Source organism: Terrabacter sp. NPDC000476 (genome assembly GCF_040300125.1).
GTDB lineage: Bacteria > Actinomycetota > Actinomycetes > Actinomycetales > Dermatophilaceae > Terrabacter.
On record NZ_JBEPDF010000001.1, the window covers coordinates 2475712 to 2531154 of the forward strand.

General features: G+C 73.8%; 56 protein-coding genes (2 of these 56 cut by a window edge). 24 read left to right on the top strand and 32 right to left on the bottom strand.

Annotation, left to right across the window (positions count from 1 at the left end; all coding sequences use genetic code 11):
* A protein-coding gene (locus ABT295_RS11605) for an LLM class F420-dependent oxidoreductase (protein WP_352394506.1) crosses the window boundary here: on the top strand, positions 1–440 show its end. The gene continues 547 nt to the left of window position 1, outside the view; 440 of the gene's 987 nt are visible here — the last part of the coding sequence; its start codon lies beyond the left edge, outside the window; it ends in the stop codon at positions 438–440.
* 25 nt (positions 441–465) lie between these two features.
* On the opposite strand, the gene ABT295_RS11610 is transcribed toward ABT295_RS11605, so the two are convergent.
* A complete protein-coding gene (locus tag ABT295_RS11610) occupies positions 466–1011 on the bottom strand; it encodes a DUF4395 domain-containing protein (RefSeq protein WP_352394507.1) in 546 nt (181 codons plus the stop codon).
* Positions 1012–1041: 30 nt separating this feature from the next.
* Positions 1042–2616 carry an MFS transporter gene (locus ABT295_RS11615; RefSeq protein WP_352394508.1) on the bottom strand — a complete coding sequence of 525 codons (1575 nt, stop codon included), beginning with the start codon at positions 2614–2616 and terminating at the stop codon, positions 1042–1044.
* Between the two features lie 60 nt (positions 2617–2676).
* On the opposite strand from ABT295_RS11615, the gene ABT295_RS11620 reads away from it, so the two are divergent.
* Complete coding sequence (locus tag ABT295_RS11620) at positions 2677–3474, top strand: deoxyribonuclease IV (protein ID WP_352394509.1); 798 nt, start codon at positions 2677–2679, stop codon at positions 3472–3474.
* 185 nt (positions 3475–3659) lie between these two features.
* On the opposite strand, the gene ABT295_RS11625 is transcribed toward ABT295_RS11620, so the two are convergent.
* The 5 genes from ABT295_RS11625 to ABT295_RS11645 form a co-directional block, all read right to left on the bottom strand.
* Positions 3660–4730 (bottom strand): ABC transporter ATP-binding protein, encoded by a 1071-nt coding sequence (locus tag ABT295_RS11625; protein WP_352394722.1) that lies wholly within the window; start codon positions 4728–4730, stop codon positions 3660–3662.
* An 89-nt stretch (positions 4731–4819) separates the two neighbouring features.
* Entirely contained in the window at positions 4820–6385 is a 1566-nt protein-coding gene (locus ABT295_RS11630; protein WP_502991105.1) for an ABC transporter permease, read from the bottom strand.
* Positions 6386–6392: 7 nt separating this feature from the next.
* Entirely contained in the window at positions 6393–7436 is a 1044-nt protein-coding gene (locus tag ABT295_RS11635) for an iron ABC transporter substrate-binding protein (protein ID WP_352394510.1), read from the bottom strand.
* Positions 7437–7670: 234 nt separating this feature from the next.
* The gene (locus tag ABT295_RS11640) at positions 7671–8531 is read right to left on the bottom strand and encodes an ABC transporter permease (protein ID WP_352394511.1); all 861 of its coding nucleotides are present in this window, start codon (positions 8529–8531) and stop codon (positions 7671–7673) included.
* Positions 8528–9580, bottom strand: coding sequence for an ATP-binding cassette domain-containing protein (locus ABT295_RS11645; RefSeq protein WP_352394512.1), 1053 nt, complete (start codon positions 9578–9580; stop codon positions 8528–8530). The genes ABT295_RS11640 and ABT295_RS11645 overlap by 4 nt, the downstream gene beginning before the upstream one ends.
* A gap of 195 nt (positions 9581–9775) precedes the next feature.
* On the opposite strand from ABT295_RS11645, the gene ABT295_RS11650 reads away from it, so the two are divergent.
* Positions 9776–10180, top strand: coding sequence for a helix-turn-helix domain-containing protein (locus tag ABT295_RS11650; protein ID WP_352394513.1), 405 nt, complete (start codon positions 9776–9778; stop codon positions 10178–10180).
* Positions 10181–10206: 26 nt separating this feature from the next.
* Here ABT295_RS11650 and ABT295_RS11655 read toward each other — a convergent pair whose 3' ends face one another.
* The 4 genes from ABT295_RS11655 to ABT295_RS11670 all read right to left on the bottom strand — a co-directional run bounded on the left by ABT295_RS11655 (position 10207) and on the right by ABT295_RS11670 (position 13572).
* A complete protein-coding gene (locus ABT295_RS11655) occupies positions 10207–11160 on the bottom strand; it encodes a phage tail tip lysozyme (RefSeq protein ID WP_352394514.1) in 954 nt (317 codons plus the stop codon).
* Between the two features lie 12 nt (positions 11161–11172).
* Complete coding sequence (locus tag ABT295_RS11660; RefSeq protein WP_352394515.1) at positions 11173–12294, bottom strand: peptidoglycan recognition protein family protein; 1122 nt, start codon at positions 12292–12294, stop codon at positions 11173–11175.
* Positions 12264–13013 (bottom strand): D-Ala-D-Ala carboxypeptidase family metallohydrolase, encoded by a 750-nt coding sequence (locus ABT295_RS11665; RefSeq protein ID WP_352394516.1) that lies wholly within the window; start codon positions 13011–13013, stop codon positions 12264–12266. Before ABT295_RS11665 ends, ABT295_RS11660 begins: the two co-directional genes overlap by 31 nt.
* Before the next feature lie 127 nt (positions 13014–13140).
* Positions 13141–13572 carry a hypothetical protein gene (locus ABT295_RS11670; RefSeq protein WP_352394517.1) on the bottom strand — a complete coding sequence of 144 codons (432 nt, stop codon included), beginning with the start codon at positions 13570–13572 and terminating at the stop codon, positions 13141–13143.
* 238 nt (positions 13573–13810) lie between these two features.
* On the opposite strand from ABT295_RS11670, the gene ABT295_RS11675 reads away from it, so the two are divergent.
* Positions 13811–16213, top strand: coding sequence for an ATP-binding protein (locus ABT295_RS11675; RefSeq protein WP_352394518.1), 2403 nt, complete (start codon positions 13811–13813; stop codon positions 16211–16213).
* A gap of 18 nt (positions 16214–16231) precedes the next feature.
* Here the strand turns inward: ABT295_RS11675 and ABT295_RS11680 are convergent, their stop codons facing one another.
* The 4 genes from ABT295_RS11680 to aztD form a co-directional block, all read right to left on the bottom strand.
* Entirely contained in the window at positions 16232–16843 is a 612-nt protein-coding gene (locus tag ABT295_RS11680; RefSeq protein WP_352394519.1) for a ClpP family protease, read from the bottom strand.
* Positions 16840–17448: an ATP-dependent Clp protease proteolytic subunit gene (locus tag ABT295_RS11685; RefSeq protein ID WP_352394520.1), complete on the bottom strand. Its 609-nt coding sequence runs from the start codon at positions 17446–17448 to the stop codon at positions 16840–16842. The genes ABT295_RS11680 and ABT295_RS11685 overlap by 4 nt, the downstream gene beginning before the upstream one ends.
* A gap of 110 nt (positions 17449–17558) precedes the next feature.
* Entirely contained in the window at positions 17559–18395 is an 837-nt protein-coding gene (locus ABT295_RS11690; RefSeq protein ID WP_352394521.1) for an alpha/beta fold hydrolase, read from the bottom strand.
* A 98-nt stretch (positions 18396–18493) separates the two neighbouring features.
* Positions 18494–19750, bottom strand: coding sequence for a zinc metallochaperone AztD (gene aztD / locus ABT295_RS11695; protein ID WP_352394522.1), 1257 nt, complete (start codon positions 19748–19750; stop codon positions 18494–18496).
* Positions 19751–19865: 115 nt separating this feature from the next.
* Here aztD and ABT295_RS11700 point away from each other — a divergent pair, with 115 nt between their 5' ends.
* The 5 genes from ABT295_RS11700 to ABT295_RS11720 all read left to right on the top strand — a co-directional run bounded on the left by ABT295_RS11700 (position 19866) and on the right by ABT295_RS11720 (position 26220).
* Complete coding sequence (locus ABT295_RS11700; protein ID WP_352394523.1) at positions 19866–21512, top strand: FAD-binding dehydrogenase; 1647 nt, start codon at positions 19866–19868, stop codon at positions 21510–21512.
* Positions 21513–21559: 47 nt separating this feature from the next.
* Positions 21560–22756 carry an ROK family transcriptional regulator gene (locus tag ABT295_RS11705; protein WP_352394524.1) on the top strand — a complete coding sequence of 399 codons (1197 nt, stop codon included), beginning with the start codon at positions 21560–21562 and terminating at the stop codon, positions 22754–22756.
* A gap of 97 nt (positions 22757–22853) precedes the next feature.
* Complete coding sequence (locus tag ABT295_RS11710; protein ID WP_352394525.1) at positions 22854–23951, top strand: ABC transporter substrate-binding protein; 1098 nt, start codon at positions 22854–22856, stop codon at positions 23949–23951.
* Between the two features lie 158 nt (positions 23952–24109).
* Positions 24110–24925 (top strand): ATP-binding cassette domain-containing protein, encoded by an 816-nt coding sequence (locus ABT295_RS11715; protein ID WP_352394526.1) that lies wholly within the window; start codon positions 24110–24112, stop codon positions 24923–24925.
* Positions 24922–26220: a sugar ABC transporter permease gene (locus ABT295_RS11720; protein WP_352394527.1), complete on the top strand. Its 1299-nt coding sequence runs from the start codon at positions 24922–24924 to the stop codon at positions 26218–26220. Before ABT295_RS11715 ends, ABT295_RS11720 begins: the two co-directional genes overlap by 4 nt.
* A 75-nt stretch (positions 26221–26295) precedes the next feature.
* Here ABT295_RS11720 and ABT295_RS11725 read toward each other — a convergent pair whose 3' ends face one another.
* Complete coding sequence (locus ABT295_RS11725) at positions 26296–27495, bottom strand: MFS transporter (RefSeq protein ID WP_352394528.1); 1200 nt, start codon at positions 27493–27495, stop codon at positions 26296–26298.
* A gap of 146 nt (positions 27496–27641) precedes the next feature.
* Here ABT295_RS11725 and ABT295_RS11730 point away from each other — a divergent pair, with 146 nt between their 5' ends.
* A complete protein-coding gene (locus ABT295_RS11730) occupies positions 27642–28097 on the top strand; it encodes a MarR family winged helix-turn-helix transcriptional regulator (RefSeq protein WP_352394529.1) in 456 nt (151 codons plus the stop codon).
* On the opposite strand, the gene ABT295_RS11735 is transcribed toward ABT295_RS11730, so the two are convergent.
* The 5 genes from ABT295_RS11735 to ABT295_RS11755 all read right to left on the bottom strand — a co-directional run bounded on the left by ABT295_RS11735 (position 28078) and on the right by ABT295_RS11755 (position 33530).
* A complete protein-coding gene (locus ABT295_RS11735) occupies positions 28078–29160 on the bottom strand; it encodes a DNA polymerase IV (RefSeq protein ID WP_352394530.1) in 1083 nt (360 codons plus the stop codon). The genes ABT295_RS11730 and ABT295_RS11735 overlap by 20 nt on opposite strands.
* 43 nt (positions 29161–29203) lie before the next feature.
* Positions 29204–29548 (bottom strand): hypothetical protein, encoded by a 345-nt coding sequence (locus tag ABT295_RS11740; protein ID WP_352394531.1) that lies wholly within the window; start codon positions 29546–29548, stop codon positions 29204–29206.
* Positions 29549–29603: 55 nt separating this feature from the next.
* Complete coding sequence (locus ABT295_RS11745; protein WP_352394532.1) at positions 29604–30851, bottom strand: hypothetical protein; 1248 nt, start codon at positions 30849–30851, stop codon at positions 29604–29606.
* A gap of 134 nt (positions 30852–30985) precedes the next feature.
* Positions 30986–33103, bottom strand: a complete 2118-nt coding sequence (locus ABT295_RS11750) for a penicillin acylase family protein (RefSeq protein WP_352394533.1) — start codon at positions 33101–33103, stop codon at positions 30986–30988.
* Positions 33096–33530, bottom strand: a complete 435-nt coding sequence (locus tag ABT295_RS11755; RefSeq protein ID WP_352394534.1) for a hypothetical protein — start codon at positions 33528–33530, stop codon at positions 33096–33098. Before ABT295_RS11755 ends, ABT295_RS11750 begins: the two co-directional genes overlap by 8 nt.
* 63 nt (positions 33531–33593) lie before the next feature.
* Here ABT295_RS11755 and ABT295_RS11760 point away from each other — a divergent pair, with 63 nt between their 5' ends.
* Both ABT295_RS11760 and ABT295_RS11765 read left to right on the top strand, forming a co-directional pair.
* Positions 33594–33989, top strand: a complete 396-nt coding sequence (locus tag ABT295_RS11760) for a DUF2237 family protein (RefSeq protein ID WP_352394535.1) — start codon at positions 33594–33596, stop codon at positions 33987–33989.
* Between the two features lie 127 nt (positions 33990–34116).
* Entirely contained in the window at positions 34117–34815 is a 699-nt protein-coding gene (locus ABT295_RS11765; RefSeq protein WP_352394536.1) for a hypothetical protein, read from the top strand.
* Here the strand turns inward: ABT295_RS11765 and ABT295_RS11770 are convergent.
* Positions 34748–35758, bottom strand: coding sequence for a hypothetical protein (locus tag ABT295_RS11770; protein ID WP_352394537.1), 1011 nt, complete (start codon positions 35756–35758; stop codon positions 34748–34750). The two genes, ABT295_RS11765 and ABT295_RS11770, sit on opposite strands and share 68 nt — an antisense overlap.
* Positions 35758–36738: a DUF389 domain-containing protein gene (locus tag ABT295_RS11775; protein WP_352394538.1), complete on the bottom strand. Its 981-nt coding sequence runs from the start codon at positions 36736–36738 to the stop codon at positions 35758–35760. The genes ABT295_RS11770 and ABT295_RS11775 overlap by 1 nt, the downstream gene beginning before the upstream one ends.
* A gap of 87 nt (positions 36739–36825) precedes the next feature.
* Here ABT295_RS11775 and ABT295_RS11780 point away from each other — a divergent pair, with 87 nt between their 5' ends.
* From ABT295_RS11780 to ABT295_RS11790, 3 genes are read left to right on the top strand one after another with little or no spacing between them, the layout of a single operon-like run.
* On the top strand, positions 36826–37206 hold the full coding sequence (locus ABT295_RS11780; protein ID WP_352394724.1) for an ArsR/SmtB family transcription factor: 381 nt from the start codon (positions 36826–36828) through the stop codon (positions 37204–37206).
* Positions 37203–38099 (top strand): cation diffusion facilitator family transporter, encoded by an 897-nt coding sequence (locus ABT295_RS11785; RefSeq protein WP_352394539.1) that lies wholly within the window; start codon positions 37203–37205, stop codon positions 38097–38099. The genes ABT295_RS11780 and ABT295_RS11785 overlap by 4 nt, the downstream gene beginning before the upstream one ends.
* Positions 38100–38144: 45 nt before the next feature.
* The gene (locus ABT295_RS11790; protein ID WP_352394540.1) at positions 38145–39347 is read left to right on the top strand and encodes an MFS transporter; all 1203 of its coding nucleotides are present in this window, start codon (positions 38145–38147) and stop codon (positions 39345–39347) included.
* On the opposite strand, the gene pdxR is transcribed toward ABT295_RS11790, so the two are convergent.
* Positions 39298–40794 carry a MocR-like pyridoxine biosynthesis transcription factor PdxR gene (gene pdxR, locus ABT295_RS11795; protein WP_352394541.1) on the bottom strand — a complete coding sequence of 499 codons (1497 nt, stop codon included), beginning with the start codon at positions 40792–40794 and terminating at the stop codon, positions 39298–39300. The genes ABT295_RS11790 and pdxR overlap by 50 nt on opposite strands.
* Positions 40795–40874: 80 nt before the next feature.
* Here pdxR and ABT295_RS11800 point away from each other — a divergent pair, with 80 nt between their 5' ends.
* The gene (locus ABT295_RS11800; protein ID WP_352394542.1) at positions 40875–42248 is read left to right on the top strand and encodes an APC family permease; all 1374 of its coding nucleotides are present in this window, start codon (positions 40875–40877) and stop codon (positions 42246–42248) included.
* Here ABT295_RS11800 and ABT295_RS11805 read toward each other — a convergent pair.
* On the bottom strand, positions 42209–42742 hold the full coding sequence (locus tag ABT295_RS11805; RefSeq protein ID WP_352394543.1) for a GNAT family N-acetyltransferase: 534 nt from the start codon (positions 42740–42742) through the stop codon (positions 42209–42211). The genes ABT295_RS11800 and ABT295_RS11805 overlap by 40 nt on opposite strands.
* Positions 42743–43554: 812 nt before the next feature.
* Here ABT295_RS11805 and ABT295_RS11810 point away from each other — a divergent pair.
* The 3 genes from ABT295_RS11810 to ABT295_RS11820 are packed head-to-tail and all read left to right on the top strand — an operon-like array spanning position 43555 to position 46855.
* Positions 43555–45096: a RelA/SpoT-related domain-containing protein gene (locus ABT295_RS11810; protein ID WP_352394544.1), complete on the top strand. Its 1542-nt coding sequence runs from the start codon at positions 43555–43557 to the stop codon at positions 45094–45096.
* Between the two features lie 55 nt (positions 45097–45151).
* Positions 45152–45580 carry a YciI family protein gene (locus ABT295_RS11815; RefSeq protein ID WP_352394545.1) on the top strand — a complete coding sequence of 143 codons (429 nt, stop codon included), beginning with the start codon at positions 45152–45154 and terminating at the stop codon, positions 45578–45580.
* Positions 45581–46855, top strand: coding sequence for a DUF6596 domain-containing protein (locus tag ABT295_RS11820; protein WP_352394546.1), 1275 nt, complete (start codon positions 45581–45583; stop codon positions 46853–46855).
* Here ABT295_RS11820 and ABT295_RS11825 read toward each other — a convergent pair.
* Positions 46842–47399, bottom strand: a complete 558-nt coding sequence (locus tag ABT295_RS11825; RefSeq protein WP_352394547.1) for a DinB family protein — start codon at positions 47397–47399, stop codon at positions 46842–46844. The genes ABT295_RS11820 and ABT295_RS11825 overlap by 14 nt on opposite strands.
* Positions 47400–47470: 71 nt before the next feature.
* Between ABT295_RS11825 and ABT295_RS11830 the strand changes: the two genes are divergently transcribed.
* From ABT295_RS11830 to ABT295_RS11840, 3 genes are read left to right on the top strand one after another with little or no spacing between them, the layout of a single operon-like run.
* Positions 47471–48097 carry a LysE family translocator gene (locus tag ABT295_RS11830; protein WP_352394548.1) on the top strand — a complete coding sequence of 209 codons (627 nt, stop codon included), beginning with the start codon at positions 47471–47473 and terminating at the stop codon, positions 48095–48097.
* A gap of 35 nt (positions 48098–48132) precedes the next feature.
* Positions 48133–49551 (top strand): FAD-binding oxidoreductase, encoded by a 1419-nt coding sequence (locus tag ABT295_RS11835; protein ID WP_352394549.1) that lies wholly within the window; start codon positions 48133–48135, stop codon positions 49549–49551.
* Positions 49548–50840, top strand: coding sequence for a class I SAM-dependent methyltransferase (locus tag ABT295_RS11840; protein ID WP_352394550.1), 1293 nt, complete (start codon positions 49548–49550; stop codon positions 50838–50840). Before ABT295_RS11835 ends, ABT295_RS11840 begins: the two co-directional genes overlap by 4 nt.
* On the opposite strand, the gene ABT295_RS11845 is transcribed toward ABT295_RS11840, so the two are convergent.
* The 5 genes from ABT295_RS11845 to ABT295_RS11865 are packed head-to-tail and all read right to left on the bottom strand — an operon-like array spanning position 50837 to position 53102.
* Entirely contained in the window at positions 50837–51304 is a 468-nt protein-coding gene (locus ABT295_RS11845) for a hemerythrin domain-containing protein (RefSeq protein ID WP_352394551.1), read from the bottom strand. The two genes, ABT295_RS11840 and ABT295_RS11845, sit on opposite strands and share 4 nt — an antisense overlap.
* Positions 51305–51334: 30 nt before the next feature.
* A complete protein-coding gene (locus tag ABT295_RS11850; RefSeq protein ID WP_345505894.1) occupies positions 51335–51595 on the bottom strand; it encodes a metal-sensitive transcriptional regulator in 261 nt (86 codons plus the stop codon).
* Positions 51596–51649: 54 nt separating this feature from the next.
* Positions 51650–51985 carry a YnfA family protein gene (locus tag ABT295_RS11855; protein WP_352394552.1) on the bottom strand — a complete coding sequence of 112 codons (336 nt, stop codon included), beginning with the start codon at positions 51983–51985 and terminating at the stop codon, positions 51650–51652.
* Between the two features lie 43 nt (positions 51986–52028).
* Positions 52029–52427: a VOC family protein gene (locus ABT295_RS11860; RefSeq protein WP_352394553.1), complete on the bottom strand. Its 399-nt coding sequence runs from the start codon at positions 52425–52427 to the stop codon at positions 52029–52031.
* Positions 52428–52481: 54 nt separating this feature from the next.
* The gene (locus ABT295_RS11865) at positions 52482–53102 is read right to left on the bottom strand and encodes a class I SAM-dependent methyltransferase (RefSeq protein WP_352394554.1); all 621 of its coding nucleotides are present in this window, start codon (positions 53100–53102) and stop codon (positions 52482–52484) included.
* Between the two features lie 91 nt (positions 53103–53193).
* Between ABT295_RS11865 and ABT295_RS11870 the strand changes: the two genes are divergently transcribed.
* Positions 53194–53712 carry a flavodoxin family protein gene (locus tag ABT295_RS11870; protein WP_352394555.1) on the top strand — a complete coding sequence of 173 codons (519 nt, stop codon included), beginning with the start codon at positions 53194–53196 and terminating at the stop codon, positions 53710–53712.
* Here ABT295_RS11870 and ABT295_RS11875 read toward each other — a convergent pair.
* Positions 53705–54679 carry an alpha/beta fold hydrolase gene (locus ABT295_RS11875; protein ID WP_352394556.1) on the bottom strand — a complete coding sequence of 325 codons (975 nt, stop codon included), beginning with the start codon at positions 54677–54679 and terminating at the stop codon, positions 53705–53707. The genes ABT295_RS11870 and ABT295_RS11875 overlap by 8 nt on opposite strands.
* A gap of 106 nt (positions 54680–54785) precedes the next feature.
* On the opposite strand from ABT295_RS11875, the gene ABT295_RS11880 reads away from it, so the two are divergent.
* A protein-coding gene (locus tag ABT295_RS11880) for an HAD-IIA family hydrolase (RefSeq protein ID WP_352394557.1) crosses the window boundary here: on the top strand, positions 54786–55443 show its 5' portion. Its footprint extends 161 nt past the window's final position; only the first 658 of its 819 coding nucleotides appear in the window; the start codon lies at positions 54786–54788; the stop codon falls past the right edge of the window.

Here is a 55443-nt window from a genome sequence, read left to right on the forward strand (position 1 = left end):
CCCTCGCCGACCACCTCATCGCCGTCGAGCCGAAGCCCGAGCTCGTCGACACGTGGAACCGTACGGCGGGCGCCGAGCGCATCGGGTCGGGCGCCCGGGCCATCGGACAGATCCCCATCTGCTGGGACCCGGACGAGGATGCCGCGGTGAAGCGCGCGCACGAGCAGTTCCGGTGGTTCGGCGGCGGCTGGTCGGTCAACGCCGACCTGCCGACCCCCGCCGGCTTCGCGGGCGCCACGCAGTTCGTGCGGCCCGAGGACGTCGCCGACTCGATCCCCTGTGGTCCCGACCTCGACCGCATCGTCGAGGCCGTGCGCCCCTACTGGGAGGCGGGCTTCACCGACGTCGCCGTCGTCCAGGTCGGCGGCGACGCGCAGGAGCGCTTCCTCGCCGAGGCCGCCGGACCGCTGCTCGAGAAGCTGCGCGCCGCCGCAGGCTGAGTCAGCCGGTCAGCCGGTCAGCCGGTCAGCGCGTCAGCGCGTCAGCGGGTCCCGCGGCGTCGGTGGCGGGCCGCCTGCGCCGACGCGTGATGTCGGCGCAGTCGAGGCAGACCTCCTCGGGCACGAGGCCGAGGCGCATGAGCCACGAGAAGAGCACGCAGCCCACGCAGATGCCGAGCAACGACTCGAGCGCCGGGAAGAGCACCATGACGACACCGATGACGACGACGCCCGCGGCGGCAATGGACGATCCGGTGATGACCGTCGTCAACCACAGCGCGGTCGCCGCGACGGTCATGACCGCGCCGATGGCGGCGGCGAAACGCTTGGGCGGCCCGGCCGTGGGTCGCGCGGCTGCGGGGACGGCGGGTCGGATCCACCGCTGCACGAGCCGCGCGACCGGGCTCGCCGACGGTCCGAGCGAGGCCCGGAGCGTGAAGTCGACGGCCAGGACGGCATAGAGCCACCACTGCGACGTCGCGAGGGCGACCACGCCGACGGCGAGCACGACGGCCGCGACGAGGCGGACGGTGACGTCGTCGACGACGGCGGGGAAGCGCGAGGTCTTCATTCTCCACATTATTGCTTGCATAAGGGAGGCTTATGCAAGCGGGTCACCATTCGGTCCTCGGCGCAGCGCCCGCGTGATCGCCACGGCACACCCGGCGAAGAGCAGCACGCCGACCCAGGCGACGACGGCGAGGCCCGAGCTGAAGGCGTCCTGCGCCGCCGCGGCGAGCTCCCTCCCGGCCGGCCCGGGCAGCCCGTCGGCCACCCGGAGGGCCCCGGCGAGCGAGTCGAGCGCGGCACCGGCGTCGCGCGTGCCGGCATACGGCCCCAGCGCTCCGCGGTAGACGAGCGTGGCGAGCGAGCCGAGGCCCGCGACCCCGACGGCGATGCCGAACTCGGCCGACGTCTCCGAAAGGGAGGCGACCGCGCCGGCCCGCTCCGGAGGCGCCGACCGCATCATGAGGCCCATCGTCAGCGTCGAGGGCACCATGATGCCGAAGGAGGTCAGGCACATCCCGAGCACGAGCAGGCCGAGACCGCCGCCCGCACCCAGCTGCGTGTGGAGCACGAGACCGGCCGCGCAGAGCAGCAGTCCACCGGCCATGCTCGGACCGGTGCCGAGCCGCCCGGCCACGCGTGCCGACAGGGCCGAGCCGGCGAGGAGCGCGACGTTGGCCGGGAGCATCCACAGCCCGGCCCCGAGCGGGTCGAGGCCCGCCACGAGCTGGAGCCACTGGGACCCGAGGTACGAGACCCCCGCCATGACGACGCCGCCGACGAGCATGACGGCGAGCGCGGCCGCGAACACCCGGCTGCGGAAGAGCGTGAGGTCGACGAGCGGGTTGGCGATGCGGCGCTGGCGCCGCAGGAAGAGCAGGCCGAGGGCCGCACCGAGCCCGACCGACGTGGCAGCCACGGTGGCGCTGCCACCGCGGGCGACCTCCTTGAAGCCGTAGATGACGGGCAGGATCGCGCCGAGCGAGAGGGCCGCGCTCAGCACGTCGACGGGCGCGTCGGAGCGCCGCTCCGACTCCGGCAGCACGCGCGGGCCGACGACCACGAGCAGCACCATGAAGGGGACGCCGAGGAGGAACGCCGAGCCCCACCAGAAGTGCCGGAGCAGCAGGCCGCCCACGAGCGGGCCGAGCGCCATGCCGCCCATGAAACACGCGTACCAGGCACCGATCGCGGCCGTCATCTGCTTCTCGTCGGGGAAGATCGTGCGGATGAGCCCCATCGTCGAGGGTGTCAGCGTCGCCCCGGCCACGCCGAGCACGGCCCGGCAGACGATGAGCTCGCCGGGGCTCGTGGCGTAGGCGGCCGCGGCGCTGGCCACGCCGAACGCGACGGCACCGACGAGCAGGAGGCGCCGACGACCGATGCGGTCGCCGACCGCGCCCATCGTCACGAGCAGGCCGGCGAGCACGAAGCTGTAGATGTCGAGCATCCACAGCTGCTGGGTGGTGCTGACCCCGAGGTCGGCCGAGAGCTCGGGCTGTGCGAGGTAGAGCACGCTGACGTCGAGGCTGAGCAGCAGCGCCGTCAGGGCGAGCACGGCGAGGGCGAGGCGCTGGCGACGGCTCGGCCGTGCGGGGCGTGCGGGGCGTGCGGATGGCGCCGGTCCGGCGCCCGGGGCGCCGAGGGTGGTCTCCGTCGAGGTCGTCATGCCCTGACGTCGAACGGGGCACCGCGTTCTCGACACCCGCTCCCGGCATACGCTGGCGGCATGGCCCTACACATCGGTGCGCACGTCGACCAGGAGGATCCCATCGCGGAGGCGCGGGCGCGGGGTGCCTCGCTCTCGCAGCTGTTCCTCGGCGACCCGCAGAGCTACAAGGGCCCGGTGATCCGGTATGCCGGTGGAGCGGCCGCGCTGCGCGCGGACGCCGAGGCGGCGGGCATCGACCTCTACGTCCACGCGCCCTACCCCATCAACGTGGCGAGCCTCAACAACCGCATCCGCATCCCGGGCCGCAAGCTGCTCCAGCAGCACGTGACCGCGGCCGCGGAGATCGGTGCCAAGGGCGTCGTCGTGCACGGCGGGCACCTCGGCGTCGACGAGGACGCCGCGAAGGGGTTCGACAACTGGCGCAAGTGCATCGAGGGGCTCGACCTCGCGGTGCCGCTCCTCATCGAGAACACGGCGGGCGGCGACAACGCGATGGCGCGGCGGCTCGAGGCGATCGCGCGGCTCTGGGACGCCATCGGCGGTGCGTCCGGCAGCGACCAGGTGGGCTTCTGCCTCGACACGTGCCACGCGCACGCCGGCGGCAACGACCTCGGCACCGTCGTCGACGAGGTGCGCGCCATCACCGGGCGCATCGACCTCGTCCACGCCAACGACTCGCGCGACGAGTTCGACTCGGGCGCCGACCGGCACACGAACTTCGGCTCCGGCCACATCTCCGGCGACGCGCTCGCCGACGTCGTCCGCGCGGCGGGGGCGCCCGTGGTGTGCGAGACGCCGGGCGGGCTCGAGGGCCAGACGGCCGACATCGCCTGGCTGCGCGCGAACGCGGGCTGAGCCGCCCCGACGATCCAGACGAAACCCTCGCCCAATCCTGACCGGGGCTTTACCCCACGGCGGTCCGCGCGGGCCTACGGTGCATGAGGTTGCTTCGGCATTCGCGTCCCGCCATCACCTCCTCGGTGGCGGGGCGCGCCCATGTCCGGGCCCTGCGGGGAGCGCCGCGAGCCGTGCGAGCCGCGTCAGCCGGCCGGTGGGAAGGCGATGGCCTCGCCCTCGATGCGCAGCCGCAGCTCGGTGCCGGGCGCCGCGATGAACGCGTTGGAGTGCCGGATGCTGATGATCTCGCCCTCGCGCGCGAGGGCCGAGGTCTCGCACCCGGGCTCACGGCCCGAGGTCAGCTCGAGGCGGACGGTGCTCTCCGGGCCGAAGTAGTCGGTGTCGACGACGACGCCGCGGATCGGGCCCTCGGGGTCGACGCGGATCTGCTCGGGGCGCAGCATGAGCTGCACCCGGCCCCGGTGCGTGGTCGGCGCGAGGGGCACCGCGCCGAGCGAGCAGGTGGCCCGGTCGCCGTCGACCCAGGCCTCGAGCATGACGGCGTCGCCGAGGAACTCGGCGGTCGCGCGGTCGACGGGGCGGGTGTAGACCTCGAGCGGGCTGTCGACCTGCGCCAGCGTCCCGCCGCGCATGACGGCCACCTGGTCGGCGAAGCTCAGCGCCTCGGCCTGGTCGTGCGTCACGAGGACGGTCGTGATGCCGGCCGCCCCGAGCACCGCGGCCACGGTGCGCCGGGTCGCGACGCGCAGGCCGGCGTCGAGCGCCGAGAAGGACTCGTCGAGGAGCATCAGCTGCGGCTCGCGGGCGAGCGCCCGGGCGAGCGCCACGCGCTGCTGCTGGCCGCCGGAGACCTCGTGCGGACGGCGCGAGGCGAGCGCCCGGTCCAGGGAGACCATCTCGAGCAGCTCGTCGACGCGGGCCCTCGCGCGGCGTCCGCCCCCGACGGCGCCGCCGACGAGGCCGAAGGCGATGTTCTGCCCCACCGTGAGGTGCGGGAACAGGGCGCCGTCCTGGGCGACGTAGCCGACGTTGCGGTGGTGCGCCGGCACCCACGCGCCGTCACCGGCGACGGGCTGGCCGCTGAGGCGCACGCTGCCCGAGTCGGGTCGTTCGAACCCTGCGATGAGCCGCAGGAGCGTCGTCTTGCCCGACCCGGACGGTCCGACGATGGCGGTCGTGCTGCCGGGCTCGACCCCGAGGGTGACGCCGCGCAGCACCTCCTGCGCGCCGAAGCTCTTGGTCAGCGCGGCCACCTCGAGACGACCGGTGGTCGTGTCGGTCGGGCCGGTCTCGACGGTCGTGTCGGTCGTGTCGGTCGTGTCGGTCTTGCCGGTCTCGTCGGTCACTGTCCCACCGCTTTCTTGGACTGCTGGAAGAGCAGGTAGGTCATCGGGGCCGACAGCGCGACCATGAGGAGGGCGTACGGGGCCGCGCCGGCATAGTCGATCTCGCTGCTCTTGGCCCAGAACTCGGTGGCGAGGGTGCGCGTGCCGTTCGGCGAGAGCAGCAGGGTGGCTGTCAGCTCGTTGACGATGGCGAGGAAGACGAGCGCAGCGCCGCCCGCCGCGGCCGGGGCGGTGAGGCGCAGGGTGACCCGGACGAAGGCCACGAAGGGGCGCACGCCGAGGGCCTGCGCCGCCTCCTCGAGCTCGCGTGGCGACTGGGCGAGGCCGGCGCGCAGGCTGACGAGCGCGCGGGGCAGGAAGAGCAGGACGTAGGCCGCGACGAGCACCACCGCGGTCTGGTAGACGGCGGGCAGGACGCGGATGCTGACGGTGACGAACGCCAGGCCGACGACGATGCCGGGCATCGAGCTCGTCACGTAGTTCGACAGCTCGAGCGAGCGGGTGAACCAGCTCGGCCGGCGCACCGCGAGGAAGGCCATCGGGAAGGCCACGAGCACCGTGGCGGCGGCGCCCGCGACGCCGTAGAGGAGCGTCTGGGTCAGCGCCGGCACCAGCTCGTCCGGGGCCCAGATGGCCGACCCGCCGAGCACGACCCAGCGCACGACGAACCACATCGGCACCCCGACCGCGAGGGCGACGAGGAGCAGGAGCGAGAGCTGCGCGGGCACGTGCAGGCGCCCCAGCGGCATCCGGCTCGGGGCCGCCTGGCCGCCCGAGCCGACCTTCGCGTAGCGGGCGTGACCGCGGCTGCGCACCTCGGCGAGCAGGAGCAGGAGGCAGAGCAGCACGAGCACGCTCGCGAGCATGTTGCCGGCCGCGCCGTTGAAGGTCGACTGGTACTGCACCATGATCGCGGTCGTGAAGGTGTCGAAGCGGATCATCGCGAAGGCACCGTACTCGGCGAGCAGGTGCAGGCCGACGAGCAGCGCGCCGCCGGTCATCGCGAGCCGCAGCTGGGGCAGCACGACCCGGCGGAACACCCGCCACGGGCCGAGGCCGAGCGCTGCCGCGGACTCCTCGAGGGCGGGGTCGAGGCGGCTCAGCGTCGCGGCCGCCGGGATGTAGACGAGCGGGAAGTAGGACAGCACCGAGATGAGCACGCCGGACCACAGACCGGCGAGCGACGGCACGGCCGAGACCCACCCGTAGCTGTTGACGAAGGCCGGGATCGCGAGCGGCGCCGCGAGCGCCAGGGCCCAGAACCGGTGACCGCGCAGGCGGGTGCGCTCGACGAGCCAGGCGCCGCCGACGCCCAGCACGAGGCACAGCGGCACCGACACGAGCATGAGCAGGACCGTGTTGAGCAGCAGCTCGCCCACCCGCGCCCGGAAGATGAGGGGCGCCGCGGCATCCCACCCGGTGGCCACGGTCATCGCCACGACGTAGCCGAGCGGCATGAGCGAGAACAGGGCGATGAGCACGGCGAGCACCGGGAGCACCGGCGGACGCCGACGCTCCCGGTGCTCCCGCGGCCCGTGGGTCGCGATCTGGGCGGTGGTCACCGGAGCACTACAGCAGACCAGCCTGGGTCATCAGGTCGGTGACCGTGGCGGAGTTGAGCTTGGCGGGGTCGACGGTCGGGGCCTGGAGGTCCTCGAGGGGCACGAGCGCCGGGTTCGACGGGACGTCGGAGGCGACGGCGTACTCGAACGAGGTGCCCTTCTCGAGCACCTCCTGGCCGCTCTTGCCCGTGATGAAGGCGAGTAGCTTCTGCGCGTCGGCCGCGTGCTTGGAGGACTTGAGCACGCCGCCGCCCGAGACGGACACGAAGGCGCCCGGGTCCTGGTTCTTGAAGTAGTGCGTGCCGACGTTGCCCGAGTTCTCGCCGGTCTTGGCCTGGTCGCCGTAGTAGTAGTAGTGGTAGATGAGCGCGGTGTCGACCTCGCCCGAGTTGACCGCCTTCATCGCGGTGCTGTTGCCCTTGTAGACCTTCGCGTTGGTCTTCATGGCGGTCAGCCACTCGTTCGTCGCGGCCTCGCCCTTGAGCTCGAGCAGGGCCGAGATGATGGCCTGGAAGTCGGCGCCCGACGGCGAGGCCGCCCAGCGGCCCTTCCACTCCGGCTTGGCGAGGTCGAGCATCGAGGCGGGGAGCTGGTTCTCCTGCAGCTTGCGCTTGTCGTAGACGAGCACGGTCGAGCGGGCGGCGATGCCGGTCCACTTGCCGGTCGACGGGCGGAACTGCTCGGGCACCTGCGCGAGGGTGGCCTTGTCGACGTCGGCGAAGAGGCCGGCGTTCTCGACCTGCGTCATGGCGGGGCTGTTCTCGGTGAGGAAGACGTCGGCGGGCGAGGCCGCACCCTCCTGCATGATCTGGTTCGACAGCTCGGTGTCGGAGCCATCGCGCACCGTGACCTTGATGCCGGTCGACTTCGTGAAGGCGTCGACCCACTCCTGCGTCAGGCTCTCGTGCTGGGCGTTGTAGACGGTCAGCTCGCCGCCGCCGGCGGCGGTGCTGCCGGACCCGGAGCCGGAATCGGAGCCGCAGGCCGCGAGCCCGAGGGAGGCGGCGGTGAGCAGGGCGGTGCCGGCCAGGGGCCGGGGACGGAACGTCATGGCAGGGAGTCCTTCAGGGGTTCGGCGACGTGGAGGATGCCGCCGGTGCCGGCGGGCGCCCCCCACCCTACGCCATAGGTAAGGCTACCCTTACCACTGGTTCACCGGCCGGACGGGCGCGCGACCCGGGTCGGGGCCGTCACCGCGACGTGGCCGAGGACGTCGTCGTCCTGCGCCACCACGATGGCCGCGATCCCCTCGGGTGGCAAACCGGTGCCCTCGACGGGCAGCCACTCAGTCGGTGGTGCGCCGGACGAATGCGCGGACGGCGAGCGGTGCCACCACCCCGGTGATGAGCAGCGACCAGATCACCGTCGTCACGACGGGGTGCTGCAGCGGCAGCGCCGCGTCCGCGGGCGCGGCCGGGACGTTGCCCCACAGCTCGCGCATCGCCTGGACGAGCGCGCTGACCGGGTTCCACTCGGCCACCGTGCGCAGCCACGGCACCATCCCCTCGGTCGGGGCGAAGGTGTTGGCGAGGAAGGTGACCGGGAAGATCGTCGTGAACATCAGCCCGTTGACGGCCTCCGCCGAGCGCATCGAGCACCCGACGAGGACGCCGACCCAGATCATCGCGAAGCCGAAGAGCAGCAGCAGCGCGAGGGCCAGCACGGCGTTGCCGAAGCCGCCGCGGATGCGCCAGCCGATCGCGAGGCCCGTCATCGACATGACGAAGATGCCGATGCTCGAGTGGATGAGGCTGTAGACGCTGCGTCCGACGAGCACCGACGACCGGGAGATGGGCAGCGACCGGAAGCGGTCGATGATGCCCTTGTCGAGGTCCATGTTGAGGCCGATGGCGACGATGAAGGCGGAGAACGCCATCGTCTGGGCCATGATCCCGGGCAGCAGCCACTCGCGGTAGGAGCCGCTGTCGGTCTGGATCGACCCGCCGAACACGAAGGCGAAGAGCAGGACGAACATGATCGGCTGGATCGTGACGTCGGTCAGCATCTCGGGCTGGCGCTTGATGTGCTTGAGGCTGCGCCAGACCATCATCCCGATCTGGCGGGAGCGGCTCGGCGGCTCGTAGTCGTGCGGACCCGTGGGAGCACCGACGGTGGCGGTGGCGGTCGTCGTGGCTCGGTCGGTCATCGGGACTCCTCGGCGGTGGAGCTGGTGTCTGGGGTGCCGTCGGCGCTGTGTGCGTTCGTCTCGGGCGCGTCGGTCTCGGCGCGGTGCCCCGTGAGGCTGAGGAAGACGTCGTCGAGGCTCGGCCGCTGGAGGCCGAGGTCGTCGAGCTCGATCTCGCTGCGGTCGAAGACCGCGGCGACCCGCGTCATGTCCGACAGGCCCTCGGCCGGGGCGGTGAGCCGCCGCGCGGAGACGTCGACGTGGACGCCCTCGACGTGCGCGGCGAGGAGGGCGCGTGCCGACTCGAGCTGCTCGGCGTGCGAGACCGTGAGGACGATCGCGGCCTTGCCCGACTGGTCCTTGAGCTCGAGCGCCGTGCCCTCGGCGATGATGCGGCCGTGGTCGATGACGACGATGCGGTCGGCCAGCTGGTCGGCCTCCTCGAGGTACTGCGTCGTCAGGAGCAGCGTCGTGCCGTCGCGGACGAGCCCGCGCAGCACCTCCCACAGCTCGACACGGCTGCGGGGGTCGAGGCCCGTCGTCGGCTCGTCGAGGAAGAGCACGGGCGGGGTCGCGATGAGGCTGACGGCGAGGTCGAGGCGCCGGCGCATGCCGCCGCTGTACTCCTTGATGACCTTGTTGCCCGCGTCGGTCAGCGAGAAACGCTCGAGCAGCTCGTCGGAGAGGCGGTGCACCTCGGCCTTGGGCAGGCCGTAGAGGGAACCCATGAGCCGGAGGTTCTCGCGGCCGGTGAGCAGCTCGTCGACCGTGGCGGCCTGGCCGGTGAGTCCCATGCTGCGGCGGACCATCTCGGGCTCGCGCGCCACGTCGTGGCCGGCCACGCGGGCGGTGCCGCTCGTCGGCCGGCTCAGCGTCGTCATCATCCGGACGGTGGTGGTCTTGCCGGCGCCGTTGGGCCCGAGCAGGCCGAGGACCGAGCCCTGCGGCACGGTGAAGCTGACGTCGTCGACGGCTGTCATGTCGCCGAAGCGTTTGACGAGGTGCTCGGCCTCGATGGCCGGCCCCGTGAAGCGGTGGCGCGTGGACGGCGCGCCGATGGTCGTGGTCATGTGCGGCTCCCCGGTGAGTGGCGACGATGGAGCGACCGTAGCCGCCCCCACCGACAGCCTCGCGCACCATGTGCACAGCATCAACATCTTTTGGTGACGAGTTCGCCCACGGCGTAGCGGCGTCGGTCCGGTGCCGGCGCCACCCGGGCCGTGCCCGTGCGAGGCTGGGTCGACGCACCGAGATCGGAGACGGCCATGACCCCCATCGCCACGCACCCGCACACCCCCGCCCCGCTGCTGCGGGAGATCTACGGTCGGCTGCTCCGCGGCCTGCGCACCCGCCAGGCCCGCACGCTCGCCGAGGTCGCCGCCCGCGCAGGCATCTCGCTCGCCTACCTCTCCGAGGTCGAGCGGGGCCTCAAGGAGCCGTCGTCGGAGGTGCTCGAGGCCGTCTGCGTGGCCCTCGGCTCCAGCATCACCGACCTCGTCGGCGCGGCGCACCGTGAGCTGCGGGCGCTGGCGACCGACGAGCCGGCCGGCAGCCGCGTCCTCGACCTCACGTCGCGGGTGGGCTCGAGCGTCGTCGGGACCCTCGAGCACGCCGCCGCGCCGACCGGGACCGTGGCCGACGCGACGGGTGCGGTGCTGCTCGTCGCCTGAGCGACGCGCTCGAGTCAGTCGACGGGTCAGTCGACCAGGCTGCCCCACGTGTTGTTGCCGGCGACCCCGTCGACGACGAGCCCGCTCTTGGACTGGTAGGACCGCAGGGCCGAGTACGTCGCCGGCCCGAACGAGCCGTCGACGGTCAGCGAGTAGCCGGCGTCGACGAGCTCGCGCTGCAGACCCTTGACCGCCTCGCCCGTCGAGCCCTGCCGCAGCACCGGCAGCAACGAGTACCAGGTGTTGTTGCCGACGACCCCGTCGACCGACAGCCCGTGCGCCGACTGGTAGCTGCGCACGGCGGAATCCGTTGCGGGCCCGAAGGACCCGTCTGCCGTGATGCTCTTGCCGGAGGCCCGCAGCAGGTACTGCAGGGTGCGCACCGCGGCACCGCTGCTGCCGCTGCGCAGGACCGGCAGGCTCGTCTCCGTGCTGCCGCCGCCCGTGCCGCCCGAGCCGTACTTGCGCAGCACGTCGTTCGCGTACGCGATGCGCTGCGTCGTCGCGCACGTGCCGCACCGCTCGAACTTCTGCATGAAGACGGTCGTCGCCGAGTCGACCGTGGTCGCGGCCTTGAGGCTCGAGAGTCCGTAGCCGGAGAAGGTCGACAGCTCGTACCAGGTGAAGTCGAGCTGGGCCGCGAGGTCGTAGCGGTTGCGGCCGCTCAGCCCGGCGTACCAGACCATGTTGTCGCGGGAGTCGGTGTCCCACCGGCCGCCCTCGCTCCACTGCGCGATGCCGACGCCGGGACCGCCGGGCTGGTTCGCGTACGGGTTGATCGGGCTGCCCGACTCCTGGATGAGGTTGCCGACGACACCGGCCGACTGCCGCTCGGTCAGGCCCTTGGACACGAAGTAGTCGAACGCGATCTCGTCGGTCGAGGCGGCGAGCGCGCTCGGTGCCACGGCGACGCCGAGCACGGCGATCGAGGCCGCGGCGAGGAGCCCCGCGAGGCTCCTGCGGGTGGTGCTGGTCTTCATGGTTCCTCCGATCTACGCGAGCAGCCTGCTCCACGTGTTGGGGCCCACGACCGCATCGGCGTCGAGGGCATGGGCGGTCTGGAAGGCCTTGGTGGCCGAAGCGGTTCCCGCGCCGAAGACGCCGTCGACCGTGACGGCATACCCCTGCGCGGTGAGCGCGGACTGCACGCCGCGGACGGCGTCGGACGTCTGCCCCTGCCGGCAGGTGACGGCGAGGGGCGACTCCCAGGTCGCCCGTCCGACGACGCCGTCGGCCGTGAGGCCCTTGGCCTGCTGGAAGGAGACGACGGCAGCAGCAGTCCCGGCCCCGAACGCGCCGTCCGCCGTGACGCTGCGCCCGGAGTGCCGCAGCAGGTGCTGCGCGGCAGTGACCCGGAAGCCGCTGCTGCCCTGCTTCAGCGTCGGCCAGGTGCGGGTCGGCGGCGGGGGCGGGTTGCTCGTGCCCAGCCGCGTCGCCACGTCCGCACGCAGCTGGGGAAGCTTGGCGTACAGGGCATCTCCCGGGCACTCGGTGTCGAGGAAGTCCCGGTGCCCGTAGATGTCGGCCGGCCCGAGGCCGTAGGTCTGGCACAGGTACGCGCAGAGCGCGACGAGCGCGTCCCACTGCGCCGAGGTCGGCAGGGCGCTCGTGTAGGTGCCCTCGTTCTCGATGCCGATCGACGTCGAGTTCTGCCCCGTGCAGTGGGCCCCGAGGGGGAACACGGTGCTCGAGCCGGAGCCCAGGCCCTCGACCGAGCGGTGCCGCCCCTCCATGGTGAAGCCACCGCGGCTGATGGTGAACTGCTGGCCCGAGTCGATCCAGCCACGCGCGAAGTGCCAGGACTGGATGTTGCGCGCGAGGGAGTATGCCGCCGCCTGCGAGTGGTCGATCGTGTTCGCCGACGCCGTGTGGTGGACGAGGATCCTCTGCGGTGGCCCGGTCATGCCGACCGTGCCGGTCGCGGGCTGGGCGCCCCACGCGGCGCACGACGCGATGGCCGGGCGTGCGACGGCGGCGACCGCCGCGTTCGAGGGGGTGGCCTTGGCGACGCCGAGGCCCCCCACCGCGCCGACGCCGAGGGCGCCGGCGAGGAGGGAACGACGGGAGAGGGCGGGATCCACGGTCACCAGCCGGAGCAGGCGTCGGCGTCCCACGCGATGCTCGACCGGATGTCGACGTGCGCGTGGTCGCTGTGGTTGGGGTAGCCCGGGCCGAAGATGCCGCCGAAGCCGGCGTAGCGGGCCTGCTTGGCGATGCTGCAGATCGAGGTGGATCCGTCGCCGGGCACCAGGTCGAGGGCGCCACCGTCGAGGTGCACGCTGTTGCTCGCGCCGCCGACCGAGGCGTTGCACGCGGAGTCGCGGAAGCCGGAGGTCACCCGGAGCGGGTGGTCGCCGAGCTGGTGGCGCAGCGCCTCGGCGCGCCACAGCGCCCGCTTCATGTTCTCCTTCTGGGCCGCGGTGCCGGTGAAGCCCTTGCCGCAGTTCTCGCTCGCCTCGGCGTAGCTGAAGTGCACGGGCGTGCAGTCGGGGTCCTGCAGCGCGTAGATCTTCGAGAAGGTCGCCGGGCCGGCGACGCCGTCCGCCGAGAGGCCGTAGGCGCGCTGGAAGTTCGCGACGGCCGTCTTCGTCTGCGCCCCGAACGAGCCGTCGACGCCCATGACCTGGCCGCGCGGCACCCAGCCGGCCACGCGGATCTGCAGCTGCGTGACGTCGGCCCCGGACGCCCCGGAGCTCAGGGTGCGCGGCCACGAGTAGCACTCGTCCGCATGGGCCGTGGGTGCCGTGGCCGTCACGGTGGCGGTGGCGACGCCGAGCCCTCCGAGGGCGAGGGCGACGGCGGCGATGACGTGGGTGAACCTGTTCCTGCGCATGCGAGTCCCTTTCGTGCGGTCGTTCGGGTCGTGCTGCTCTTCGAGCCTCTCCCGGTCGGGAGCGGGGCGCGCGCCGAGCGCATGGGGAGCACTCCCCATGCGCTCGGCGCGAGGAGGTGGGCGTGGCTCAGGTGTACGGGTTGTCGACGGAGTTGCCGACGAGCGACCAGCCGGAGTCGTCGCCGACCCGGGCCTCGATGCGGCTGATCCGCTTGGAGTCGGTCCAGGAGAGCCCGTTGTAGGAGGTGTAGAGCCCGTCGCAGGCGTTCCCGCCGGTCGTGTCGTAGCGCTTCGTCGTGTACGTGTACGTGCCGTCGGTGTGCCAGACCTTGAGGTGGACGTAGCCGTTGTAGCCGTTGCAGTACGGGTCCTTGACGCTCATGTTGACGCTCGTCTTGTACGCGCTCTGGAACGACAGGGTGGCGCTGCCGCACGCGTGCGTGCCGCAGGCGTCCGAGCGGTTGGTCGCGGCGGACGCCGACCCGGCCGGCCCGAGCAGCAGGGCCGGGAGTGCCACGACTCCCACGAGGAGGGGAAACGCCTTCTTCTTCAGGTTCATTCGGGTCGTGCCTTCCGGTTCGAGGCCGCTCCCTGCGGCGGCCCGTGACCCCACCGTGGCCGCGGCGCCCTCGCGGCCCCACGGACAACCCGCACAACGAGGCCGCACATCGCTCGTCCGAGTTGCGGGCGGGCCACACCTCCCCCACGATGCGAAGGCGGGATCCCACCCGGTCCCGCCTTCGCTCGCGTTGGCCACCCCGAGTGGCCACCAGACCGCATCAGGGGACGGTATGGACGTGGATTTCGGGACGGTGCTGCGACGGCTGCGCAAGCGCGCCGGCCTGACGCAGGAGGCGCTCGCCGAGTGCTCGGGGCTCAGCGTCGAGGGCATCAGCGCCCTCGAGCGCGGGCAGCGCCGTCACCCACGGGCCGACACCATCGACCTGCTGAGCGCCGGTCTCGGCCTGGCGGCCGACGAGCGTCGCACCCTCGTCGAGGCCGCGGCCCGGGCCCTGCCGGGCCGGGTCGCGCAGCGCGGCCGGGTGCCGCGGCAGCTGCCGGCCCGCACCCACGCGTTCACGGGCCGCGCGGACGAGCTGCGGGCCGTGACGGCGCTGCTCGCCGGCCCCGCCCGACGGGAGGCACCCGTCGTCGCCCTCGTCGGCATGGGCGGGCTCGGCAAGACGACGCTCGCCGTGCACGCGGCGTGGAGCGTCGAGGACGACTACCCCGACGGGCAGCTCTACCTCGACCTACGCGGCCACGACGCGCGGTCGCCGCTCACCCCGTTGCGCGCCCTCGTCTTCCTCATCGGGGCGCTGGGCGGCGACGCCACCGAGGTGCCCGACGACGTCGACCACGCCGCCGCGACCTTCCGCTCCCTCACGGCCGACTCCCGGCTGCTCGTCGTGCTCGACAACGCAGCCGACACCGCGCAGGTCGAGCCCCTGCTCCCCGCCGCTCCGGGGTGCGCCGTCCTCGTCACGAGCCGCCGGGCCCTGGCCGGGCGGGCCGACGTGCAACAGGTGCCGCTCGACGTCCTGCCGCCGCACGAGTCGCGGCAGCTGCTCGGCCGGCTCGTGGGCGAGACCCGCCTCACCGACGACCCCGTGGCGGCGGAGGAGCTGACGAGGGCGTGCGGCGGCCTGCCGCTCGCGCTGCGCATCGTCGGGTCCCGGCTCGCCGCCCGCCCCGCGTGGCCGCTCGGCTTCCTCTCCTCCCGCCTGACGGAGGCACGCACGTGCCTCTACGAGCTGTGCGCGGGAGACCTCGCGGTGCGCTCGAACATCGCGCTGAGCGTCGAGAACCTCGAGGCCGGCGACGACCCCGTCGACGTCGTCGCGGCCCGCGTCCACCTGTGGTGCGGCCTCCTGCCGTCCACGGGCCTGTCGGTGCCGGCGGTCGCGGCGCTCGTCGATCTGCCGGAGCAGGTCGCCGCGACGGCGCTCGAACGGCTGGCCGACGTCAGCCTCGTCGAGGCGACCGGTCCCGGGCGCTACCGCGTGCACGACCTCGTCCAGGCGGTGGCCCGCGAGCGGTCGGAGTCGCTGCTCGCACCGGCCGAGCGCGACGCCGCCGTGGACCGCCTCCTCGCCTTCTACGTCGCGGTCGCGTGGCGCACCCGGCACCACTGCCGGGCGGCGCCCGAGGGCGTCGACCTCACCGCACTCGTCGCGGCCTCGGGCGGCCTGACCGACCCGGGCGCGTGCCTCGACCTGCTCGTCGCCGACGCCGACCAGTTCACCGGCCTCGCCGTCACCGTGGCACGGACGGACTCGCCCGCCCGGGCGCGCCTCCCGTGGCTGGCGCTCGGGCTCATCACGTACTTCGTGACGCGCGTCGACATCGCCGGGTGGCCCCAGATGCTGTCGCTGGCGGACGCGGCCATGGACGCGGCGCCGCAGCCGGCGGCCCTCCGCGGCCATCTCGACGAGGACCTCGCCCTGGCGCTCAGCGGGCGCGGCGAGCACGAGGCCGCCCTGCGGCAGGCGCGCCGGGCCGTCGAGGTGTTCGGCGCGTGCGGCGCCGAGCGCTCCGAGGCCGCGGCGCTCGGCACCGAGGCGATCCTCCTCGGCCGGCTCGACCGGGCCGACGAGGCGCTGGAGCTGCGCGAGCGCGCCCGCGGCCTGAGCGAGCGGCTCGGCGACACCCGCGCCCTCGCCGCCGCCCACCGCGACCTCGGCCTGCTCCACGCCCGTCGCGGCGACCTCGGGCCGGCCGTCGAGCACGAGCGGCGCGCCCTCGAGCTCTACACGCGGGTCGGCGTCACGCGCGGCGTCGCGATGGCCGCGGTCAACCTCGGCGTCATGCTGCGCGAGGCCGACCGGCTGCCCGAGGCCCGCACCCACCTGGAGCGGAGCGTCGCGCTGTTCCACGAGATCGGCGACCGGGCCGGGCTGACCGAGGCCCTCGAGGAGCTCGGCTACTGGCACGTCATCGCCGGCGAGCCCGACGTCGGCCTGCGCATCCTCACCGAGGGGCTCGCCCTCGTCGACGACGCCGACTCCGGCCAGTGGGAGGCGAGCCTGCGCAAGCGGCTCGGCGTGGCGCTGCTGCGGCTCGGGCGGCGCGAGGAGGCCGAGCAGCACTGGCGTGCCGCCCTCGAGATCCACCGTCGCCGGGGCGAGTGGCGTGCCGTCGCCGAGGCGCACGGGCTGCTGGGCTCGGGCTCGACACCCCCCGCGGCCTCCGCCTCCTGACGGCCGGCGGCGACCCCGTCACCCCGCCCCGGCCACCGCCTGCGCGGCCCGCTCGACGACGTGGTCGACGATGCCGAAGGCGACCGCCTCCTGCGCGGTCAGCACCTTGTCGCGGTCGGTGTCGAGGCGCAGCTGCTCGACGCTGCGACCGGTGTGGCGGCTCAGCACCTCCTCGACCTGCGACCGCACCCGCAGCAGCTCGTCGGCCTGCAGCGCGAGGTCGCTGACCGTGCCCTGCCCACCCGCGGAGGGCTGGTGGAGCAGCACGCGCGCGTGCCGCAGCGCGAAGCGTCGTCCGGACTCCCCCGCCGCCAGTAGCACCGCGGCCGCCGACGCCGCCTGGCCGAGGCAGTAGGTGGCGACCGGGGTCGGCACGAACTGCATCGTGTCGTAGACGGCCATCAGCGCTGTGAAGGAGCCGCCGGGGCTGTTGACGTAGAGCGACACCTCGCGCTCCGGCGCGACGTCGGCGAGGTGCAGCAGCTGCGCCATGACGACGTTGGCCACGCCGTCGTCGATCTCCGTGCCCACGAAGATGATCCGCTCCTGCAGGAGCCGGCTGTAGATGTCGAAGCTGCGCTCCCCCGCCGGGGTCCGCTCGACGACGTAGGGGATCGTGTAGCTGCTCACCGCAGTCCCACCTTCCGCTCGACCCCGCCCGGGCGCACGTCCGTCAGCGAGCTGACGACGTGGTCGACGATCCCGTATGCCGCCGCCTCCTCCGCGCTGAACCACCGGTCGCGCTCGCTGTCCCGGGTGATCTGCTCCACCGTCTGCCCGGTGTGCTCGGCCTGCAGCTCGTTGACCCGTCGCTTGACCGCCTTGAGGTTGGCGGCCTGCACCTCGACGTCGGCGGCCGTGCCCTGGATGCCGGCGGACGGCTGGTGCATCATGATCCGCGCGTTCGGCAGTGCGAACCGCTTGCCGGGCGTGCCGGCGCCGAGCAGGAACTGGCCCATCGACGCCGCGAAGCCGAGCGCGAGGGTGGAGACGTCGTTCGGGATGACGCGCATCGTGTCGTAGATGGCGAGGCCCGCGGTGACGGAGCCGCCGGGGCTGTTGACGTAGAGGCTGATGTCGGCGCGCGGGTCACGGGCCGAGAGGAGCAGCAGCTGCGCGGTGACCCGGTTCGCGACCGGGTCGTCGACCTCGGAGCCGAGGACGATGATGCGCTGGTGCAGCAGCTCCATCGACAGCTGATCGTCCAGCGCGGCGGAGGAGAAGGTGTCGGTCATGCGTCCAGCCTGCGTCGTCACCACGCCGGGAGGAATCCCGCTCTGCCGCAGGCAGACACGCTGCGGGGCGCCCCGGACGTGTCGTCCGTGGCGCCCCGTGGCGCGCGGGTCTACTTCTTCAGGAAGTCGAGCAGTGCGGCGTTGAACTCCGCGGGGTGGCTGGCGTTGATCCCGTGCGGACCGTCCGCGATGACCACGAGCTCGCTGCCGCGGAGGGCGTCGTGCGTGCGGCGGCCCGATCCCTCGAAGGGCACGATCGCGTCGGCGTCACCGTGGACGACGAGGGCCGGGACGGTGATCGCGGCGAGGTCGTCGCGGAAGTCGGTCGTACCGAAGGCCTCCATGCAGCCGAGCAGCGCGCGCTGGTCGGACTGGCGACAGAGCTCGATCGCCTCCTGCCGGGTCGCCTCGTCGACCTTGAGGGTGCCGCCGGCCGAGAAGAAGTCCGTCGTGAACTGGTCGAAGAAGGCGTCACGGTCGCCCTTGGCGCCCTCCTCCATCTCCTGCGCGGCGGCCTCCGTGAGCGGACCCTCCGGGTTGTCCTCGGTGCGCAGCAGGTAGGGCGGGACGGCCGCCGCGAAGACGACGCTGCGCAGTCGGCCCTCGCCGTGACGGGTCACGTAGCGGGCCACCTCCCCGCCACCCATGGAGAAGCCGACCAGCGTCACGTCGCGCAGGTCGAGCGCCTCGAGCAGGCTGCCGAGGTCGTCGGTGAGGGTGTCGTAGTCGTAGCCGCCACGGGGCTTGTCGCTCTCGCCGAAACCACGCCGGTCGTAGGTGACGACGCGGTAGCCGGCGTCCGACAACGCGGGCACCTGCTCCTTCCACGACGCTCCGGAGAGCGGCCAGCCGTGGACGAGCACGACGGGGCGCCCGTCCCCGCCGGAGTCCTCGACGTGGATCTTGACGTCGTGGAGGAGGCCGGAGTCGGCGGTGACGTCTGTCATCGGATGTCCTTTCGTCGATGGATCCCCCGTCGGCGGGGGCCCCGGTGCCATACCCGGTGGTCACGGCGACGTCACCGGTCGCCGGCCCGGCCCCGCGCTCAGCCGGCGACACCCGCGATCTCGTTGGGCACGTGCGGGAGGGTCGCCTCGCCGGCCAACCGGCCGGTGGTGAGGTCGACGGCGACGAGGCGCGAGCGCGACGGCTCGGTGACGTAGGCCCGGTCACCGACGACGCGGACGGCCGGCCGCGGGTCCTGCCACTGCACCGGTTCACGCCATGGCCCCACGACCGGCACCGAACGCGTCACGACACCCGTGTCGGGGTCGACGACGCGCAGTCGCCCGTCGGTGCCGAGGACGAGCGCCTCACCCGCGGGCCCGCGCTCGAGGCTGCGGAACGAGTAGCTCGCCCCGGTCTCCACGAGCCGCAGCCGACCCGTCCTGGTGTCGACGAGCGAGATGCGCGTGGGTCGTTCGAGCTCGGCGTCCTCGTCGACCTTGTAGTCGCCGAGGACGACGCCGGAACGCTCCGACCCCGCCTGGTTGCCGATGCGGCCGTATGCCGTCGGACTGGCCACCTTGGTGAAGCGCCCGTCGCGGTAGACGAGGATGCCGTTCTCGCAGCCGAGGGTGACGACGTCGCCCGCTGCGACCGCCTCGCCGTGCAGCCCGGGGCAGTCGTCGGTGCGGGCGACCTCGGCGCCGGCGACGTCGAGCGCGACCGCCCCGGTCCGGGCCTCCTCGGTGCCGAGGCTGTGCACGAGCGTGCCGTCCGGCAGCGTCACGGCGACGCCGTGGTGGGCCGCGGGCGCCCGGTGTCGCACGACGTCGACCGACCCGTCCACGGCCCCGAGCGAGTCGGGGTCGAGCACCTGCATCTCCCCCGTCCCGTCGGCGAAGAGCGTCGTGCGCGTGCCGTGCACGACGACGTGCCCCGGGTGCGGTCCCCGGATCGTCGTGCCGGTGAGGCGCGGCGTCGTCGTGAAGGAGTGCCCGTGGTCGCCGTGCGGCTCGGTCCACGCGCCGAGGTCGAGCACGCGCCAGCCGTCGTCCTGCGTCACGAGCACGTGGCGCCCGTCACCGGCGGGGTTGAGCCGGACGAAGCCCGTGGTCGCCGCACCGCCGACGACCTCGAGGGTCGCGGCGTCGACGACCATGACCCCGTCGCGGTGGCTGACGGCGAGGCGGGGTGACGGGCCCTGGGCCTCCGCCGTCGGGGCGGCGGACGGCACCGGGGCCGATGTCGACGACCGGGAGTCGGCGGCACCGCCGGGCGCAGGACCGGGTGCGGCGCAGCCGGCGAGGAGGGCACCGAGGAACGGTGCGAGGACGAGGGCGGAGGTTGGGCGACTCATGCGAGAATGATTCTCATTCCCTACTGAGGAAGTCAAGCCCGATGGTTGACCGGTCGGAGCCCGTCGGCGAGGCTGGGCCCCGGGCGCCGCTCGGGCACCCCCCGGAAGGAGACCGATGGATGCCGACGTCGTCGTCGTGGGCGCCGGCCTCGCCGGGCTCGTCGCCACCGCAGAGCTCGCCGACCGCGGCAAGCGGGTCGTGCTCGTCGACCAGGAGGGCGAGCAGTCCCTGGGCGGCCAGGCGTTCTGGAGCTTCGGCGGTCTCTTCCTCGTCGACAGCCCCGAGCAGCGCCGCATGGGCGTCCGCGACAGCCTGGAGCTCGCGACCCAGGACTGGATGGGCTCCGCGCAGTTCGACCGCGAGGAGGACTACTGGCCGCGCCGGTGGGCCGAGGCCTACCTCCACTTCGCCGCGGGCGAGAAGCGGGCATGGCTCCGCGAGCAGGGGCACCGGCTCTTCCCGGTCGTGGGGTGGGCCGAGCGCGGCGACGGCCGGGCCGACGGCCACGGCAACTCGGTGCCGCGCTTCCACATCACGTGGGGCACCGGACCCGGGCTCGTCGAGCCCTTCGAGCGCCGGGTGCGCGCCGCGGTGGCCGACGGGCGCGTCACCCTCGCCTTCCGGCACCGCGTCGACGACCTCGTGGTCATGGACGGCGCGGTCACCGGCGTGCGCGGACATCGTCTCGTCGAGGACGGCGCGGAGCGCGGCCGTCCGAGCAGCCGCGAGGAGGTGGCCGACTTCGAGATCGCGGCGCAGGCGGTCGTCGTCACGAGCGGCGGCATCGGCGGCGACCACGAGCTCGTCCGGCGCGCCTGGCCCGCCCGGCTCGGCACGCCGCCGGCCCGGATGGTCGCCGGCGTGCCGGCGCACGTCGACGGCCGGATGCTCGCCATCACCGAACGGGCAGGCGGTCGGGTCATCAACCCGGACCGGATGTGGCACTACACCGAGGGCCTGCGCAACTGGGACCCCGTGTGGCACAACCACGGCATCCGCATCCTGCCCGGCCCCTCGTCGCTGTGGCTCGACGCCCGCGGACGCCGCTTCCCGGCGCCGTTCTTCCCGGGCTTCGACACGCTCGGCACTCTCGGCCACATCCAGCGGAGCGGCTACGACTACTCGTGGTTCGTGCTGACCCAGCGGATCATCGAGAAGGAGTTCGCCCTCTCGGGTTCGGAGCAGAACCCCGATCTCACCGGGCGGGACGTGCGGCAGGTGCTCGGACGGGCGCGGAGCGGCGCCCCCGCCCCCGTCGAGGCCTTCAAGCAGCACGGCGAGGACTTCGTCGTCGCGGGCACCGTCGACGCGCTCGCCCGCGGGATGAACGCGCTGACCGGCGACGGCCTCGTCGACGCTGCGGCGCTCCGACGCACCATCGTGGCGCGGGACAACGAGATCGCCAACGACTTCACCAAGGACGCCCAGGTCACGGCCATCCGCGGAGCGCGGAACTACCTGGGCGACAAGCTGATTCGCGTGGCCACACCACACCGGCTGCTCGACCCTGCCGCGGGTCCGCTCATCGCCGTCCGGCTCAACATCCTGACGCGCAAGACGCTCGGCGGCCTCGAGACCGACCTGTCCGGACGCGTGCTCGGCGCGGGCGGCCAGCCCGTGCCGGGGCTCTACGCCGCCGGCGAGGTGAGCGGGTTCGGCGGCGGGGGTATGCACGGCTACAACTCGCTCGAGGGCACCTTCCTCGGGGGCTGCCTCTTCAGCGGTCGGACGGCGGGCCGCGCGGTCGCCGCCGCGCTCTGAGCCGGGACGGCTACCCAAGAGCGGACACAACCGCTTATCTTTACCCCGTGAATCCATCGCAGGCGGCACCCGGCTCGCAGGCATCTCTGCGTGAAGCCAACCGCCTGCGGGTGCTCGACGCCCTCCGCGAGCAGGGGGCGATGACCCAGGTCGAGCTCGCAGGGGCGACCGGCCTGAGCCCCGCCACGGTCTCCAACATGGTCAAGGAGCTCGACGGGGCCGGCGCCCTCGAGCTGGCGCCGAGCATCCGCAACGGGCGGCGGGCCGTCCTCGTCTCGCTCGCCACCGGGAACACGCTGCTCGCGGGCATCGCCTTCGGTGACCGCGACGTGCGCGTCGCCGTGGCGACCGGGCCGCGCGACATCGTCGGCCGCCAGCGCATGCCGCTGCCGGCGAACCACAACGCCGACGAGGGCATGGAACGCGCCGCGCGCCTGCTGCACGACCTCGTCGAGAAGGCCGGCAAGACGATGCCCGACGTCAAGGCAGTGGGCGTCGGCATCCCGGCTCCCGTCGACAGCGTGACCGGGCAGGTCGGGTCCGAGAGCATCCTGCCCGGCTGGCGCGGCGTCGACGTGGCCGACGAGATGCGCGGCCGGGTCGGAGCCCCCGTCTCCGTCGACAACACCTCGAACCTGGGGGCACTCGGCGAGCTGAGATGCGGTGCGCTGCAAGGGGTTCAGAACGGCGCCTACATCAAGCTGTCCTACGGGGTGGGGGCCGGGATCGTGCTCGGTGGCGAGGTCTTCCGCGGCATCGCGGGCACCGCCGGGGAGATCGGGCACCTGACGATCGACGAGCACGGGCCCATCTGCCGGTGCGGCAACCGCGGCTGCCTCGAGACGTTCATCGGCGCGCACGCCCTGAGCGACGCCCTCGCCGGCTCGCACGGGCGACTGACGCTGCGCGACATCATCACCAAGGCCATCGACGGCGACGCCGGCTGCCGGCGCGTCATCGAGGACGCCGGGCGCCACCTCGGGGTGGCGCTCGCGGGCCTCGTCAACCTGCTCAACCCCGAGGTCGTCGTGCTCGGCGGCCAGCTCTCGCTCGTCGGGCACGTGCTCGCGGACCCCATGCAGCGCGCGCTCGAGCGCAGCGCCATCCCGAGCGCCGTGGCCTCTCTCGTCGTGCGGGAGTCCGAGCTGCAGACCGACGCCGACGTCGTGGGCGCCGTCGTCGCGGCCGAGACGCTCCATGCCGCGACCGAGGGCCACTTGGTAACGATTACGTCCACGGCTTGAATTCAAGCCTTGACGCCAAGGGGTCGCAGGCCTTTTACTCCGGAGTACGGGCCGCACCAACGTGGATGCCGGCGCTTGAACAAGGGAGTTCCAAACCATGCGTGCACGCTCCACCCGCCTCGCCGGCATCGCCCTTGCGGCCGGCCTGGGCCTCACCTCGATCGCCGCGTGCGGCAGCAGCAGCGACAACACCCCGTCCGGCTCCGGCAGCAGCGGTGGCGCGGCGGCCGGCGGCGGCAAGAAGATCGCCCTGCTGCTCCCGGAGTCGAAGACCACGCGCTACGAGACGTTCGACCGCCCCCTCTTCGAGGCCGCCGTCAAGGCGTCGTGCGCCGACTGCTCGGTCATCTACAGCAACGCCGACCAGGACGCCGGCAAGCAGCAGCAGCAGGCCGAGGCCGCCCTGACGCAGGGTGCGAACGTCCTCGTCCTCGACCCGGTCGACGGCAAGGCCGCCGCCTCGGTCGTCGCGAGCGCCAAGAGCAGCGGCGTCCCCGTGGTCGCGTACGACCGCTTCATCGACGGCGCCGACTACTACGTGTCGTTCGACAACGCGACGGTCGGCAAGATCCAGGCCCAGACGCTCGTCGACCTCGTCAAGAAGAGCGGCAAGACCTCCGGCGACCTCGTCATGATCAACGGCTCGCCCACCGACCCCAACGCCGCCGACTTCAAGTCCGGCGCGCACAGCGTGCTCGACGGCAGCGGCTTCAAGATCGCCGCCGAGTACGACACCCCCGACTGGAGCCCGGACAAGGCCCAGCAGTGGATGGAGGGCCAGATCTCGGCCGTCAAGGGCAACCTCGTCGGCGTCTACGCGGCCAACGACGGCACCGCGGGCGGCGCCATCGCCGCCCTCAAGGGTGGCGGCGTCAACCCGCTCCCGCCGGTCACGGGCCAGGACTCCGAGCTCGCCGCGATCCAGCGCATCCTCGCCGGCGACCAGGCGATGACGATCTACAAGCCGATCAAGCCGGAGGCCGAGGCCGCCGCCAAGGCCGCGATCGCCCTCGCCAACAAGCAGACTCCGGAGAAGACCACGGACTTCAAGGGCATCGCCAGCACGATCCTCGACCCGATCGCCGTCACCAAGGACAACATCAAGGACACCATCGTCAAGGACGGCATCTACAAGACGTCCGACATCTGCTCGAGCACCTTCGCGGCCGCCTGCACCGCCGCCGGCATCAGCTGACCTGCGCCTGACGCACCACCCGTAGGCATACGCCTGCCCGCGCGGCACGCAAGGTGTAGACCGGGTGGGTGGGCACGGATCCTCGTGCCCACCCACCCGGCGCCGCACCGGGACCCGACGTGCACCGCGCTCCCGCACGACAGATCCGAAGGACGGACATGACCGCGACCACCTCACCGCCACCCGCACCGACGCAGACGGCCGTGCTCTCACTGCGGGGCATCTCCAAGCGATTCGGCGCCGTGCAGGCCCTCACCAACATCGACTTCGACGTCCGCCCCGGCGAGGTCGTCGCCCTCGTCGGCGACAACGGCGCCGGCAAGTCGACGCTCGTCAAGACCATCGCGGGCGTCTACACGCCCGACTCCGGCACCATGGAGTTCGACGGCTCCTCCGCCTCGGTGAGCTCGCCGGCCGAGGCCCAGAAGCTCGGCATCGCCACGGTGTTCCAGGACCTCGCGCTCTGCGACAACCTCGACGTCGTCGGCAACCTCTTCCTCGGCCGCGAGCTCTACTCCGGCCGGGCCCTCGACGAGGTGACGATGGAGAAGGAGTCGTGGCGGCTGCTGCGCCAGCTCTCCGCCCGCATCCCGTCGGTGCGCATCCCCGTCGCCAGCCTCTCGGGCGGCCAGCGCCAGACCGTCGCCATCGCCCGCTCGCTCCTCGGTGACCCGAAGGTCGTCATGCTCGACGAGCCGACGGCCGCCCTCGGCGTCGCCCAGACCGCCGAGGTGCTCAACCTCGTCGAGCGGCTGCGCGAGAACGGCCACGGCGTCATCCTCATCAGCCACAACATGAGCGACGTCATGGCCGTCGCCGACCGGGTCTGCGTGCTGCGCCTGGGCCGCAACAACGGCACCTTCGACGTGAGCCAGACCAACGCCCAGGAGATCATCGCCGCCATCACCGGCGCCACGACGAACGCCGTGTCCGAGCGCGCCTCGCGCCGGACGCCGAGCGAGGAGCAGCAGTGAGCACCACGACTCCGGACCCCACCCGCGACGCCGCCGAGCCCGCGGACCCCACCGCCGCCACCGCCGCCCTGCCGGCCGACCTGCAGGACGAGCGGCTCATCGCGCAGGCCGGTGGCATCGGCGGCACCGTGCGCGCCTTCTTCTCCCGGCTGCGCAGCGGTGACCTCGGTGCCCTGCCCGTCGTCATCGGCCTCGTCATCATCTGGGTCGTCTTCCAGGGCCTCAACGACGCCTTCCTCTCGCCGCGCAACCTCGTCAACCTCACGCTCCAGAGCGCGGCCATCGGCACCATCGCGATCGGCATCGTGCTCGTGCTGCTCCTCGGCGAGATCGACCTCTCGGTCGGCTCGGTGAGCGGACTCGCCGCAGCCATCGTCGCCGTCGGCACCGTCAACCGCGGCTGGCCGGTCCTGCTCGCCCTGCTCGTCGCGATCGTCGTCGCCTTCGTCATCGGTCTCGCCTACGGCGCGATCTACACGCGGTTCGGCGTGCCGAGCTTCGTCATCACCCTGGCCGGCCTGCTCGGCTTCCTCGGCCTGCAGCTGAAGGTCCTCGGCGCCGAGGGCTCGATCAACCTGCCCTTCGAGTCGGGCCTCGTGAAGTTCGCGCAGCAGACCTTCCTGCCCGCGACGCTCGCCTACGTGCTGGCGATCGCCGCCGTCGCCGTCTTCGCCCTCACCCGGCTGCGGGCGAACGCCCGCCGCGACGCGGCCGGCCTGTCGACGACGCCGGTCAGCATGATCGCCGTCCGCTCGGGCTTCCTCGCCCTCTTCCTCGTCGTGCCGATCATCGTGCTGAACCGCGACCGCGGCGTCTCGGTGATGTTCCTCGTGTTCCTCGCGCTCGTCGTCGTCATGGACTTCGCCATCCGCCGCACGCGCTGGGGCCGCTCGGTCATGGCCGTCGGCGGCAACGTCGAGGCCGCCCGGCGGGCCGGCATCAACGTGCGCCGGGTCTACCTCACCGTGTTCGCGCTCTGCTCGAGCTTCGCGGCGGTCGGCGGCATCTTCGCGGCGGCCCGCCTGGCCGCCGCCAACCAGAGCAGCGGCGGCGCCGACACGAACCTCAACGCCATCGCCGCGGCCGTCATCGGCGGCACGAGCCTCTTCGGCGGGCGCGGGTCGGCGTATGCCGCCCTGCTCGGCATCCTCGTCATCCAGTCGATCAGCAACGGCCTCGCCCTGATCAACCTCGGCTCGCCCGAGCGCTACATGATCACCGGCGCGGTGCTCCTGCTCGCGGTCACCGTGGACGCCCTGAGCCGCCGCAGCCGCGCGGCCCACGGTCGCGCCTGACCCTCCGGCCCGCAGCCACCCGCACCACGCACCCGATCCCGGCAGCCGCCCAGGCTGCCGGGATCGTGGCGTTCCTCAGCCGACGCGCGCCGGCTCGGGCACGTCCTCACGCACCTGCTCACGCACCGGCGGGGTGCGCTGCGCCCGGGCGGCGAGACCGAGCACGAGCAGGCCGAGCGCGGCGAAGGCCGCCCCCACCCAGAGCGGGGAGGTCCAGCCGAGACCGGCCGCGATGGCCAGCCCGGAGACCCAGACGCCGAGGAAGTTGCCGACGTTGAAGGCCGCGATGTTGGCCGACGAGGCCATCGTCGAGGCGCCCGCCGCGTGCTCGAGCACCCGCATCTGCAGGCCGGGCACCGTCGCGAAGCCGAAGAAGCCCATCGCGAGGAGCATGGCGGCGGAGCCGAGGCGCGTGCCCGAGAGCAGCGCGAAGGCGACGAGCGACACGGCGAGCGCCAGGGTGAGCCACACGAGGGTCCGGGTCAGCGCCCGGTCGGCCCAGCGCCCGCCGAGCAGGTTGCCGGCGAAGAGGCCCACGCCGAAGAGGACGAGCAGCCACGGCACCGCCGACTCGCCGAAGCCCGAGACCCGGGTCAGGAGCGGCTCGACGTACATGAAGGCACCGAACATGCCGCCGAAGACGAGCACGGTCATGGCGAGCGAGAACCACACCTGGCCGCTGCGGAAGGCCGCGAGCTCGGTGCGCAGACCGGCGTCGCGGCGCTCGGCCGCGGCGTCCGGCACGAGGGCGGCGATGCCGGCCGCCGCCGCGACGCCGACCACGGCGATGACGGCGAAGGTGGCGCGCCAGCCCCACTGCTGGCCGACGAAGGTGCCGAGCGGCACCCCGAGCACGTTGGCGAGGGTGAGCCCGCCGAACATGACGGAGATCGCGCCGGCACGGCGGTCGGCCGGCACGAGCGAGGCGGCGAGCACCGAGCCGATGCCGAAGAAGGCGCCGTGGGCGAGCGCGGCGACGACACGTCCCAGCAGGAGCACGCCGTAGCCGGTGGCCACGGCGGAGAGCGCGTTGCCGGCGACGAAGAGGACCATGAGCACGAGCAGCGCGCGCTTGGGCCGCCAGGAGCCGAGCACCGGCGTGAGCCCGAGGGCGCCGACGACGACGGCCAGCGCGTAGCCGCTGATGAGGTAGCCGGCGGTGGGGATGCTGACCCCGAGGTCACCGGCGACGGTGCTGAGCAGGCCGGCGATGACAAACTCCGTCAGGCCGATGCCGAAGCCGCCGAGGGCGAGGGCGAGTAGACCGAGAGGCATGAGTGGTTCCGAGTCCTTCCGAACGGGACGGTGACGCCGGTCCGAGCCTCCCTGCTCGCGCCGGTATGCCGCGTGTGCAACTACGTGACGCCGACGACGTTAGTTGCACGCGCGGCATATTGCAAACGCGCGCTATGATGGTCCACATGGGAATCGCCGACACCGCCGTCGAGGTGCGCGCCTCGGGATGGCGCACCCTCGCCGCCCTGCACGCGCACATCGAGGGTGCGCTCGAGCGCGAGCTCGTGCGCCGGCACGCGCTCTCCGTCGTGGAGTTCACCGTGCTCGACGCGCTCTCCCGGCAGGACGGGTGGCACATGCGCATGTCGCAGCTCGCCCGTGCGGCTGCGCTCTCGTCCTCGGCCACCACCCGGCTCGTCAACCGGCTCGAGGACCGGGGCCTGCTGACCCGGGTGCTGTGCGCCGACGACCGCCGGGGCGTCTACACCGAGCTCACCGACGCCGGCTGGGCGCTCTACCGCGAGGCGCGCCCCACGCACGACGCCGTGCTCGAGGCCTCGCTCGACTCGGCCGGCGAGGTGCCCGAGCTGGCCCCCATCGTGGGGTTCCTGCACGACGGCGTCACAGGCGTCCGCGGATAGGCGTGCGCTCGGCGGGGTCGCCCTCCGGGGGCATCTGCATCTCGGCACGCACGCCGAGCAGGCGCACCTCGCGCTCGGGGTCGAGCGTGTCGGCGAGCTGCAGGGCAGCCGCCACGACGACGGCGCGCTCGCTCGTCGGCTGGGGCAGCTTGTGCGCCCGGGTCTGCGTAAAGAACGGCGCGTAGCGCACCTTGAGCGTCACCCGCACCACCGGCCGGCCCTCCCGCCGCGTGTCGTCGAAGGCCTGTGACGCGAGCTCGGCGACGGCCTCGCGCACCTGCTCGGCCGTCGTGAGGTTGTGCTGGTAGGTCGTCTCGCGGCTGTGGCCCCGCGCGACCCACGGGGTGTCGTCGACGACGGCCGAGCCGAGACCCCGGCCGAGCTGGGAGTACCAGACGCCCATCCGCGGCCCGAACTCGCCGACGAGCACGGCCTCCTCGGCGTCGGCGAGCTCGCGCACCGTGGCGATGCCGTGCCCGGCCAGTCGCTTCGAGACCTTGGAGCCGACTCCCCAGAGGTCGATCGTCGGGCGCTCCCCCATGACCTCGAACCAGTTATGCCGGGTCAGCCGGAACACCCCGCGCGGCTTGCCGAACCCCGTCGCGATCTTCGCGCGCACCTTGTTGTCGCCGATGCCGACGGATGCGTGCAGTCCGGTCGCGTCGAGCACGACCTCCCGCGCGTGCTGGGCCACGGCCTCCGGGTCGTCGGTCGCCACCCCGAGGAAGGCCTCGTCCCAGCCGAGCACCTCGACGACGACGCCGAGGCCGCGCAGCGCCTCCATCACCTGCTCCGACGCCGCCGTGTAGGCGGGGGCGTCGACGGGCAGGATGACGGCGTCCGGCGCCTTGCGCGCGGCCAGGCGCAGCGGCATCCCGGAGCCGACCCCGAGGGCCCGCGCCTCATAGCTCGCGGTGGACACCACGGCGCGCTCGGTGGGGTCGCCGCGGCCACCGACGATGACGGGGAGGCCGGCCAGCTCGGGACGGCGCAGCACCTCGACCGCTGCGATGAACTGGTCGAGGTCGACGTGCAGCACCCACGGGGTGACGCCGGCGTTCACCCCGTCATTGTGCCCGTCGTGGTGCCCGTCGTGGTGCCCGCCGTCAGGGCCGCGGGGGCCGGGAGCGATCGCTCACCGGCTTGCCGCCCCGGAAGGTGTAGACGGTCGGGTCGGGCGGGGAGCCGCCCGGCTGCGGCTCGGGCTTCCGGGCCGGCTGCGGCTGCTCCGGCCCGGCCGCGGCATCCTGCTCGCGCGCCGCGACGACGACGCCGTGGTAGAGCATGAGCGCGGCCAGGGCGGTCAGGCCGTAGGCGCCGACCGTGAGCGGCGTTCCGGTGTGCGCGCCGCCGAGGTCCGAGCGGAGCAGGTGGAGGCCGCCGGCGGCCGCCCCGACGACCGCGGCGCCGACGAACCAGATGATGGTGGCGCGGGTCATCGAGGAGTGCACGGGGTCACTGTCGCACACGCGCGGCTCCGCCGTCCCCGGCCTCGCGCTGCGGCGCTCAGGGGGCCGTGCGGCCCGTGACCGCGTGGCCCGACCCATCCGGTCCCGCGCCGGGACGGATCGGCTTGGCGGGCTTGCCCTTCGCCGGCTTGCCCGTGCCCTTGGCCGGCTTGCCCTTGCCCTTGCCCTTGGCCTTGGCGGGCTTGGCCTTGGCGGGCTTGGCCTTGGCGGGCTTGGCCTTGGCGGGCTTGGCCTTGGCGGGCTTGGCCTTGGCGGGCTTGGTCTTGACGGGCGTGCTCGTCACGGGGCGGGACCCGTCCCTGGCCGGTGCGGCCGCGACGTCCGGCCGGGGCGTCAATGCGTCGGCTGCCAGCGTGGGCGCCGACGGGCGCGTCGCCGGACGGCCCACGGCCTCGGGACGCGCCGTGGCGGCGGGCCCCGCGACCGCCGGAGCGGATGCGGCGGGCGCAGCGGGCGCAGCGGACGCGGCAGGTGCGGCGGGGCGCGTGGCCTGCGGGGCGGGCGACGCCGCGGGCCGGGCCGTGGCGCGGGGCGTCGTCGACGCCGAGCCGGCACCCGTCGCCACGTGCGGGGCAGGGCGCGACGCGCCGGTCGATCGCACGGCGGCGGGAGGCGTGACGGCGTCGGCACCCTCGGCGCCGGACGACCCCGAGGAAGCGGACGTGGCAGAGGTGGCGGACGGTGCGGTGTCGGCACGGCCGGCCCCGCCCCGTTCGGCGTCGTTCGGCTCCGCCGACACCGGGTCGGCCAGGCGCGGGGCCCCCGACGCGATCATCGCCGCGTCGAGGTCGCTGACGGGCGACGGCCGGTCGCCCGTCACGACGGAGCCGAGGATGAGCGCCGTGACGGCCGTGCCGAGCAGCAGTCCGGCGCCGCGGCGTCCACCGACGGGCAGGAGCGAGACCCCACCGGTCACGAGGGCGGCGACCGCGGCGAGCAGCGGGGCCACGCCGAGCACGACGAGGCCGCCGGTCGCGCCACCGACGAGGAAGGCGAAGAGGACGAGGCAGGCGAGGATCGCGAATCCGGGCACCGTGCCCTCGGGCAGCGGACTCGGCTCGCGGTCGGCCAGCAGGTCGACGCGCTCGCGCCCGGCGCCCGGGCGTGCCGGCAGGGTGAAGGAGGGCTCCGGCTCGCTCGCCGCCGAGGCGCCGGCCGCGGCCCAGAGGTGCCAGCCGCGGGGCGGCACGGGCCACGACGGGTCCGGAACCCATCGGTCGAGCTCCGCCGTCGCCGCGCCGGGGCGCGACGGGTCGTGGGGTGCCGGGGTGATGCTCATGGTCACCTGACTCACCTCTCCAGCGCTCGCGCAGCGACACCACGGGGCAAAAAGGTGTCTTTACCCCATAATTCTACGTTGAACCGTCATCTACTGCACCGGAAATAGTAAGTGTCGCGTAAAGTCGTGACTTCTCCTGGTCAGACCGGGTCGTCGACGGGGTGCAGCACCCCGGCCAGCCACGCGTCGGTCTGGTCCTCGGAGCTCGCCTCGCCCCCGCGGCCGGACGCTCCGAACGGGACGACCCAGCGGCTCGCACCCCGGTCGGCGAGGTCCCAGACGTAGCGGGCCACGGGCCCGCCGTAGCAGCGCTCGGTCGCGCCCGGCGCGCTGGCGGCGGCGAGCACGCAGCCCTTGTCACCACTCACCGGTCGACGCGGCGAGGTCGCTCGCGCTCTCACCACCCCGCCGACGCCGTCCAGGGCGTGCACCGGGTCGAGCCAGTGCCGCTCGCCCCACACCAGACCCGACCCGGTCGAGGCAGCGACGTGCTCGAGGGCGTGCCGCACCCCGTCGTCGACGGCGATGCCGTGCCGCGGGCCGAGCACCGCCATCGACGGCCACCCGGCCCCGACCTGGGTGGCCACGTCGGTCCACGCCGCGAAGAGCGGCGAGTGCACGCTCGGCCCGGCGATCGGGGCGAGCACCGGGTGCGCGGCGAGCCAGCGCACGAGGGCCGTGCGCCAAGCGGCGAAGAGCGCCGCGCCGTGGCTGCCGGCGTCGCTGTGGCCGTCCCACGCGAGCAGCACCTCGCGCACCGCGCGGGCGGACTCACCCAGCGCCTCGGGCGCACACCTCGCGACGAGCTCGCGCATGAGGTCGGCCTGCCCGTTGCGCGTGTCGACGTGGATCGCCGCGCAGTCGTCGGCAGTCAGGCCCGTGCGGTCCCCGACGAGCGTGCGGATCCGCTCCGCCCGGAACGGGGTCGCGTACTCCACGCCGAGGCCGCCGCCGCTGGCCCGGTCGTTGGCGCTCACGGCGACGTCAGCCACCACCTCGGCGGGCACGGTGCGGTAGCCGCGCCAGACGTGCCTCGGGTCCCAGGCGGGGAGCGGCAGCGCGAGCCCCGCCTCGTCGCGGTCGGGCACCCTCCCGACCACGAGGTGGCGCATCGCGCCGGTGTCGTCCGCGACGAGGGCGCTGTTGACCGGCTCGACCCAGTGCGCGAGCGCCGCTTCGACGTCGCCGACGGTCCGTGCCCGCAGCAACGGCAGCAGCGCGGCGAAGCCGAGGTCGTGCTCGACCTGCGTCGGCGTGCGCAGGCTGTATGCCGGCGGGTGGGCGTCCGTGACGCCACCGTCCGCACGCTCCAGCTCGGCCTCGAGGCCGGTGACGACCGGGCCGCGGGCCGTGACGACGACCGGCACCGGCACGGGCTGCTCCCCGCGCACCGCGATCGACTCGGTGCTCGCCTCGACCGGCTCCCAGCCCTGCAGGCCGCGGGCCTCGAACCGCCGTCCATCCGGACCGTCGACGACGCGCAGCGTCTCCATCGTGAGGTCCTGGTAGTCCGCCATCGCGTTCGTGATGCCCCACGCGACCGACCCGGCGTGCGCGAAGTGCTGGACGCCGGGCACGCCGGGGAAGGTGAAGCCGACGACGTCGATGCCCGGGCAGGCGAGCCCCACCTGCTGGTAGCAGCCGGGCAGCTCGATGGTGCGGTGCGGGTCGCCGGCCACGAGCGGAAGGCCGCCGGCCGTGCGCGACCCGCCGACGACCCACGCGTTGCTGCCCGAGCCGTCGGCGCCCTCGGCGTCGAAGAGCGGGAGGAACGACGGCCCGAGCCGGTCGGCGACGTGCGCATTGAAGAGCTTGCCGGGAAACGTGCCGAAGAGCAGGTGGATGCCCCAGAAGATGCCGAGCGGCGTCCACGGCTCCCACGGGCGGGGGCGGGCGGCATACGGCTGCAGGCCGAGCGCCTCGATCTCGGGCGCGTGGCCCAGCCCCTCGGCGAGCGCGACGTTGACGCCGTCGACGTAGGCGGTGAGCCACGCGCGCGTCTCGGGGTCGAGGCGCTCGAAGCAGCGCCGCACGGTGGGCTCGAGGCGCACCTGTCGGGCGAAGCGGTCCCACGGCAGGCCGGCGCGCCCGACGTGCTCGGCGGTGCGCCCCTCCGTGCGCCAGCGGTGGTGCTCGATCTGCCAGCCGCGGTCGAGGGCCGTCACCCGTCCCTGCAGGTGCGCGAGCTCGAGGACGTCGTCGGCGCGCAGGTGCGGCACGCCGAGCGCGTCGCGGCGCACCCCCGCGGGGTCACCCATCGCTGCGGGCCGTGCGGCTCTCGATCTCGCGGAAGAACGCGTCGGAGATGCGACGGAACTGCTGCAGCGTCAACGTGATCGGGTCGCCGGCCCGCAGCCCGAGCACCCCGCCACCCGGCCCCGGGGCACCGGGGGTCTCGGGGTCGGCCGCGAGCGTGCCGCCGTCCTCCATGAGCGAGCGCGCGAGCGCGCGCACCTCCGCCACGGCGGTGCCGGGGCCCGCGTCGGGCGACGGGAAGGAGGCGTCGAGCACGAGCAGCATGTTGTTGAAGTACTCGTACTCGAGCGACTCGAGGGCGCCCTCGAGGCCGGAGACGTCGGCGTCACCGTGGTCGCGGGCGGCCTGGGCGACCTCCCGGAACATCCCGATCTGCGACTCCACCCGCGATCGGCAGGCGTCGACGTAGTCCTGGTCGTGCTCCCTCATGGCCTCAGCCTAGCGAGCGGAGCCTTCGGACGCGGGGCCCGCGACGCCGCTAGGTTGGCACCCATGGCAGCGCGTGAACGCAACGTGCTCGGTGGCGACCTCGTGGCCTGCGGCACCGACCCGCTCACCGGCTTCTACCGCGACGGCTACTGCACGACGGGCCCCGAGGACCGCGGCAGCCACACCGTCTGCGTCGTCGTCACGGCCGAGTTCCTCGCGCACCAGCGCTCGGTCGGCAACGACCTCGTCACGCCGCGGCCGGAGTGGCGCTTCCCCGGGCTCACCCCCGGCGACCGCTGGTGCGTCGTGGCCGTCCGCTGGCTGCAGGCCCACCAGGACGGCGCGGCCGCCCCGGTGCTGCTCGCCGGCACGCACGAGAAGGCGCTCGAGGTCGTGCCGCTGCAGCTGCTCACGGCGTATGCCGCCGACGTGCCCGACGACCCGAGCTCGCTGCTCTGACCGACCGGACGCGTCGGCCGGCGGCCCGGCCCGTCGTGACCCGCACCTGATTGGACCCATTCGGCCCCGGCGAGTTGGTCCGGGGCCGACAATCGAGCCACCGTCCCCGCCGACACCTGGAGCCGCCGTGCGCCGCGCCCCCGCTGCGGGAGCCCTCGGGCTCGTCGCGCTCGTGCTCGCCGGCGCCGTCGCGCTCGGCGGGTGCTCGAGCGGCAGCCCGGCGGTCGAGCTGAGCCAGGTGGTCGGCTCGACCGGCACGCCGGCGCCACCGAGGGCGTCGACGGTCGCGCCGCCGAGCACGGTCGTCGTGACACACGTCGACACCGTCACCGTCACCGTCACGTCCACCGCCGTGCGGACGACGACCGTCGTGGCCACGCCGGCGGTCACGGTGACGGTCCTGCCGCGCCCGGCCCTGACGACGACGCGGGTGTTCGACAGGGCGAGCGCCGTCACCGACTACACCGCCCTCGTGGCCGACGTGGCCGCCCTCGACCGGATGCCGGTCGTCGGTGCGGCCGCTGCCGTCCGTCTCGACGAGCTGTCCCGCCGGCTGGCGCGCCTCGAGGCGAACGGGCCACCCCCCGGCGTCGACCCACCGAGCTACTACGGTCGCGTCGGCTCGCTGCGCCTCTTCGCCGACGCGGCCTCGGGCGAGGCCGCGGCGTCGTCACCGGTGGCGGTGAGCCGCTACGCCGTGATCCGGCAGGAGACCGTCGTGCTGCTGTCGGTCGTCAACGGCGCCCTGTCGACGACCTTCACGGTGCCGCCTGCTCCCCCGGCCCCCGTGACGCCCTCGCCCCGAGCGAGTCCAACGCCTCGGTGAAGCCCTCCCAGGCCGTGTGGCTGTCGGCGTCGTCGGCGTGCGGCTCGCTGAACCAGCGGACGTAGAGCGCCACCTCCGTCAGGTCCCAGCGCAGGGCCTGCGCCCGCAGCTCCTCCGGGCGCACCGCCCGCCCCGCGTGCCGCGCGTAGGCGTCGAGCACCTCGAGCGAGGCGTCCCCGTCGGCGCCGGCCACGTGCCACAGGTCCCGCGCACGGGGCGCGACGAGGGTCGTGTCCCAGTCGACGAGGTGGAGGCCGTCGGCGCCGACCAGCACGTTGCGCCAGTGCGGCTCGCCGTGCGTGACCGCCCAGGCGTCGGGGTCCGAGCCGGCGTCCTCCCGGGCACGCGCGGCGGCGGCGTCCCACGCCTCCAGCGCCGGGCGCAGCCACGCGACCGAAGCGGCGAGCGCCCGGGCGGCACGGTCGGCATACGGCCCGTCGACCCACGTCAGCGCGCCCGCCATGGCGCGCTCGAGGTGGTCGCGCTCCGGCACGACCAGGTCGTCGCGGCCGGCCGTCCGCGCCACCACGTCGGTGCGCGCGTGGAGGCGGGCGAGCGCCGAGACGACGGCGTCGCGGTCGCCGCGGTCCTGCACCCCGGGCCCGGGGGTGCGGGTGACGTCGAGCCACGGCGTCACCGAGAGCCATCCGGTCCCGTCGAGGTCCACGACGACCTCGCCGTCGCGGCTCGGCACCGGAGCGACGACGAACGCGAGGCCGACGTCGGCGAGGGCGCGCGCCGAGCCGAGGGCCGCACGCAGCGGGCCGCCGGGGACGCCCACGTCGAGCGTGACGAACCACGGGGCGCCCGCGGCGTCCACGGCACGCCAGTGGTGGCCGCCGAAGCCGACGGCGGCATACGCCAGGGTGACCGCGTCGATCTCCCACCGGTCGTGCAGGGCCGTCACGATCCGGCCGGGGTCGCGCCCCGGCGGCGGTGTCATCACGAGTGCCTCGGCGGCTCGGCGTGGATGCGGCGGCTCAGCCGCGAGTGCGAGCGCGGCGCCGGCACGCGCGACCACACGGCGCGCTGGAGCGCAAGGGTGAGCCACCCCGCGAGCGCCATGCCGACGAGGTTGACCACGAGCTGCAGGCCGCTGCCGCGCACCTCGTCCCACGCGCCGAAGGCGAGGCCAAGGGCGACGTTGCCGGCGGCGGGCACCGTCGTGACGGAGATGAAGACCCCGCTCAGCCCACCGACCTTGGCCGAGGTCAGCGACAGCACCCCGGCCGCCGCCGCCAGCACGGCGACGATGAACGACCACTTGTCCGGGGCGTAGATGAAGTCGGTGGCGGGCCGCGCGCCGGTGATGTCCTCGATCGTCACCCAGCCCAGGGCCCGCCCGGCCAGCCCGGCCAGGGCGGTGACGGCGATGGCCACGCCGAAGCCGACGAGCAGCGCCCGCGCGGCGACGGCGAGCAGCAGCGGGCGGCGCCGCACGAGCGCGACGCCGAGTGCGGCGACCGCGCCGAACTCCGGCCCGAGCACCATGGCGCCGATGACGAGGATCTGGGAGTCGAGCACGATGGCGATGCCGGCGATGAGGGTGGCGAGCGACATGAACGACAGGAACGTCCAGTTGAGCTCGCTGTCGTCGTAGGAGCGCTGCGCGACCTGGGCCCAGACGACGGCGTCCGAGCTGCTGCCCGGGGTCTCCTCGTCGGCCTCGAACCCGCGGCGCGACACCCACGTCGTGACGGGCTCGATCTGCAGCGTTCCCTCGCGGTGCACGCCGAGGTCGCGCAGCCGGTCGACGAGCACGTTGGCGCCCTCGCGCGCGACGTCGGCGTGCACGACGTCGCCGACCGGGCGGAGCGCGGCACCGCGGACCACCGAGAGCGTGCTGACGGCCGTCGAGTCGGCGAGCACCTCGGTGACCCGGTCGGTCAGCTCGGCCGGGATCGTGACGGTCAGTCTCAGCATGGGCGACAGTCTGCCGCCCGCTTGACACCCGGTCTCGCCGGACGACACAGTGACATCTGATCATCCGATCAGATGAAAGGGATGAGCATGACGACCGTCTCCGGTCTCGACGGGTGCGCGACCTCGCACGTGCACCCCGAGAAGGTCGCCCTGGCGGCGGCCCACGCGCCCGACGAGGTCGAGCTGGCTCGCGTCACGAGCGTCTTCAAGCTCATCGGCGACCCCACGCGCGCCCGCCTGCTCTACGCCCTCCTCGAGGCCGGCGAGCTCTGCGTGTGCGACCTCGCCGCGGCCACGGCGACGGCCGAGGCCACCGTGTCGCAGGCCCTCCGGCTGCTGCGCACCTCGGGCGTCGTCACGGGGCGCCGCGAGGGGCGCAACATCTTCTACCGGCTCTCCGACGCGCACGTGCGCCTGCTGCTCGACGTGACGCGGGAGCACGCCCTGCACGACGGGGGCGACCGGTGAGCCACGGTCACGCGCACCACGCGGCCGGGCGGCACCGCTGGCGCCTGGCGGTGGCCTTCGGCCTCGTCGGGGCCTTCTTCGGCGTCGAGCTCGCCGCCGGGCTCGTGTCAGGCTCGCTCGCGCTGCTCTCGGACGCCGGCCACATGGCGGCCGACGTCGTGACGCTCGGCGCCGCCCTCGTCGCGACGCGCATCGCCACGCGACCCGACACGACCGGGCGCCGCACCTTCGGCTCCTACCGCGCCGAGGTCTTCGCCTCGGGGCTCGCCGTGCTGCTCATGCTCGGGGTGTCGGTCTACATCGCCGTCGAGGCGGTCGGGCGCACCGGCGCCGCCCCCGAGATCGCCTCGGGCACGATGCTCGTCGTCGGCGCGACCGGCCTCGTCGTCAACGTCGTCGCGCTGCTCCTGCTGCGGGGCGGCGCCGCCGAGAGCCTCAACGTCCGGGGCGCCTACCTCGAGGTCGTGGCCGACACGGTTGGCTCGCTCGGTGTCGTCGCCGCCGCACTGCTCGTGCGCTCCACCGGCAGCGCGTGGTGGGACACCGTCGTGGCGCTCGCCATCGCCGTCTTCGTCGCGGTCCGGGCCGTCGGCCTCGGCCGCGAGGTCGTGGCGGTGCTCGGCCAGCACGCCCCGTCGGGCCTCGAGCCGACCGAGCTGCTGGGCGCGCTGGAGGAGGTGCCGGGGGTCACCGAGGTGCACGACCTGCACGTGTGGACGCTGACGTCGGGCATGGACGTCGCGACCGCCCACGTCGTCACCACCGACCCGGGCGCCGGGCCCGAGGTGCTTGAGGCCGCCAGCCGGATGCTGCGCGACCGGTTCCACGTCGCGCACGCCACCCTGCAGGTGGAGACGACCGACCGCTCCCGCTGCCAAGGCGCCGACTGGTGACCCGCAGCGCTTGACGGGGAGGGGCGGGACCGACAGGGTCCGAGCGTGACACCGTCGCTGCCCACGTCCTCGCTGGTGCGTTCCCGGCTCGCCGCCGGCACCGCCTTCTTCGTCCAGGGCCTGCTCTTCATCTCCCTGACGACCCGCCTGCCGCAGGTGCAGCAGAAGTGGTCGCTCGACGAGCTCGCCGTGAGCGGCTTGCTGCTCATGGTCGTGCTGCTCGCGGGCGTCGGCTCCGTCGTCGCCGAGCTCGTCGCCGGACGGTCCTCGAGCGCCGTCGTCGTCCGCGTCGGCCTCGTCGCCGCGACCGCGGGGTTCGCCGTCCTGCTCGTCGCGCCCACCTTCGGGGTCTTCGCCGCCGGGCTCGCCCTCTACGGGCTGGCCCTAGGTCTCGTCGACGCGTCGTCCAACATGCAGGCCGTCACCGTCGAGCACCTCTACGGCCGGCCGATCCTGCCGTCCTTCCACGGGTTCTGGACCGCCGGCGGCATCCTCGGCACGCTCGTCACCCTCGCCACGGCCGACGTCGAGCTGGGCCCGGCGCTGCTGCCCCTGCTCTTCGTGCCGGTGGCCGCCCTGGCCGCGCCCTACGTGCGCCGCGACCGGCTCGCCGCGCCCGGCGCCGCGGTCGCCGTACCATGGCGCCGCATCGCGCTGCTCGGCCTCGCCATGGTGCTCTTCTACATGGTCGACACCGCTGCCACGACGTGGGGCCCGGTCTACCTCGACGGCACGCTCGACGCCCCCACCGGCCTGACCGCCCTCGCCACGCTCCCCTACCTCGTCGCGACCCTGCTGGCCCGCGCGGTCGGTGACCGGCTCGTCGACCGTCACGGCCCGGTCTGGTTGCTGCGGATCAGCGGGGTCGTCGCCGCGCTCGCGCTCGCCGTCATCGTCTTCGCTCCCACGTGGGTCGTCGCCGTGGTCGGGTTCACCGTGCTCGGTGGGGCCGTGGCCACCATCGCCCCGCTCAGCTTCTCCGCCGCCGGGGCGCTGGCCGGGGGTGGCGACGCGTCCGCCGGCGACCGCATCGACACGGTCGACGCGGTCATCGCGCGTTTCAACCAGTTCAACTACGTCGGCGCCCTGCTCGGTGCGGTGCTCACCGGCGCCGTGGGGGCCGACGACCTGCGCCTCGGCTTCGCGGTCCCCATGGTGCTGGTGCTCGGCATCGTCCCGCTCGCGACGCAGTTCGCGATCATCCGCCGCCGGGTGCCCGGCGAGACGGTTCCCGACCCGACGCGCTGAGCGCGTCGCGCAGCACGTCGCGCAAGACGGCGAGGGCCGGGCGCACCTGCTCGACGGGGACCGCACCCATCCCGATCACGAAACCGTGCCGGGGCCGCTGCTCGACGTGGCGCACCGACAACGGCTCCACGAGCAGCCCCGCCCGCAACGACCGGGCGGCCAGCTCGACGTCGTCGGCGCCGGGGTCACGCAGCAGCGTGCACACGTGCAGGCCGGCCGCGGAGGGCACGACCTCGAGCCACGGCGCGAGGCCGCCCTCGCGCGTCAGCTCGTCGAGCAGGGCGTCCCGGCGAGCGCGGTAGACCTTCGTCGCGCGCCGCACGTGCGCCGCGTGGTGCCCCTCGGCGAGGAAGTCGGCGAGCGCCTCCTGGGTGGTGGTGTCGCCGTCCCAGACGGTCACGCGCTTCGCCTCCCGCAGGGCGGGGGTGAGGCTGGCCGGGGCGACGGCGTAGCCCACGCGCAGGGCCGGCAGGAGGGACTTGGAGAACGACCCGACGTAGACGACCCGACCGTCGCGGTCGAGGCTCTGCAGCGGCTCGAGGGGGCGCTCGGCGAAGCGGAACTCGCTGTCGTAGTCGTCCTCGACGACGACGGCGTCGTGCCGGACGGCCCACTCCAGCAGGGCGACCCGCCGGGCCCGCGACATCGCGACGCCGGTCGGGTGCTGGTGCGAGGGCGTGACGTGCACGAGCCTCGCGGCGTCCGGCAGCGCGTCGACGACGAGACCCTCGCCGTCGACGGGGACGCCGCGCACGACGGCTCGGTGGGTCGTGAGCAGGCGGGTGGCCGCCGCGTAGCCGGGGTCCTCGACGGCGACGACGTCGCCCGGCTCGAGGAGCACGCGGGTCACGAGGTCGAGGGCCTGCTGGGCGCCCGCGGTCGTCACGACGTCCTGCCCGGCGGCGACGACCGAGCGGGACGCGCCGACGTGCCGGGCGATCTCCGCCTCGAGGCGCGTGCCCGCCGACCCGGTGCCGGGGTCGGCGTAGGTGCGCGTCGAGAGCCAGCCGCGGCGCAGCGCCCCCCGGACGAGCCGCTGCCACGTCGCGAGCGGGAAGAGCGAGACGTCCGGCACCCCCACGGAGAGGTCGTGCACGACGCCGGTCGCGAGGTCGGGCACGAGGTCGGCTGCTGGCCCCGTCGTCGCCCAGAGGGGCGTCGGCGCGATCGCGCCCACCCGGGCGCGACGAGCGTCGGACGGCGGAGCGCAGCCGTCCGCGACGAAGGTGCCCGACCCGCGCCGGGCCTCGAGCAGCTCCTCGGCGAGCAGGCGGTCGTATGCCGTCGCCACCGTCCCGCGCGAGACGCCGAGCTCCGCGGCCAGCTCGCGCGTCGAGGGCAGCCGGTCACCCCCGCGCAGACGACCGCCGAGGACGGCCGCACGCAGCTGGGAGTAGAGCTGGGCCGTCAGGTCCCCCGAGCCCGTCGACGTGAGGTGGACGTCCATCGCCCGAGCCTAGAGTGGTCCAAACGAATGCACCAGAAGTGGAACTTCCGACAGGTCCACCCTTGCGGCAGGCTCGACCCATGGCCAGCACCGCACGCGCTCCGCACTCCACCACCGTCCCCCGCGGGTCGAGCGGGTCGAGCGGGTCGAGCGGGTCGAGCGTGTCGGGCGAGTCGGGCGGGATCGGCGGTTCGCTGACGGTCCCGCAGGGCGCGGCCCTGTCGGTGGGTGCCGTGCTCGGCACCGGCGTCATCACCCTGCCCGCACTCGCGGCCGACGTGGCGGGGCCCGCGTCCCTCGTGGCCTGGGCGGCGCTCGTCGTGCTGTCGGTCCCCCTGGCGAGCACCTTCGCCGCGCTCGGCGCGCGGCACCCGGACCGCGGGGGGGTCTCGACCTACGTGCGACAGGCGTTCGGCGAGCGGGCCGCCGCGGCGGTCGGGTGGTGCTTCTACTGGGCCGTGCCGGTCGGGGCGCCGCCGGCGTCCATGATGGCCGGCGGCTACGTCGCGAACGTCGTCGGGGGTGGCCGCACGACCACGGCGGTGGTGGCAGCCGCGCTCGTCCTCGGGACGGGCGCGATGAACCTCGTCGGGCTGCGCTTCTCCGGCCGGGCGCAGCTGGCGCTCGCGTCGGTGCTGGCCCTGCTCATGCTCGCCACCATGGCCGTGGCGCTCCCGCACGGTACGACCGCGTCGCTGACTCCCTTCGCACCTCACGGGTGGGCCGCCGTGGGCACGGCCGCCGCGGTGCTCGTGTGGGGTTTCGCCGGGTGGGAGGCCGTGGCCTCGCTGGCCGGCGACTACCGCCACCCCGGGCGCGACGTGCCGCGGTCGACGGCCGTGGCGGTGGGCGTCGTGGGCGTGCTCTACCTCGGCCTCGCGGCGACGAGCATCCTCGTGCTGGGTCCTGCGGCGGGGCGCAGCCGGGCTCCGCTCTCCGACCTGCTGGCCCTCACCCTCGGCGAGCAGGCGAGGGTGGTGACCGCGGTCGTCGCGGTGCTGCTCACCGTCGGGGCGATGAACGCCTACTTCGCCGGAGGGTCGCGGCTGGGGGCGGCGCTGGCCCGCGACGGCGCGCTGCCGGCCTGGCTCGCCCGGGGCCACGAGGCCGGCGAGGTGCCGCGTCGCAGCGTCCTCGTCGTCACCGCCAGCTCGCTCGTCTCGCTCACCGTGGCCGTGGTGCTCGACCTGGGTCTCGCGCCGCTGATGCTCCTCGCGACGGGGTGCTTCACGCTCGTCTACGTGCTCGGCACCGCGGCCGCGCTCCGCCTCCTGCCCCGGGGTTCGGGCGTGTGGTGGACGGCGCTCGTCGCAAACGCGTCGGTGTGCGCGCTGCTCGTGCTGAACGGCGTGCACGCGCTGTGGGCGCTCGGGGTGGCCGCCCTCGCCCTGCTCTACCGCTCGGGCGCCGCCCGTCAGCCCCGGTTGGCCCAGCGCTCCGGCGTCGTGCGGTAGACGCGCGACTCGTCCTCGTACCACTTCGTCATGACGCCGAGGTCGTCGAGACCGAGGCGCCGACAGACCGCCTGCGACCGCTCGTTCGTCGTGTGGGTGATCGCGTAGACCTCCGGCAGGCCGGCGTCGAAACCGTGCTGGATGGCCGCCGTGGCGGCCTCGGTGGCGTAGCCGTGACCCCACGAGTCGGGGTGCAGGTGCCAGCCGACCTCGACCTCGTCGTGCTCCGCGTTCGGCAGGGTCAGCAGGATGACCGATCCCGCGACGACGCCCGTCTCGCGCACCTCGACCGCCCAGAACCCGAGCGGCGGCACCTCGCTGCGCACGGTGTAGCGGTCGATCCGGGCGTGCGCCTCGTCGAGGTCCTTCATGAGCACCGGCTCGCCGTCGCCGAGCCACTTGACCACCTCGACGCGGCTCTGGATGTCGAGCAGGCGCTCGGCCTCGTCATGGGTCCAGGGACGGATCAAGAGGCGTGCCGTCTCGAGCTGCATGGCCACACGCTCGCACCCGGCACACCCTCGCGTCCACGCCATTCCGGCCCGCTGCCTCTGCGTTGCGTCCCCACACGACGCACCCGCCCACCCGAACCCGAACCCGCACCGGACCGAACCCCAGCCCCACCCACCGCCACGGCCTCTGCATTGCGTCCCCACACGACGCACGCGTCATGCACGCCATCGCCTCGGCAGACCATGGGCACGCGTCCCCGAACGACGCAACGCAGAGGCAGCGAGGCCCGTCCCCCACTCAGCGCCAACGCCCCGGCCCGCTCGCGTCCCCAGACGACGCAACGCAGAGTCAGCGAGACCCGGTCCCGACATAGCCTCACCCCCCCGGATCGCACGCGTCCCCAGACGAGGCAACGCAGAGGCAGCGATAGCCGCCCCCCACCACCCAGCGCCAGCGCTTCGACCCGCACGCGTCCCCATGCGACGCAACGCAGAGGCAGCGATAGCCGCCCCCCACCACTCAGCGCCAGCGCTTCGACCCGCACGCGTCCCCAGGCGACGCAACGCAGAGGCAGCGAGACCTGCCCCCACTCAGCGCCAGCGCCAGCGCCTCGGCCCGCACGCGTCCCCTGACGACGCAACGCAGAGGCAGCGAGGTCTGTCTCCACCGGCCTCCCGGCCCTGGCCGCTTCCCGGCGCGACGCAATGTAGAGCGCCCGAGGAGGCACGTCGGGAGGCGCGCGCAGGGACACCTCAGCCGACCCTCGTCCACAGCCCCCTGGCCGCACGGCCGGCTGTCCACAGGCGGCGGCGACGCCCTCACGCCGGATCGCCCACCGCGGCACGGTGGTCCCATGACGCTCGCCCTCGGACACGGAGTCGACGCCTTCGGCAACGCCCTGCGGCACACGCGCCGCACCTACCTGCTGAGCCAACGGGCCCTCGCCGAGCGTCTCGGCGTCTCGCCGAGCCGCATCGCCAAGCTCGAGAGCGGCAACCTCGGCATCACCCTCGAGGCGGCCGTCTCGCTCTACCGCACGATCGGCTACTCCGTCGGGTTGGCCCACGTGTTCCCGTGCCCGCACAGCGAGCAGGTGCACCCGCGGTGCGACGACTGGGAGTCCGACGGCGCGGTCGGGCTCGTCGACGGCAGGCTGCGGGCGTTCCCGGCGCACGGCGCGGTGGACGCCTGGATCCCGAGCTGGTGGGGCGCGCGCCACGGCTGGGGAGCCTCCCAGCGCGAAGACCTCTGGTGGCACCACGACCACCGGTCGCCACCCGAGTTCCCCGCACGGCAGGATGTCCGCATGTCCGACAGCGACGGCGCAGGCGCGACGACCGGCTCCTCCTCCCACCCCTCCCACTCCTCCGAGACGAGCGAGACCGCCGAGATGGGTGAGGTCGCCCGGGCGTATGCCGCGATCCGGCCCGAGGTGGAGGCCGCGACAGCGCTGTTCGTCGAGATGGTGACGGGGCTGCTCGACGAGGCCGGCATCAACTACCTCAGCGTGGGCGGGCGGACGAAGACGGTCGCGTCGTTCGCGTCCAAGGCCGAGCGCCGCCGGGACGGCCAGCTGCTCTACCCGGACCCGCTCACCGACATCACCGACCAGATCGGCGTGCGCGTCATCACCTTTGTGCACGACGACGTCACGGCCGTGGCCGAGCTGCTCGCCGAGGAGCTCGCCGTCCTCGACGACCGCGACATGGGCCTCGAGACCGCCCGCTCGGGCCGCTTCGGCTACGCCAGCCGCCACCAGCTCGTCGCCGTCGACGCGAGCCGCACGGTCCCGACGCGCTACGAGCCGCTGAGGAGACGCAGCGCCTCGGTGCAGATCCGCACCGTGCTGCAGCACGCCTGGGCCGAGTTCGAGCACGACATCCGCTACAAGGGCACGGTGCCCGAGGAGCACGCCCACGACCTCGACCGTCGCTTCACCCTCGCCGCCGGCCTCATCGAGCTCGCGGACCGCGAGTTCTCGGCCATCCGCGACCGGCTCCAGATGGCCCTGCCGGCCAGCCCGCCCGACCCGGAGGTGCAGGACCCCCGGATCAGCACCCAGGACCTCGCGAAGTTCCTCGCCTCGAAGTACGCCGACGCCGGTTGGTCCCGGACCGACCACTACACGTGGGTGTCCGGCCTGCTCCTCGAGCTCGGCATCACCTCCGTCGACGACCTCGCCGCGGTCGTGGCCCCGGTCGACGCCGCCGACCTCATCGTCCGGATGGGCTACAAGTACCCGCCGGGAGCGGTGCGCCGCCTCGACGACGCCCTGCTCGCGACCTTCGGCACGCGCTACCTCGACCTCGAGGGCAACGCGCACCGCCGCGCCTCGCTCCAGGGACGGCTCGAGAAGCTCGATGTCGATTCCCGGAGGTCGAGTTCGTCAGGATGATGTGGCGAGGGTCGCCACCCCGCGCACCGCGCGTCAACTCGAACAGGATCCGACCATGGCCGACACGTACGTCTACCTCATCCACGAAGGCGACTGGGACTCCGACGCCTTTCTCGGTGGCGACACCGACTCCGCCCCCGCGGGCAGGGACCCCGCAGGGCCGGCGACCGCTGGACCCGACCTCGACGCCAGGTTCCCCGAGCACAAGGCGTTCCAGCGGGCCGTGGCCGAGATGGGCGCCCGCATCATCGGAGGAGCACCGCTCCACCACTCGCGGCACGGGGGCACCGTCCGGCCCGGAGCCGTCGACCGCGCCGTCGAGGACGCCGTCTACACCGACGGCCCCTTCCCCGACACGTCCGAGGTCATCACCGGCTTCTACATGGTCGAGACCGACGACGAGGACACCGCACGGCGCGTGGCCGCGCTCGTGCCCACCGGCGGCCACGTCGAGTGGCGCAAGGTCTTCCCGACAGGGATGTGAGTGCCGCTCGGTTCGGGTGAGTTCGAGGAGGCGTGGCCGCGCATCGTGCGTGCCCTCGCCTCCTTCACCGGGAGCCTCGACGACGCGGAGGAGTATGCCGCCGAGGCCGTCGCCCGGGCCGCCGCGCACGAGCGCGACGGCGGGGTACCCATCGAGTCGTATGCCGCGTGGTGCACCTCGGTGGCCAGGCGGGCTTGGCTCGACGACGTCAGGCGCCGGAGCACGCTGCGCCGGCTGACCCCGGAGCTCGCCCGGCCCGAGGCGGACCACACCGCCATGGATGCCGACGACCTTCCCCTGCGCGGAACCGTCGACCTCGACGACCGCCTCGCGCTGCTCTTCGTGGCCTGCGACGAGGCCCTCTCCGCCACGTCCCGCATGGTGCTCGCGCTCCGTGTCGTGTGCGGCCTGACGATCCCGGAGATCGCCGGACACCTCGGCGTGCAGGAGACCGCCGCCGCCGCCCGCCTCACCCGCGCCAAGCGCGCCCTCGCCGAGGCGCGAGGCACCTTCAGCGTGCCCGACACCGCCGAACGCACACGCCGACTCCCCGTCGTGATCGCTTGCGTCGCAGGCATGTTCACGGTCGCCCACCGAACGGTGCTCGATCCGGCCGACGCGTTGGCCGACACCGGCCGGCAGGCTCTCTCGATCGCCGACGCGCTCGTCGCCGTCTACCCGGCCGACACCGAGGTCCGCGGACTGCGGGCCGTCATCAGACTCGGCCTGGCCCGCCGCCCGGGGCGCGTCGACGACAGCGGCACCGGGCTGGCCCTCGACGAGGTCGACCGCAGCCGGTGGGACGCCGGCCTGCTCCGGGCCGGACTCGCCGAGGCGACGCTCGCGGCCGCGGGCGACGGACGGTTCGCTCTCGAGGCCGCGATCGCCGGCCTGCACTCGAGCGCCCCCACCTTCGAGCGCACCGACTGGCCGAGGATCGTCACCGTCTACGGCGCGCTCGAGCAGCGGTGGCCCTCCCCCTCGGTCCGGGTGGCGCGTCTCGTCGCGACGGCGCACGCCATCGGCGTCGCCGACACCGCAGGCGACACGGCGACTCGCTCAGCCGCCCTCGCCGACGTCGAGCGCGAGCTCGCGTCGCTCGAGCAGCACGGACCGGCCTACGCGAGCCGGGACGCGTCGCTGGCGCTGGCCGACCTCGAGTGGCGCACCGGCCGGCAGGAGCAGGCCGCGGCGCGCTACCGCGACCTCGCCGAGGTCATGCCCGTGGAGGCGCTGCGCCGCTTCTGCCTCCGGCGGGCCGTCACTCCCCGGTGACGCCGTCGACGGCCTCGCGCAGGAGGTCGGCGTGCCCGTTGTGACGGGCGTACTCCTCGATCATGTGCAGCAGGATCCACCGCAGGGTGAACGTCTCGTCCTCCTTGCGCGAGAGCGTCGCCGACCGGAACTCGAGGCCACCCTCGGCGAGCGCCGCCTCGATGTCGCGGCGGGCCTGCTCGACGGCCTCGTCCATCAGCCGGCGCAGCTCCTCCGGGCTGTCGTCGCGCGCCGAGGTCATCTCCCAGTCACGGTCGGCGTCCCAGTCGGCGCTCGCCCAGGGCTCCGGCATCGGCCGCCCGTGCAGCACCTCGCCGAACCAGCTCGCCTCGTTGAGCGCGACGTGCTTGAGCAGCGCCCCCAGGGTCAGGGTCGAGGGCGCGAGCGGCTGGGCCAGCTGCTCGGCCGTCAGCCCCTCGGTCTTCTGGCGCAGGGTGTCGCGGTGGAAGTCGAGGAACGCGACGAGGGTGGTCGCCTCGTCGGCGGCGAGCGGCGGGTCGGTGCGGACGGTGTGGACGGCGGGCGGCTGCGACGAGGTCGTCATGGCCCCCGACGCTAGTGTCCGACCCGCGAAAACCGCCTGCCGATTTCCGCGACCGGGAGCAGACTGGTCCGGTGCCGTCCTCGAGCCAATGGGTCGCCTTCCTCGTCGCGTCCTTCCTCTTCATCCAGGTGCCGGGCCCCAGCCTGCTCTTCACCATCGGGCGCGCGCTGACGGTCGGCCGCCGTGAGGCGCTCCTCAGCGTCGTCGGCAACGCGATCGGCGTCACGGCCCAGGCCGTCTTCGTCGCCGTCGGCCTCGGTGCGGTCGTCGCCGCGAGCATCACCGCCTACACCGTCATCAAGGTCGCGGGCGCGGCCTACGTCATCTGGCTCGGCATCCAGGCGATCCGGCACCGGCACGAGGCGCGGGAGTCGCTCGAGGCACAGGTCTCGGCCAAGCGCGGGCACGCGCTGCGCGTCGGTGCCGTCGTCGGGCTGACGAACCCCAAGACGATCCTCTTCTTCGTGGCCTTCCTCCCGCAGTTCGTCGACGCCGGCGCCGGGCACGTCGGGGCCCAGATGGCCCTCCTCGGCGCGGTCTTCGGCGTCATGGCGGTCTGCAGCGACAGCATGTGGGCGCTGCTGGCCGCCCGGGCCCGGGAGTGGTTCTCCCGCAAGCCGTCCCGGCTCGACTCGCTCGGCGCCACGGGCGGCGTGATGATGGTCGGCCTCGGCGCCACGATGCTCGTCCGCGAGTAGCCCCGACTCCTGAGGAGATCTGTTTGACTGCGACGGTGGCAACCCCCTCGGTCACGTCCTCACCCTCGCGGCACGCACGCGCGCTGGCCGAGGTGACGCGGTCGTATGCCGCCCTCCCGCCCGACCTGCCGGTGCGGCTCGCCAAGCGCACGTCCAACCTCTTCCGCGACCGCCACGCGGCGGTCGGCCCGGGCCTCGACCTCTCGGCGTTCCGCGGGGTCGTCGAGGTGCGGCCCGCGCACGCCGAAGGGCCGGCCACGGCCCTCGTCGGCGGCCTGACCACCTACGAGCAGCTCGTCGACGAGCTGCTGCCCCACGGCTACGTCCCGCTCGTCGTGCCGCAGCTGCGCACCATCACGATCGGCGGGGCCGTGACCGGCCTCGGCATCGAGGCGGCCTCGTTCCGCAACGGGCTGCCGCACGAGTCGGTGCTCCAGATGCGCATCCTCACCGGCGACGGCGAGGTGGTGACGGCCACCCCGGACGGTGATCACGCCGACCTGTTCCACACCTTCCCGAACTCCTACGGCTCGCTCGGCTACGCCCTCGACCTGCTCATCGAGCTCGAGCCCACGCGTCCGTACGTGGCGCTGCGGCACGTACGGTTCGACTCGGTGGCCGCCCTCACCGGTGCTGTCGAGGAGGTCATGGCGACCCTGACGTGGGACGGCGACCGCGTCGACTTCGTCGACGGGGTCGTCTTCGGGCCGTCGGAGGCCTACCTGTGCCTCGGGCGGTGGACCGACCACCTCGAGGGCCAGGCACGGCCGAGCGACTACACGGGTGAGCAGGTCTTCTACCGCTCGATCCAGCAGCGGCGCACCGACGTCCTCACCGCCCACGACTACCTGTGGCGGTGGGACACCGACTGGTTCTGGTGCAGCCGCGCGTTCGGGGCGCAGCACCCCACCGTGCGCCGCCTCTGGCCGAGCCGGCTCCTGCGCAGCGACGTCTACTGGAAGATCGTCGCCTTCGAGAACCGCCACCACGTGATGGGTCGCATCGAGCGCCTGCGCGGCCTGCCGGGGCGGGAGCGCGTCGTGCAGGACGTCGAGATCCCGCTCGACGCGACCGCCGAGTTCGTCGACTGGTTCCTGCGCGAGGTGCCCATCGAGCCGGTCTGGCTCTGCCCGGTGCAGCTGCGCGAGCGGGAGCCCCGGGGCGAGACGCCGTGGCCGCTCTACCCGATGCGCCGTGGCGAGCGCTACGTCAACGTCGGCTTCTGGTCCACGGTGGCCGTCGCGCCCGGCGCCGCGGACGGCGACGTCAACCGCCGCATCGAGACCGAGGTCTCGCGGCTCGGGGGCCACAAGTCGCTCTACTCCGACGCGTTCTACGACGAGGCCACCTTCGCCGCGCTCTACGGCGGCACGGCATACGGCCCCGTCAAGCAGCGGTACGACCCGAGGGGACGGTTCCCCACGCTCTACGAGAAGGCGGTGCAGGCTCGATGACATTGACCGTGGGACAGGCGTTCGACCGCGTGTTCGGCCCCGAGGCCCCCGTGCGGGTCGTCGCGTGGGACGGCTCCGAGGGCGGCAGCCCCGACGGGCTCGTGCTGCGACTGACGAGCCCCGAGGCCCTCAACCACGTGCTCACCGCACCCGGCGACCTCGGGCTCGCCCGGGCATACCTGCTCGGCGACCTGCTCATCGAGGGGATCGACGAGGCGGACCCCTACGAGGTGCTGCGAGTCATCGGCGACGGGCTCACGCCGCACCGGCCGACCGGCCACGACGCCGTCGAGCTCGCCCGCTTCCTCGCCCACCACCCGCCGCACCCGCCGACCCTGCCGCCAGAGGAGACCCCGAGCCGTGCGCGCCGCCTGGGCCAGGGCCTGCGGCACGCCCGCTCGCGCGACGCCGCGGCCATCAGCCACCACTACGACGTGTCGAACGCCTTCTACGAGAAGGTGCTCGGCCCGTCGATGACCTACACGTGCGCGTGCTTCCCCACCGACGAGGCCTCGCTCGAGCAGGCGCAGGCGTACAAGTACGACCTCGTCGCGCAGAAGCTCGGGCTGCGGCCCGGCATGCGGCTGCTCGACGTGGGCTGCGGCTGGGGCGGCATGGTGCGGCACGCCGTGACGCACTACGGCGTCACTGCGCTCGGCGTCACGCTCTCGCGCGAGCAGGCGAGCTGGGCGCAGGCCGCCATCGAGGCCGAGGGGCTCTCCGGCCGGGCCGAGGTGCGCCACGCCGACTACCGCGACGTCACCGAGCGGGGCTTCGACGCGATCAGCTCGATCGGCCTCACCGAGCACATCGGTGTCGGCAACTACCCCGCCTACTTCCGCTTCCTGCGCGAGCGCCTCCGTGACGAGGGCCGGCTGCTCAACCACTGCATCACCCGGCCCGACAACCGGCACGCCGGGCTGCCCGAGCGCGGCTTCATCAACCGCTACGTCTTCCCCGACGGCGAGCTGACCGGCAGCGGCGACATCGTGCGCGTGATGGAGGACGAGGGCTTCGAGGTGCGCCACCACGAGAACCTGCGCGAGCACTACGCGCGCACCTGCGCGGCGTGGAACGCCAACCTCGCGAAGCACTGGGACGACTGCGTCGAGCTCGCGGGCCTGGGGCGCGCCCGGGTGTGGGGTCTCTACCTCGCCGGGTCGCGACTGGCCTTCGAGCGCAACGAGATCCAGCTGCACCAGGTGCTCGCCTCGCGCACGAGCCACGAGGGTGTGTCGGGCTTCCCGTTGCGGCCCCGGGTGGAGCCGGAGGGCGTGCGGGGCGCCTAGCCGGAGCCGCCGAGGTCGACGTCGTAGGCCTCGTAGACGAGGTCGCCGCCCTTCTGCCGGTGCCGCACGAGGCGCCCGACGAGCACGGTCAGCTCCTCGCGGAAGACGGGGAGGTCGGCCACCGTGCCACCGTGCTCGAGCACCGCGAGGTAGCCGTGCAGCGCCGCGCGGAGGTCGCGGTGCTCCTCGAGCAGTCGGTCGACGCGGCCGGAGAGCCGCGGCGCGCTGTGCCGGGCGCGGTCGTAGATGCCGCCCGGGCTCTCGGTGAGCGCGACGTGGTCGTCGAAGTCGTGGGCCAGCTCGGCGAGCGCGGCCCGCACGCGCTCGCGCCACATGCCGCCCCGGGCGATGGGCGACTCGAGGGCGAGGTCGACGGCCGCGACCGACTCACGCAGCTCGGAGCGGTGCCGCCGCACCTGCTCGAGGTGGGCGGCGAGGGACTGGACGGTCGACTCGACGTTCATGGGCACCTCCGTGCCCTCCATGGTCGCGCGTCAGGCGAGCGAGAGGAAGAGCTTCTCCATCTGCGCGACGTCCATCGTCTCCCCGTCGGGGTTGGTGATGCACTCGCGCAGCCCGGTCGCGATGACGGCGAAGCCGGCCCGGTCGAGGGCCTTCGAGACCGCGGCGAGCTGCGTGACGATGTCCTTGCAGTCGCGCCCCTCCTCGATCATCTTGACGATGCCACCGATCTGGCCACGGGCACGGTTGAGCCGGCGGATCACCGCCTGCATCTCGTCGAGGTCGAGCTCCACGGCGTCCTCCTCAGGGTCCGACGATCGCTCCAGCATACCCCCAGCCGTATGAGGTCAGCCCGAGCGGGGCGCATACATGATGAGCGCGACGCCGACGAGGCACACGAGCGCGCCGGCGACGTCCCACCGGTCGGGGCGGAAACCGTCGGCGACCATGCCCCAGACCAGCGATCCGGCCACGAACACGCCGCCGTACGCGGCGAGGATGCGTCCGAAGCTCGCGTCGGGCTGCAGGGTGGCGACGAAGCCGTAGAGGCCGAGCGCGACGACGCCGGCGCCCATCCACACCCAGCCGCGGTGCTCACGCACGCCCTGCCAGATGAGCCAGGCGCCCCCGATCTCGGCGACGGCCGCGAGGAGGAAGAGCAGGATCGAACGGGTGACGGTCACGACGTCATCGTCGCACCGCACCTACCCGGCGCCCGGCCCCCGGTCACAGGTCGCCGGCGGCGCGACGCTCCTCGTCGCTGCGCAGGATGCAGAACTCGTTGCCCTCGGGATCGGCCATGACGACCCAGCCGCGCCCCTCGGGCGTGCGGCAGTCCTGCACGACGGTGGCGCCCATCCCCGTGACGCGCTCGACCTCCTCGTCGCGGGGGCGGTCGGTGGGCCGCAGGTCGAGGTGGACCCGGTTGCGCAGCACCTTGGCGTCCTCGACCTCGATGAAGAGCAGCCGGTGCGACCCGTCGGGCGAGAAGATCATGCACTCCTCGTGACCGGGCTCGTTGGGGTCGTCGGGGTCCTCGTGGTAGCCGAGCAGGTCGGCCCACCACACCGACTGGGCGTGGGCGTCGAGGGCGTTGACGGTCGTGTGCGAGAGCGTGAGGGCCATGGCGCCCATCCTCGCCAAGCGGGGCGCGCGCGGCCACGCAGTTTCGGACCGGCGTCAGGCCGTGCGTCCGAGCACGACGACGGTGTCGAGGGCGACGTGCGCACCGTCGTCGGCCTCGACCGGTCGCTCGCGCACCGCCGAGCTGCGCACCTGCACCGGCAGGCCCGCGGCCGCTGCGAGCACCTCGTCGGGGTCGTAGAGCACCGCGCGGTCGCTCGGCCCGCCCCAGCCCTCCTCGAGGTTGCGACCCGCGTGGCCGACGACGACGACGAGACCGCCCGGCCGCACCGCCTCGACGGCCGCCCGCAGCGCGAGGCGCCACTCCGGGGCGGGCAGCTGGAGGTAGCTGAGCAGCGCGAGGTCGAACGCCTCCGGCCCGCCGGGCGCCGGCTCCGTCGCGTCGGCGACGACCGGGGTCAGCCGCCCGGCCTCGTCGCCCAGGCGCTCGGCGGCGAGCCGGCGCATCCGGTCCACCGCCACGGCGCTGTAGTCGGCCGCCACGACGGTCCAGCCCTGCTGCACCATCCAGATGGCGTTGCGGCCCTCGCCGGCCGCGACGTCGAGCGCACGGCCGGGAGGCACCGGACCGACGACCTCCTCGACGAAGCGGTTGGGCTCCGCGGACCACACGAGGTCGTGCGCGGCATACCTCTCGTCCCAGGCCCTGGCATCCATGCGCCCATTGTGGCCCCGGCGGTCTGGTGCGTCACGATTCCCGGCCGGCCGCCACCCGCCTGCCTAGGCTGGAGAGCGGGAAGTGATCAGCATGAGCGTCCTCATCGTCCACGAGTCCATGTTCGGCAACACCCACGAGGTAGCCGAGGCCATCGCCGGCGGCCTCCGCCTCGGCAGGGCCCCCGACGACGGCGTGCGCGTCGTCCGCGTCGACGAGGCGCCCGCCGAGCTCGGCGACGACGTCGAGCTGCTCCTCGTCGGTGGCCCGACCCACGCCCTCGGCATGACCCGCCCGAACACCCGGGCCGACGCCGTGAGGCAGGGCGGCGCACCGGCGAGCGCGGGCGTGCGCGAGTGGATCGAGCAGCTGGCCCCGCGCGCCGACCTGCCCGTCGTCACCTTCGACACCCGCGTGCACGTGCGCCTGCTGCCCGGCTCGGCGGCCGGCGCCGCGACCAGGGCGCTGCGCCACCGCGGCTTCGCCCGGGCCGAGCGCGGCGAGACGTTCTGGGTCGAGGGCACACCGGGCCCGGTCGCGCCCGGTGAGCTCGCACGCGCCCGGCAGTGGGGCGTCGAGCTCGCGGCCCGGGTGTCACACGGCGTCAGCTGACGGCGCTGCGCCCCTCGCCGTGGTGCGGGATCGTCCTGAGCGACTCGAGCCACGGATCGAGCACCGCGAGCACCGCGTCGGGGGCCTCGAGCTGTGGCGTGTGCCCCACCCCGTCGAGGTATGCCGTGCGCCACCCCGGGTTGAGACGCGCGGCCCGCTTCGCCGCCGACACGGGCACGAGGCGGTCCCGGGTGCCGTGCACGAGCAGGACGGGCCGGTCGACCGTGCGCACGACGCGGTCGTAGTCGCGCCGGCCGCGCAGCACCCGCAGGAGCGAGCGGGCCGCGCCGAGGAACTCGGCCTCCGGGTCGGGCAGGGTGCGCCGCCAGGCCGCGAGCTCGACGCCCGCGTCGACGACGGCGGGGTCGGCCAGGGAGGGGTCGGCGAAGCACAGCGCGACCGTGCCGAGCACCCGCTGGCGGTCGGTGTAGCGCGTCGCGTAGCGGGACAGCACGAGCTCACCGACGCGGGGCACGGCATACAGGGCGAAGGTCGCAGCCACCTGCGGGTCCGGGCGCGCGCCCGGGTTGGGCAGCGCGGGGTCGACGAGCACGAGGCCGGCGACCTGCTCCGGGCGCCGGTCGGCGAGCAGCAGCGAGACCATGCCGCCCATCGAGTTGCCGACGAGCACGACGGGGCGGCCGAGCACCTCGTGGACGAAACGGCTGAGCAGGGCGGCGTTGTGGTGCACCCCGGTGCGCCGGCCGGCGGCGGGGCTCAGCCCGAAGCCGGGCAGGTCGAGCGCCACGACGCGGCGGCGCCTCGCGAGCGCCGGGCCGATGCCGACCCAGTTGAGGTGCGACCCGCCGAGGCCGTGCACGAGCACGAGCGGCGGCAGCCCGTCGGACGGAGCGGACTCCCCTGCCGCGAACTCGACCCAGTGCACCGGCCCGTCGAGGTCGGTCACGTGGCTCGTGGCCCCCCACGGGGTCGCGAGGCTGCTCGGCGTTGAGGGCGCACTCGTCATGACGGAAGGGTAACCGGCCGGTAACCGCGACCCGCTCGCACGCCCGAGGAGGACGAGCTCCACGAGGTTGGCCGTCGACGGCAGGTGGAGCCGACACAATGGCCCCATGAGCGATCCCCGGCCCGTCGAGACGTGGCTCACCGACATGGACGGCGTCCTCGTGCACGAGGAGGACGCGATCCCCGGCGCGGCCGAGTTCGTCCGCGCCCTCGAGGCGTCCGGGCGCTCGTTCCTCGTGCTGACGAACAACTCCATCTTCACCCCGCGCGACCTGCGCGCGCGGCTGCTCTCGAGCGGCATCGACGTGCCCGAGGCGGCCATCTGGACCTCGGCCCTCGCCACGGCGCAGTTCCTCGCCGAGCAGCGTCCGGGCGGCACGGCATACGTCGTGGGCGAGGCGGGACTCACGACGGCCATGCACGACGTCGGCTACGTCATGACCGACCGCGACCCCGACTACGTCGTGCTCGGCGAGACGCGCACCTACTCCTTCGAGGCGATCACCCGGGCGATCCGCCTCATCGAGAGGGGCGCCCGCTTCATCGCGACGAACCCCGACCCGAGCGGTCCGAGCCCGGCGGGCACCCTGCCGGCCACCGGCTCGGTCGCGGCCCTCATCTCGACGGCGACCGGCCGCCAGCCGTACTACATCGGCAAGCCCAACCCGCTCATGATGCGCAGCGCGCTCAACCGCCTCGACGCGCACTCGGAGACGACGATCATGATCGGCGACCGGATGGACACCGACATCATCAGCGGGCTCG

Coding starts and splice junctions, on each gene's coding strand:
- ABT295_RS11620 (WP_352394509.1), top strand. CDS start 2,677: ATGGCCCTACACATCGGTGCGCACGTCGACCAGGAGGATCCCATCGCG.
- ABT295_RS11640 (WP_352394511.1), bottom strand. CDS start 8,531: ATGACCGACCGAGCCACGACGACCGCCACCGCCACCGTCGGTGCTCCC.
- ABT295_RS11870 (WP_352394555.1), top strand. CDS start 53,194: ATGAGCGTCCTCATCGTCCACGAGTCCATGTTCGGCAACACCCACGAG.
- pdxR (WP_352394541.1), bottom strand. CDS start 40,794: ATGGACGTCCACCTCACGTCGACGGGCTCGGGGGACCTGACGGCCCAG.
- ABT295_RS11725 (WP_352394528.1), bottom strand. CDS start 27,495: ATGCCTCTCGGTCTACTCGCCCTCGCCCTCGGCGGCTTCGGCATCGGC.
- ABT295_RS11875 (WP_352394556.1), bottom strand. CDS start 54,679: ATGACGAGTGCGCCCTCAACGCCGAGCAGCCTCGCGACCCCGTGGGGG.
- ABT295_RS11700 (WP_352394523.1), top strand. CDS start 19,866: ATGGATGCCGACGTCGTCGTCGTGGGCGCCGGCCTCGCCGGGCTCGTC.
- ABT295_RS11750 (WP_352394533.1), bottom strand. CDS start 33,103: ATGGGTGACCCCGCGGGGGTGCGCCGCGACGCGCTCGGCGTGCCGCAC.
- ABT295_RS11615 (WP_352394508.1), bottom strand. CDS start 2,616: ATGACGACCTCGACGGAGACCACCCTCGGCGCCCCGGGCGCCGGACCG.
- ABT295_RS11690 (WP_352394521.1), bottom strand. CDS start 18,395: ATGACAGACGTCACCGCCGACTCCGGCCTCCTCCACGACGTCAAGATC.
- ABT295_RS11840 (WP_352394550.1), top strand. CDS start 49,548: ATGACATTGACCGTGGGACAGGCGTTCGACCGCGTGTTCGGCCCCGAG.
- ABT295_RS11760 (WP_352394535.1), top strand. CDS start 33,594: ATGGCAGCGCGTGAACGCAACGTGCTCGGTGGCGACCTCGTGGCCTGC.
- ABT295_RS11645 (WP_352394512.1), bottom strand. CDS start 9,580: ATGACCACGACCATCGGCGCGCCGTCCACGCGCCACCGCTTCACGGGG.
- ABT295_RS11670 (WP_352394517.1), bottom strand. CDS start 13,572: ATGAACCTGAAGAAGAAGGCGTTTCCCCTCCTCGTGGGAGTCGTGGCA.
- ABT295_RS11810 (WP_352394544.1), top strand. CDS start 43,555: ATGACGCTCGCCCTCGGACACGGAGTCGACGCCTTCGGCAACGCCCTG.
- ABT295_RS11635 (WP_352394510.1), bottom strand. CDS start 7,436: ATGACGTTCCGTCCCCGGCCCCTGGCCGGCACCGCCCTGCTCACCGCC.
- ABT295_RS11815 (WP_352394545.1), top strand. CDS start 45,152: ATGGCCGACACGTACGTCTACCTCATCCACGAAGGCGACTGGGACTCC.
- ABT295_RS11825 (WP_352394547.1), bottom strand. CDS start 47,399: ATGACGACCTCGTCGCAGCCGCCCGCCGTCCACACCGTCCGCACCGAC.
- ABT295_RS11710 (WP_352394525.1), top strand. CDS start 22,854: ATGCGTGCACGCTCCACCCGCCTCGCCGGCATCGCCCTTGCGGCCGGC.
- ABT295_RS11730 (WP_352394529.1), top strand. CDS start 27,642: ATGGGAATCGCCGACACCGCCGTCGAGGTGCGCGCCTCGGGATGGCGC.
- ABT295_RS11805 (WP_352394543.1), bottom strand. CDS start 42,742: ATGCAGCTCGAGACGGCACGCCTCTTGATCCGTCCCTGGACCCATGAC.
- ABT295_RS11655 (WP_352394514.1), bottom strand. CDS start 11,160: ATGAAGACCAGCACCACCCGCAGGAGCCTCGCGGGGCTCCTCGCCGCG.
- ABT295_RS11775 (WP_352394538.1), bottom strand. CDS start 36,738: ATGCTGAGACTGACCGTCACGATCCCGGCCGAGCTGACCGACCGGGTC.
- ABT295_RS11800 (WP_352394542.1), top strand. CDS start 40,875: ATGGCCAGCACCGCACGCGCTCCGCACTCCACCACCGTCCCCCGCGGG.
- ABT295_RS11610 (WP_352394507.1), bottom strand. CDS start 1,011: ATGAAGACCTCGCGCTTCCCCGCCGTCGTCGACGACGTCACCGTCCGC.
- ABT295_RS11845 (WP_352394551.1), bottom strand. CDS start 51,304: ATGAACGTCGAGTCGACCGTCCAGTCCCTCGCCGCCCACCTCGAGCAG.
- ABT295_RS11665 (WP_352394516.1), bottom strand. CDS start 13,013: ATGCGCAGGAACAGGTTCACCCACGTCATCGCCGCCGTCGCCCTCGCC.
- ABT295_RS11770 (WP_352394537.1), bottom strand. CDS start 35,758: ATGACACCGCCGCCGGGGCGCGACCCCGGCCGGATCGTGACGGCCCTG.
- ABT295_RS11865 (WP_352394554.1), bottom strand. CDS start 53,102: ATGGATGCCAGGGCCTGGGACGAGAGGTATGCCGCGCACGACCTCGTG.
- ABT295_RS11780 (WP_352394724.1), top strand. CDS start 36,826: ATGACGACCGTCTCCGGTCTCGACGGGTGCGCGACCTCGCACGTGCAC.
- ABT295_RS11755 (WP_352394534.1), bottom strand. CDS start 33,530: ATGAGGGAGCACGACCAGGACTACGTCGACGCCTGCCGATCGCGGGTG.
- ABT295_RS11685 (WP_352394520.1), bottom strand. CDS start 17,448: ATGACCGACACCTTCTCCTCCGCCGCGCTGGACGATCAGCTGTCGATG.
- ABT295_RS11860 (WP_352394553.1), bottom strand. CDS start 52,427: ATGGCCCTCACGCTCTCGCACACGACCGTCAACGCCCTCGACGCCCAC.
- aztD (WP_352394522.1), bottom strand. CDS start 19,750: ATGAGTCGCCCAACCTCCGCCCTCGTCCTCGCACCGTTCCTCGGTGCC.
- ABT295_RS11715 (WP_352394526.1), top strand. CDS start 24,110: ATGACCGCGACCACCTCACCGCCACCCGCACCGACGCAGACGGCCGTG.
- ABT295_RS11650 (WP_352394513.1), top strand. CDS start 9,776: ATGACCCCCATCGCCACGCACCCGCACACCCCCGCCCCGCTGCTGCGG.